The 56,902-nt window shown below is 50.8% G+C and carries 56 protein-coding genes, 2 tRNA genes, 2 rRNA genes and 1 pseudogene (1 of these 61 cut by a window edge); 30 read left to right on the forward strand and 31 right to left on the reverse strand.

The genetic code is table 11. The annotated features are described in order from the left end of the window. From EHW56_RS05620 to EHW56_RS05635, 4 genes are all read left to right on the forward strand, one after another. Nucleotides 1–214, forward strand: a 23S ribosomal RNA gene (locus tag EHW56_RS05620); the annotation flags it as partial. Nucleotides 215–329: 115 nt separating this feature from the next. After that, nucleotides 330–445: ribosomal RNA gene (rrf, locus tag EHW56_RS05625) — 5S ribosomal RNA — on the forward strand. 59 nt (nt 446–504) lie between these two features. Then, a tRNA-Asp gene (locus EHW56_RS05630) sits at nt 505–581 on the forward strand. Between the two features lie 8 nt (nt 582–589). Beyond that, nucleotides 590–666, forward strand: a tRNA-Trp gene (locus EHW56_RS05635). A gap of 200 nt (nt 667–866) precedes the next feature. On the opposite strand, the gene EHW56_RS05640 is transcribed toward EHW56_RS05635, so the two are convergent. Then, entirely contained in the window at nt 867–1,265 is a 399-nt protein-coding gene (locus EHW56_RS05640) for a gamma-glutamylcyclotransferase family protein (protein WP_077668144.1), read from the reverse strand. A 183-nt stretch (nt 1,266–1,448) separates the two neighbouring features. Here EHW56_RS05640 and EHW56_RS05645 point away from each other — a divergent pair, with 183 nt between their 5' ends. Then, nucleotides 1,449–2,291 (forward strand): endonuclease/exonuclease/phosphatase family protein, encoded by an 843-nt coding sequence (locus tag EHW56_RS05645; RefSeq protein WP_172969995.1) that lies wholly within the window; start codon nt 1,449–1,451, stop codon nt 2,289–2,291. A gap of 33 nt (nt 2,292–2,324) precedes the next feature. On the opposite strand, the gene EHW56_RS05650 is transcribed toward EHW56_RS05645, so the two are convergent. The 3 genes from EHW56_RS05650 to gloB all read right to left on the reverse strand — a co-directional run bounded on the left by EHW56_RS05650 (nt 2,325) and on the right by gloB (nt 5,417). Further along, on the reverse strand, nt 2,325–3,014 hold the full coding sequence (locus EHW56_RS05650; protein WP_370517136.1) for a YIP1 family protein: 690 nt from the start codon (nt 3,012–3,014) through the stop codon (nt 2,325–2,327). Then, nucleotides 3,011–4,588 carry a LysM peptidoglycan-binding domain-containing protein gene (locus EHW56_RS05655; RefSeq protein WP_152796800.1) on the reverse strand — a complete coding sequence of 526 codons (1,578 nt, stop codon included), beginning with the start codon at nt 4,586–4,588 and terminating at the stop codon, nt 3,011–3,013. The genes EHW56_RS05650 and EHW56_RS05655 overlap by 4 nt, the downstream gene beginning before the upstream one ends. A 70-nt stretch (nt 4,589–4,658) precedes the next feature. Next, nucleotides 4,659–5,417: a hydroxyacylglutathione hydrolase gene (gene gloB, locus EHW56_RS05660; RefSeq protein ID WP_046073779.1), complete on the reverse strand. Its 759-nt coding sequence runs from the start codon at nt 5,415–5,417 to the stop codon at nt 4,659–4,661. 33 nt (nt 5,418–5,450) lie between these two features. Between gloB and EHW56_RS05665 the strand changes: the two genes are divergently transcribed. Continuing rightward, entirely contained in the window at nt 5,451–6,176 is a 726-nt protein-coding gene (locus EHW56_RS05665; protein WP_046073778.1) for a methyltransferase domain-containing protein, read from the forward strand. Nucleotides 6,177–6,184: 8 nt separating this feature from the next. Here EHW56_RS05665 and rnhA read toward each other — a convergent pair whose 3' ends face one another. After that, complete coding sequence (rnhA, locus tag EHW56_RS05670; RefSeq protein ID WP_077578630.1) at nt 6,185–6,652, reverse strand: ribonuclease HI; 468 nt, start codon at nt 6,650–6,652, stop codon at nt 6,185–6,187. 51 nt (nt 6,653–6,703) lie between these two features. On the opposite strand from rnhA, the gene dnaQ reads away from it, so the two are divergent. Together dnaQ and EHW56_RS05680 are read left to right on the forward strand one after the other, a co-directional pair. Next, complete coding sequence (gene dnaQ / locus EHW56_RS05675; RefSeq protein WP_046073776.1) at nt 6,704–7,426, forward strand: DNA polymerase III subunit epsilon; 723 nt, start codon at nt 6,704–6,706, stop codon at nt 7,424–7,426. Between the two features lie 8 nt (nt 7,427–7,434). Further along, nucleotides 7,435–8,739: a TIGR03503 family protein gene (locus tag EHW56_RS05680; protein ID WP_152796802.1), complete on the forward strand. Its 1,305-nt coding sequence runs from the start codon at nt 7,435–7,437 to the stop codon at nt 8,737–8,739. Between the two features lie 94 nt (nt 8,740–8,833). Here EHW56_RS05680 and fadE read toward each other — a convergent pair whose 3' ends face one another. Continuing rightward, complete coding sequence (fadE, locus tag EHW56_RS05685; RefSeq protein WP_152796803.1) at nt 8,834–11,278, reverse strand: acyl-CoA dehydrogenase FadE; 2,445 nt, start codon at nt 11,276–11,278, stop codon at nt 8,834–8,836. Nucleotides 11,279–11,588: 310 nt separating this feature from the next. Here fadE and lpcA point away from each other — a divergent pair, with 310 nt between their 5' ends. After that, nucleotides 11,589–12,167 carry a D-sedoheptulose 7-phosphate isomerase gene (gene lpcA / locus EHW56_RS05690; RefSeq protein ID WP_046073773.1) on the forward strand — a complete coding sequence of 193 codons (579 nt, stop codon included), beginning with the start codon at nt 11,589–11,591 and terminating at the stop codon, nt 12,165–12,167. Between the two features lie 22 nt (nt 12,168–12,189). After that, entirely contained in the window at nt 12,190–12,978 is a 789-nt protein-coding gene (locus EHW56_RS05695) for a class II glutamine amidotransferase (protein WP_046073772.1), read from the forward strand. A gap of 54 nt (nt 12,979–13,032) precedes the next feature. On the opposite strand, the gene purN is transcribed toward EHW56_RS05695, so the two are convergent. Together purN and purM are read right to left on the reverse strand one after the other, a co-directional pair. Beyond that, nucleotides 13,033–13,668, reverse strand: coding sequence for a phosphoribosylglycinamide formyltransferase (gene purN / locus EHW56_RS05700; protein WP_152796805.1), 636 nt, complete (start codon nt 13,666–13,668; stop codon nt 13,033–13,035). Continuing rightward, nucleotides 13,665–14,708, reverse strand: coding sequence for a phosphoribosylformylglycinamidine cyclo-ligase (gene purM / locus EHW56_RS05705; RefSeq protein WP_172969994.1), 1,044 nt, complete (start codon nt 14,706–14,708; stop codon nt 13,665–13,667). Before purM ends, purN begins: the two co-directional genes overlap by 4 nt. 184 nt (nt 14,709–14,892) lie before the next feature. On the opposite strand from purM, the gene upp reads away from it, so the two are divergent. Then, nucleotides 14,893–15,519: a uracil phosphoribosyltransferase gene (gene upp / locus EHW56_RS05710; RefSeq protein ID WP_152796807.1), complete on the forward strand. Its 627-nt coding sequence runs from the start codon at nt 14,893–14,895 to the stop codon at nt 15,517–15,519. A 140-nt stretch (nt 15,520–15,659) separates the two neighbouring features. Here the strand turns inward: upp and dxs are convergent, their stop codons facing one another. Genes dxs through xseB form a run of 3 tightly spaced genes read right to left on the reverse strand, consistent with a single transcriptional unit; the run spans nt 15,660 to nt 18,699 of the window. After that, on the reverse strand, nt 15,660–17,534 hold the full coding sequence (dxs, locus tag EHW56_RS05715) for a 1-deoxy-D-xylulose-5-phosphate synthase (RefSeq protein ID WP_152796809.1): 1,875 nt from the start codon (nt 17,532–17,534) through the stop codon (nt 15,660–15,662). 27 nt (nt 17,535–17,561) lie between these two features. Beyond that, the gene (gene ispA, locus EHW56_RS05720) at nt 17,562–18,461 is read right to left on the reverse strand and encodes a (2E,6E)-farnesyl diphosphate synthase (RefSeq protein ID WP_152796811.1); all 900 of its coding nucleotides are present in this window, start codon (nt 18,459–18,461) and stop codon (nt 17,562–17,564) included. Next, nucleotides 18,454–18,699 (reverse strand): exodeoxyribonuclease VII small subunit, encoded by a 246-nt coding sequence (xseB, locus tag EHW56_RS05725; RefSeq protein WP_046073766.1) that lies wholly within the window; start codon nt 18,697–18,699, stop codon nt 18,454–18,456. Before xseB ends, ispA begins: the two co-directional genes overlap by 8 nt. A 222-nt stretch (nt 18,700–18,921) precedes the next feature. On the opposite strand from xseB, the gene pomA reads away from it, so the two are divergent. From pomA to thiI, 3 genes are all read left to right on the forward strand, one after another. Further along, nucleotides 18,922–19,683 (forward strand): flagellar motor protein PomA, encoded by a 762-nt coding sequence (gene pomA, locus EHW56_RS05730; protein ID WP_172969993.1) that lies wholly within the window; start codon nt 18,922–18,924, stop codon nt 19,681–19,683. 46 nt (nt 19,684–19,729) lie between these two features. Then, a complete protein-coding gene (locus tag EHW56_RS05735; RefSeq protein ID WP_046073764.1) occupies nt 19,730–20,668 on the forward strand; it encodes a flagellar motor protein MotB in 939 nt (312 codons plus the stop codon). Nucleotides 20,669–20,816: 148 nt separating this feature from the next. After that, nucleotides 20,817–22,265, forward strand: a complete 1,449-nt coding sequence (gene thiI, locus EHW56_RS05740) for a tRNA uracil 4-sulfurtransferase ThiI (RefSeq protein WP_152796813.1) — start codon at nt 20,817–20,819, stop codon at nt 22,263–22,265. Nucleotides 22,266–22,334: 69 nt separating this feature from the next. On the opposite strand, the gene EHW56_RS05745 is transcribed toward thiI, so the two are convergent. From EHW56_RS05745 to EHW56_RS05775, 7 genes are all read right to left on the reverse strand, one after another. Beyond that, nucleotides 22,335–22,940, reverse strand: coding sequence for a DJ-1 family glyoxalase III (locus EHW56_RS05745; RefSeq protein ID WP_152796815.1), 606 nt, complete (start codon nt 22,938–22,940; stop codon nt 22,335–22,337). Then, nucleotides 22,937–23,827: a 2-dehydropantoate 2-reductase gene (locus EHW56_RS05750; protein WP_152796817.1), complete on the reverse strand. Its 891-nt coding sequence runs from the start codon at nt 23,825–23,827 to the stop codon at nt 22,937–22,939. The genes EHW56_RS05745 and EHW56_RS05750 overlap by 4 nt, the downstream gene beginning before the upstream one ends. A gap of 88 nt (nt 23,828–23,915) precedes the next feature. Beyond that, nucleotides 23,916–24,749 (reverse strand): outer membrane protein OmpK, encoded by an 834-nt coding sequence (locus EHW56_RS05755; protein WP_152796819.1) that lies wholly within the window; start codon nt 24,747–24,749, stop codon nt 23,916–23,918. Between the two features lie 221 nt (nt 24,750–24,970). Beyond that, nucleotides 24,971–26,365 (reverse strand): MFS transporter, encoded by a 1,395-nt coding sequence (locus EHW56_RS05760; protein WP_152796821.1) that lies wholly within the window; start codon nt 26,363–26,365, stop codon nt 24,971–24,973. A gap of 21 nt (nt 26,366–26,386) precedes the next feature. Continuing rightward, on the reverse strand, nt 26,387–26,947 hold the full coding sequence (locus tag EHW56_RS05765; RefSeq protein ID WP_152796822.1) for a peptidylprolyl isomerase: 561 nt from the start codon (nt 26,945–26,947) through the stop codon (nt 26,387–26,389). A gap of 2 nt (nt 26,948–26,949) precedes the next feature. Then, nucleotides 26,950–27,519, reverse strand: coding sequence for a YajG family lipoprotein (locus EHW56_RS05770; RefSeq protein WP_046073758.1), 570 nt, complete (start codon nt 27,517–27,519; stop codon nt 26,950–26,952). Nucleotides 27,520–27,538: 19 nt separating this feature from the next. Beyond that, nucleotides 27,539–28,681, reverse strand: a complete 1,143-nt coding sequence (locus tag EHW56_RS05775) for a methyltransferase (RefSeq protein ID WP_152796823.1) — start codon at nt 28,679–28,681, stop codon at nt 27,539–27,541. Nucleotides 28,682–28,856: 175 nt separating this feature from the next. On the opposite strand from EHW56_RS05775, the gene bolA reads away from it, so the two are divergent. The 10 genes from bolA to dinB all read left to right on the forward strand — a co-directional run bounded on the left by bolA (nt 28,857) and on the right by dinB (nt 38,001). Then, nucleotides 28,857–29,168, forward strand: coding sequence for a transcriptional regulator BolA (gene bolA / locus EHW56_RS05780; protein ID WP_152796824.1), 312 nt, complete (start codon nt 28,857–28,859; stop codon nt 29,166–29,168). 419 nt (nt 29,169–29,587) lie between these two features. Beyond that, complete coding sequence (locus EHW56_RS05785) at nt 29,588–30,928, forward strand: Na(+)-translocating NADH-quinone reductase subunit A (RefSeq protein ID WP_152796825.1); 1,341 nt, start codon at nt 29,588–29,590, stop codon at nt 30,926–30,928. A gap of 3 nt (nt 30,929–30,931) precedes the next feature. Continuing rightward, nucleotides 30,932–32,173, forward strand: a complete 1,242-nt coding sequence (locus EHW56_RS05790) for an NADH:ubiquinone reductase (Na(+)-transporting) subunit B (protein WP_152796826.1) — start codon at nt 30,932–30,934, stop codon at nt 32,171–32,173. Then, nucleotides 32,163–32,966 (forward strand): Na(+)-translocating NADH-quinone reductase subunit C, encoded by an 804-nt coding sequence (locus EHW56_RS05795; protein ID WP_152796827.1) that lies wholly within the window; start codon nt 32,163–32,165, stop codon nt 32,964–32,966. Before EHW56_RS05790 ends, EHW56_RS05795 begins: the two co-directional genes overlap by 11 nt. Then, nucleotides 32,959–33,591, forward strand: a complete 633-nt coding sequence (locus EHW56_RS05800) for an NADH:ubiquinone reductase (Na(+)-transporting) subunit D (RefSeq protein WP_046073753.1) — start codon at nt 32,959–32,961, stop codon at nt 33,589–33,591. The genes EHW56_RS05795 and EHW56_RS05800 overlap by 8 nt, the downstream gene beginning before the upstream one ends. 6 nt (nt 33,592–33,597) lie before the next feature. Further along, nucleotides 33,598–34,194: an NADH:ubiquinone reductase (Na(+)-transporting) subunit E gene (gene nqrE / locus EHW56_RS05805; protein ID WP_046073752.1), complete on the forward strand. Its 597-nt coding sequence runs from the start codon at nt 33,598–33,600 to the stop codon at nt 34,192–34,194. A 31-nt stretch (nt 34,195–34,225) separates the two neighbouring features. Next, nucleotides 34,226–35,449, forward strand: a complete 1,224-nt coding sequence (gene nqrF / locus EHW56_RS05810; protein ID WP_077668158.1) for an NADH:ubiquinone reductase (Na(+)-transporting) subunit F — start codon at nt 34,226–34,228, stop codon at nt 35,447–35,449. A gap of 84 nt (nt 35,450–35,533) precedes the next feature. After that, complete coding sequence (locus tag EHW56_RS05815; protein WP_152796828.1) at nt 35,534–36,550, forward strand: FAD:protein FMN transferase; 1,017 nt, start codon at nt 35,534–35,536, stop codon at nt 36,548–36,550. A gap of 98 nt (nt 36,551–36,648) precedes the next feature. Further along, nucleotides 36,649–36,870, forward strand: a complete 222-nt coding sequence (gene nqrM / locus EHW56_RS05820) for a (Na+)-NQR maturation NqrM (protein ID WP_046073749.1) — start codon at nt 36,649–36,651, stop codon at nt 36,868–36,870. A 54-nt stretch (nt 36,871–36,924) separates the two neighbouring features. Further along, nucleotides 36,925–38,001, forward strand: a complete 1,077-nt coding sequence (dinB, locus tag EHW56_RS05825; RefSeq protein WP_077578616.1) for a DNA polymerase IV — start codon at nt 36,925–36,927, stop codon at nt 37,999–38,001. On the opposite strand, the gene EHW56_RS05830 is transcribed toward dinB, so the two are convergent. Continuing rightward, complete coding sequence (locus EHW56_RS05830; RefSeq protein ID WP_152796829.1) at nt 37,998–39,473, reverse strand: aminoacyl-histidine dipeptidase; 1,476 nt, start codon at nt 39,471–39,473, stop codon at nt 37,998–38,000. The two genes, dinB and EHW56_RS05830, sit on opposite strands and share 4 nt — an antisense overlap. A 702-nt stretch (nt 39,474–40,175) precedes the next feature. Between EHW56_RS05830 and EHW56_RS05835 the strand changes: the two genes are divergently transcribed. From EHW56_RS05835 to EHW56_RS05860, 6 genes are all read left to right on the forward strand, one after another. Then, on the forward strand, nt 40,176–41,468 hold the full coding sequence (locus EHW56_RS05835) for an NCS2 family permease (protein WP_046073747.1): 1,293 nt from the start codon (nt 40,176–40,178) through the stop codon (nt 41,466–41,468). Between the two features lie 56 nt (nt 41,469–41,524). Then, nucleotides 41,525–41,980 (forward strand): xanthine phosphoribosyltransferase, encoded by a 456-nt coding sequence (gene gpt, locus EHW56_RS05840; protein ID WP_069361135.1) that lies wholly within the window; start codon nt 41,525–41,527, stop codon nt 41,978–41,980. 166 nt (nt 41,981–42,146) lie between these two features. Then, nucleotides 42,147–43,400: an esterase FrsA gene (frsA, locus tag EHW56_RS05845; RefSeq protein ID WP_172969992.1), complete on the forward strand. Its 1,254-nt coding sequence runs from the start codon at nt 42,147–42,149 to the stop codon at nt 43,398–43,400. 157 nt (nt 43,401–43,557) lie between these two features. Beyond that, complete coding sequence (crl, locus tag EHW56_RS05850) at nt 43,558–43,959, forward strand: sigma factor-binding protein Crl (RefSeq protein ID WP_046073744.1); 402 nt, start codon at nt 43,558–43,560, stop codon at nt 43,957–43,959. An 85-nt stretch (nt 43,960–44,044) separates the two neighbouring features. Next, complete coding sequence (gene proB / locus EHW56_RS05855) at nt 44,045–45,199, forward strand: glutamate 5-kinase (protein ID WP_077578638.1); 1,155 nt, start codon at nt 44,045–44,047, stop codon at nt 45,197–45,199. Nucleotides 45,200–45,220: 21 nt separating this feature from the next. Continuing rightward, on the forward strand, nt 45,221–46,474 hold the full coding sequence (locus tag EHW56_RS05860; protein ID WP_152799433.1) for a glutamate-5-semialdehyde dehydrogenase: 1,254 nt from the start codon (nt 45,221–45,223) through the stop codon (nt 46,472–46,474). A gap of 72 nt (nt 46,475–46,546) precedes the next feature. Here EHW56_RS05860 and lipA read toward each other — a convergent pair whose 3' ends face one another. The 12 genes and pseudogenes from lipA to leuS form a co-directional block, all read right to left on the reverse strand. Next, a complete protein-coding gene (lipA, locus tag EHW56_RS05865) occupies nt 46,547–47,512 on the reverse strand; it encodes a lipoyl synthase (protein ID WP_077605816.1) in 966 nt (321 codons plus the stop codon). Next, nucleotides 47,509–48,159, reverse strand: coding sequence for a lipoyl(octanoyl) transferase LipB (gene lipB, locus EHW56_RS05870; RefSeq protein WP_172969991.1), 651 nt, complete (start codon nt 48,157–48,159; stop codon nt 47,509–47,511). The genes lipA and lipB overlap by 4 nt, the downstream gene beginning before the upstream one ends. Before the next feature lie 84 nt (nt 48,160–48,243). Continuing rightward, on the reverse strand, nt 48,244–48,513 hold the full coding sequence (ybeD, locus tag EHW56_RS05875; protein ID WP_152796835.1) for a DUF493 family protein YbeD: 270 nt from the start codon (nt 48,511–48,513) through the stop codon (nt 48,244–48,246). Between the two features lie 129 nt (nt 48,514–48,642). Beyond that, the gene (locus EHW56_RS05880; protein ID WP_369795687.1) at nt 48,643–49,794 is read right to left on the reverse strand and encodes a serine hydrolase; all 1,152 of its coding nucleotides are present in this window, start codon (nt 49,792–49,794) and stop codon (nt 48,643–48,645) included. A 112-nt stretch (nt 49,795–49,906) separates the two neighbouring features. Then, nucleotides 49,907–50,728, reverse strand: a complete 822-nt coding sequence (locus tag EHW56_RS05885) for a septal ring lytic transglycosylase RlpA family protein (protein ID WP_152796837.1) — start codon at nt 50,726–50,728, stop codon at nt 49,907–49,909. Nucleotides 50,729–50,730: 2 nt separating this feature from the next. Next, on the reverse strand, nt 50,731–51,849 hold the full coding sequence (gene rodA / locus EHW56_RS05890) for a rod shape-determining protein RodA (protein WP_152799430.1): 1,119 nt from the start codon (nt 51,847–51,849) through the stop codon (nt 50,731–50,733). Beyond that, entirely contained in the window at nt 51,846–53,726 is a 1,881-nt protein-coding gene (mrdA, locus tag EHW56_RS05895; protein ID WP_046073736.1) for a penicillin-binding protein 2, read from the reverse strand. Before mrdA ends, rodA begins: the two co-directional genes overlap by 4 nt. Nucleotides 53,727–53,732: 6 nt before the next feature. Beyond that, nucleotides 53,733–54,203, reverse strand: a complete 471-nt coding sequence (rlmH, locus tag EHW56_RS05900) for a 23S rRNA (pseudouridine(1915)-N(3))-methyltransferase RlmH (RefSeq protein WP_077578611.1) — start codon at nt 54,201–54,203, stop codon at nt 53,733–53,735. Between the two features lie 3 nt (nt 54,204–54,206). Then, a complete protein-coding gene (rsfS, locus tag EHW56_RS05905; protein ID WP_046073734.1) occupies nt 54,207–54,524 on the reverse strand; it encodes a ribosome silencing factor in 318 nt (105 codons plus the stop codon). A 68-nt stretch (nt 54,525–54,592) separates the two neighbouring features. Next, on the reverse strand, nt 54,593–55,615 hold the full coding sequence (holA, locus tag EHW56_RS05910) for a DNA polymerase III subunit delta (protein WP_152799455.1): 1,023 nt from the start codon (nt 55,613–55,615) through the stop codon (nt 54,593–54,595). Continuing rightward, nucleotides 55,615–56,238 carry an LPS assembly lipoprotein LptE gene (lptE, locus tag EHW56_RS05915; protein WP_231637399.1) on the reverse strand — a complete coding sequence of 208 codons (624 nt, stop codon included), beginning with the start codon at nt 56,236–56,238 and terminating at the stop codon, nt 55,615–55,617. The genes holA and lptE overlap by 1 nt, the downstream gene beginning before the upstream one ends. A 32-nt stretch (nt 56,239–56,270) precedes the next feature. Beyond that, a pseudogene (gene leuS, locus EHW56_RS05920) lies at nt 56,271–56,902 on the reverse strand (leucine--tRNA ligase); its annotated part runs 1,927 nt beyond the window's last position; the annotation flags it as partial.

A 56,902-nucleotide genomic window follows, 5' to 3' on the forward strand; every position in this document is an offset into this window, starting at 1 on the left:
CGGGTTGTGTCGCCAGACGCATTGCCCGGTAGCTAAGTTCGGCACAGATAAGCGCTGAAAGCATCTAAGCGCGAAGCTGGCCCCGAGATGAGTCATCCCTAGAGCTTCGAGCTCTCTAAAGGGTTGTTCTAGACTAGAACGTTGATAGGCAGGGTGTGTAAGCGCTGTGAGGCGTTGAGCTAACCTGTACTAATTGCCCGTGAGGCTTAACCATACAACACCCAAGAGGTTTTGGGTTGGACTTGAAATAAGCCAGTTGATTGTGGCGAGAACGAACAGCTTTCTAGATTACGTGTTTTGACTGAAAAGTGAAGACACACCAAATTTTGCTTGGCGACCATAGCGCTTTGGACCCACCTGACTCCATGCCGAACTCAGTAGTGAAACGAAGCAGCGCCGATGGTAGTGTGGGGTCTCCCCATGTGAGAGTAGGACATCGCCAGGCTTTGAATACAGTTGATTAAAGCCAATAAATATAAGCCTTTAATCATACAGAATTGGTGCGGAGTGGTAGTTCAGTTGGTTAGAATACCGGCCTGTCACGCCGGGGGTCGCGGGTTCGAGTCCCGTCCACTCCGCCACTATTTATAGGGGTATAGCTCCAATTGGCAGAGCAGCGGATTCCAAATCCGCGTGTTGGGGGTTCGAATCCCTCTACCCCTGCCACTCGAAAAGCACTGACATCCGTCAGTGCTTTTTTTATTTCAATCTTACCGATAGACTAACTTATGGATGGTTTTTGGTGTGACATCGAAGTCCGCGTGTTGGGGGCTGGGGCGCCAGTCCGATCGAATCCCTCTACACCTGCCACTTGAAAAGCACTGACATCCGTCAGTGCTTTTTTTTGATCTATTCAAACAAGTCTTCTAATAGTTCTTGGCCACAAATTGGCTTGGGCCTGTTGCATCGGGCTGGTGACTAAAACAAAGCTCATAGGCAAATGCCGTGGTATGCATTGGCTCTGTTCGGCTCTCACTGTGATATTCGACTTCCACAATCACTCTCTGATACCCCGATCCCTCAAATGCATCAAGTTTAGGTAGAAAATGGGATAAGTCCTCTGCTTTTAAGAGCCAACCCTCAACGCGATCATTGACAGAGTCGCTGAGCTCAATGCCGGGATAACCTGAGGCCGATCCCCAACCACGGTCGGTGCGTATTGCTTGTATACTCGCAGGGAACCACTGACCATGGACGTCCGCGAGCACATGGTGATTTGTGCCTTCTGGACACAGGGTTCCGTATACGAAGAGGTTGTTAAGCATAGGCGTCGCTCCATGAATGCACTTTGTTATTATTTCTTTTCTATCCTATCTCTGAGTTGAAGCAAGCAGCAAGTAATAAGTCAGTGCACCACTTGTATTTCAGCCTTCATGATCGCAAAATCGGCGCCCATTCTAGTAACAACCTATACTCACACTGGCAAGCGTTATGGTGGTGATCAAGCAATGAAAAAACGTATTGGCAAGGTAGTGGCATGGGGCAGTGCTATTTTTGTCCCTGCTGCGGTGATTGGTGTCAATGGCTACTTCACCGTGCCTGACAGCACCCAGCTCCATACAGTGTCTGGTATACATCGCCAGTGCGTTGATTACACACATTCTTCACCGCTTGACGAACAAGGCCGTTTTTCTTTGTTGGTGTGGAATATCTATAAACAACAGCGCCCTCAGTGGGACACGGCGTTAAGCCAGTATCATCAACCTCACCGTTTGATGTTGTTGCAAGAGGCAAGCTTTGGTCCACAATTGGCGCGTTGGATCACGCAAGCATCATTGCACTATGACCAAGCTTATGCGTTTGCGATGCAAGATGCTGTTGCAGGGGTGATGAACCTTTCCAAAGTGAACCCTTGGCACAGTTGTGCGTATACTGCGGTCGAGCCTTACCTGCGCCTTCCTAAAAGTGCTCTGTATAGTGAGTACCAGCTCTCCAATGGACAGCGCCTTGCGGTGGTGAATATTCATAGCATTAACTTTACTTATGCAATGGCCGCTTATAAGAAACAGTTGGCTGCATTGGAGCAAGCTTTGGCGCGTGTCGAAGGGCCTATTATTTTAGCCGGTGATTTTAATACTTGGTCTCAACGGCGGTTAGACGCGGTGAGAGCGATGGTTAAGCGCTTATCATTACAAGAAATGGGTTATCACCCCGATGAGCGAATGACTAAATTTGGGTTGCCGTTGGATCATGTTTTCTACCGTGGGTTATCGGTAGAAAAGGCGAGTGCGATAGATAATGGTGCCTCCGATCACGCAGCGATAGAGGCACAACTGAAAGTGACAGGATAGAGGCAACGAGGGGAGCCCCCTCGCTGAACTTTCCTAACTTAGTGCTATGACGATGGCCCAACTGGCAAAAACGGCAACCCAAGGCAGGGTAGCGACGACAATCGCTTTGCCATGATTGAGTGGTGTCCAAGTGCCGATAACCGTAATGCTTAATACCCAGTACCACGGGAGCAGTAGTGGTAAGCTTGCTGCCCATGCACTCCATGAGGAGGCGAGCGGCAATTTTAGCAAGCCATTAAGACTATTTAAGTCCGCATGAGCCGGCAAAATAAAACCGGATGATAAAGTCATATTGGTATAGCTTGCTAAATCGCCTACGACGGCGGGCAAAAAGATAAAGCAAGAGGCCGCGAGCCAGTGACGATAGCCAAAGTTAGGGGCTTCTTGTTTGGTGGCTAACCGAAACCACAACGCCAAGGCAAAAATGACCGCCGCTCGGCCAAACCAATCTCCGAGCACTTCAGAGGCAAGAAGTGTTTCACGTTGTAACCACTTTTCAGCGTCTGCAGGTGGCATCGATAATTGTTGCGCGAGTGCTTGCTGAAGCGCGGCAAGGTTGGTGTGATCAAAATAAGCACTCCAAAATGCAATAGCGCTTAGGCTCATGAGCAAATAAGCCAACCAACCCCATACCGGGCGCTGGCTTAATGCAGCAAAGCACGCACTGGGACGAAGGACGATGTCTCTTAAGGCGAACAATGGATTGGCTGAAGCTTGCATCATGAGCCGCTACTCCGAGAAATGTCGATATGCAGTGTTAGCTTTTGACCTGGTTGGATATACGCGTTTTGGCGTAACTGGTTCCATTTAACCAGCTCGGCGACTGATACATTGTAGCGTTGTGCAATACTGCTCAACGAATCACCTTGTCGAATTCGGTAGGTAATCGTGCGGATGCGACGTGCATCCCCCTCTTTATCCCAAACGACCAACTTCTGGCCAATGCTGAGGGTGTCGCGAGGACTCATGCCGTTCCACTTAGCGAGCTGACGATAATCAACGCCATAACGACGGGCGATTGTCCAAAAGCTGTCGCCTTGGCGGACTGTGTGGGTGCGCTTGTGGCCGTCTCGCTCCGCCGCTTGCAATGCTGCGAGGCGCTGTGGTGCGCTTAGCGTATATTGTGATTCATCTTTCAGCGAAACAGGGATCATCAGGCGCTGACCCACGCGAATACGTGAGGAGTGGAGTTGGTTAGCACGTTTTAATACTTTGACGGTGGTGTTGTACTCAGCCGCGATTTCACTCAGGCTATCACCTGACTTCACCGCATAACGTTCCACACGAAGCCCTTGGTTGTCATTTTTAGCCAACTCAGTATTAAAGCGTTCCACATTTTCGTTGGGCAACAATAAGTGGGTGGGGCCTGATGGTGACGTTGCCCAATGGTTATACGCAGGGTTAAGGCTTTGTAGCTCAGAAACACTTAAACCGGCATAGTTAGCCGCGAGAGCGAGATCCATTTGCATCTTAGGATCGACCAAGGTCAGTGCTGGCTGGTTAGGGATCGCAGGGACCTCTAAGCCATATTGATCTTGATGGCGTAGTACATCGCCAAGTGCAATCAGCTTAGGCACATAACTGCTGGTTTCTTTGGGGAGATCCAAATGCCAAAAATCGGTGGGTTGGCCACGTTGCTTGTTGCGACGAATAGCACGAGCCACGCGTCCCTCGCCGGAGTTATATGCAGCGATAGCGTGTAACCAATTACCATCAAACATGCCATGCAAGTACTCGAGGTAATCGAGCGCTGCATCGGTTGATTGCACCACATCACGTCGGCCGTCGTACCACCAATTTTGTTCTAGGCCAAAACGTCGGCCGGTTGCTGGGACAAATTGCCAAAGGCCAGCAGCCCGGCCATGCGAGTAAGCAAATTGATCAAACGAGCTTTCTACGACTGGAAGCAATGCCAGCTCGAGTGGCATGTTGCGTGCTTCGACTTTCTCTACGATCAGGTGCAAAAATGGCGTGGCGCGCTCAGCGACCGTGGCAAGGTGATTAGGGTACTTTAAGTACCAATTACGATAACGGCGCACCGAGGCGTTATCAGGTACTGGAAGCGAAAGCTGCATACTGATGCGTTGCCACACATCATTCTGTTTTTGCGGGGAAAGTACCTTAGGCGTCGCGGGGGTGGCTTTCTTGGGCGTCTCTGCGGCTTTATCAGGCGAGCGCGTTGTTTCTTTTGCGACAACGGGCGGTGCCTCGGAGGCGATATCCGTATTTTGAGCGTCGCCGATAGATTGACAGCCGCTCAGCAACAGCGTGCTCAATATAATAAAACGGTACTTCATTGCATAAAACCTTCGTCCAAAATAGCCGATGATGATAGGGGCTGGCCTCATTGATGACAAGAGACTCAGCTCAAAATTCGTCCTTCCACTGACGCAGCGCACGGAAAACGGCAAGCTCGTCGTCGGCAGTGGTGCGACCTACGACCGCTTGAATGACCGTCGGCTCTTGAGTGCGCAAAAATGGATTAATGCGCTTTTCTCGCTCTATGGTACTGGGGAGCGTTTGCTTACCTTGGGCGCGTAAGCGGTTCACTTCTTCCCGGTATAGATGTAATGCATCGTTTTCAGGCTCCACAGTCAGCGCAAACGCGACATTGGCGGCGGTATACTCATGGGCACAATACACTTGGGTTTCGATGGGGAGCGATGCCAGTTTTTTCAATGAGTTGAGTGATTGTTCAGCGGTGCCACCGAGTAAACGGCCACAACCGGCTGAAAACAATGCATCGCCACAGAACAGCTTACCATCGCCGACAAATGCAATGTGATCGTCGGTGTGGCCTTCGACACCGACGACCAAAAAACGATGGTCAAAGACATCAATTTGGTCACCGTCACCAACCGCCATTGAACGTTGAGGTATCGGGTGAACATCTGGGCCGATCACTTTGGCGCTTGGCGCATAGCGTACAAGATCGTCAATGCCATTGGTGTGATCCCAATGGTGGTGTGTGATAAGAATGCACGATAAAGTCAATGAATTCGCTTTGAGGTAGTCAATAACCTGACTTGCCTCACCCGGATCGACCACGGCGCAGCGATTATCTTCACTAATAATGAGCCATATGTAATTATCGTTAAATGCAGGTATGCTTTTTACATGAAGCATTGGGTTCTCCAGCGATAGAATGAGCCTTAATCAATGAAACCAGCGCGCATAGAACATCAGTTTGACTATCCCTATACGTGGGACCAAGTTGCTTACGGTGATTGGGCGCGCACCCAATTGCAAACTCGGCTGGATGAATGGTTGCCGACCTTATTTGGCTACCATTTGCTGAAATTGGGCGGCTTAAGCTGCGAGCTAGTCAGTGAACAGTGTAACATTCAACACCAAGTCTGTGTCGACCAACATAACCCAATGCGCAATGTGACCGCGACACATTATGCCTTGCCATTTATCGAGAAATCTTTTGATGCGTGTGTATTAGCGCACCAACTTGATTATAGCGATGATCCTCACCGTTTATTACGAGAGGTTGATCGTGTGATGATTGATGACGGTTGCTTGATCATATCGGGTGTTAACCCCGCAAGCTTTTTGGGCGTAAAAAAAGTGCTACGTGGCAGGCATCAACGGCTTCCGTGGGGGGGACGGATGTTTTCACCTCTTCGCGTTAAAGATTGGTTGAGTGTCATGAACTATGAGGTGGTTGAGGCGCACCAGATGGGACTGTGGCCGACTCATCGACCCAGTGCCCGCCATGCTTGGGTAGAGAGTAGCGCCAGTATGGTGACACCTGCGCTTGGGTCCATTTATTTGATCATTGCGCGTAAGCGTAGCTACCCACTAAAACCCATTAAGCCTCGTTGGAAACTCAAGCAAGCGGTCTCACCGCTGGGCGGCGTTGTTCCCAACGGCGGCTAGAAATAGGATTAGTCTGCAGGCTGATAGCCTTCATCGATCTCGGTAGGGTGGTTGGCAGCGTCGCGCGCGAGCTCGTCACAACGCTCATTTTCCGGGTGTCCAGCGTGGCCTTTCACCCAGTTCCAGGTGATTTGGTGCTTAGATGCCGCTTGATCAAGCTGTTGCCATAAATCGGCATTTTTCACCGGTTTCTTATCCGCCGTCTTCCATTGGCGTTTTTTCCAATTATGGATCCATTGGGTGATCCCTTGTCGAACGTACTGGCTGTCTGTAGTGAGAACCACGTTACAGCTTGTATTAAGCGCATTTAAGCCGACAATTGCCGCCATTAGTTCCATGCGATTGTTGGTGGTGAGGGTGAAACCGGCACTCAAGGTTTTTTCATGTTGTTTGTAGCGCATCACCACACCATACCCGCCCGGCCCCGGGTTGCCGAGACAAGAACCGTCTGTGAAAATTTCTACCTGCTTGGTCATCTTTGATACTATTGGCTATTCATCTGAGCCAAGTTTGACACAGTTATTGCCATGAAAGCGAATTACGATCGCCTCGTTGTGCTTGATACCGAAACCACCGGTATGAACCGCGAAGGGGGGCCACATTATCAAGGCCACAATATTATTGAAATCGGTGCGGTTGAGATTATCAACCGTAAGCTGACGGGGCGGCACTTTCATGCCTACATTCAGCCTACACGCGCGATCGATCCTGAGGCGATTTCGGTACACGGTATCACCGATGCCTTTTTGGCCGACAAGCCGCGATACGCGCAAATCCATCAAGCCTTTGTTGATTTTATTCAAGGGGCGGAGCTGATCGCCCATAACGCGCCCTTTGATGTGGGGTTTATGGATTATGAATTCAAAAACCTAGGTGTCTCGCTGCAAACCACTGAGCTTTGCACCATCACAGACACCTTAGCGATGGCGAAGAAAATCTTCCCTGGAAAGCGTAACAACCTTGATGTGTTGTGCGATCGCTACGGTATTGATAACTCTCGGCGAACGCTTCACGGCGCTTTGTTGGATGCGGAGATCCTTGCTGACGTATACCTATTAATGACCGGGGGACAAACTAACTTGTCATTTAATGCGGGTACTGAGACGGATAATGCAAGTCCAATGGCACCAAGAACCGTTAAGCGTCAGAAATCGCTAAAGGTTATTCCCGCATCGGCCGATGAAATGAGTGCGCACGAAGCGCGTTTAGACTTTATTGAGCAAAACGGTAGCTGTCTTTGGCGGCAGTAGGAGAAGGCATGAAGAAGCGATGGTGGGCGGTGTGTGTTTGTTTTCCCTTGTTGGCACACGCTAACGAGCAAGAAATTCGTCTGCTGGAAAATCGCTTCCGTGTTGATCCAACCATTGAACGTGCGGCCTTCGTGATTTATCGAGAAAAGCCAAGCATGCCAGTGGTGTTGGTACGCCCGGACGGCACCAAATATTATGCATGGCGCCACCCAGACAAAGTATCCTGGCATCAAGAATCAGACATGGACATCGTGTCGATTACCGACCCCATGCCAGGACCATGGCAAGCGATTGGCCGAGTGAGCCCTGACAACAAAGTCCGTGTTTTAAGTGACTTGCGTATGCAGGTTGAAGACTTACCCAGTCGTCTTTATCAAGGCGAGGCGGTGAAGTTTACCGCACAGCTCATGCTGGGCGATAAGCCCCTTAACTTGCGTGACTTCATTGAGCGTGTCGATTTGACCGTACACTTTACTGAGTTCATCGAAGATCCGGAGTCGCTTAATCCCGATCAGCGGCCACAGCCCAAAGCATTAGGGCAATTTAGTGACGACGGCTCGGGGCTTGATGAAGCACCCAATGACGGCGTTTTCACCGTGTCTTTGCCGATTAACGTCATGCCAGGAAAATACCGCGCACGCGTGACCTCGGGTAACGGTATTTTTTTCCGTACTTTAGAGCAACAAGTCTTAGTTTACCCGACACCGTTAATGGCCACGTTTAAACAAAGCCAAGGAGAGGGCGAACCGCATCAATTGGTTGTTGAGTCCGAGCAGGCCAGTATTGAGCCAGGTAGCGTGTCTGTTCACGCCAAATTCACCGATACCGAAGGAAAAACGACGGTCTACCAAACAACCGCTGAGGAAGAGCAGCAAACGATTACGCTCGATATTCCTTATGCCAGTACACCTGGACAATACAAATGGCGGACAACCTTGTATGCGACGGATCAGTTATCGGGACGACCCTTGGTTTTTCCTCTTCCAGAACAAACCTTTGCGGTCACCGATTACGCGGCGCTGGAAGAAGCCGAAGCAGAGCGTGAAGCGCGTGAACAAGCCATGATGGAAGCAGCGGAGGCGCGCCGCCAACAACGAGAGCGAGAAGAAGCACGAACCACTTCCCTGTTGATCATTGGATTAGGTAACTTATTGGTGATGCTGATAGGTGCCGCCACTTGGTTTGTCTTGCGAAAACGCAAAGCACGCAAATTGGCTGAAGCGGCGCAAGAGCTGGAAGCCCCTCCACTGGACAGCGACGGCGACGACCAAGCCAGTGAGCTTGACATGGATAGGCCGGATAAAAACGACTAGCACTGTGGTGCGAGTAAGCCCATCTATACGGGCAATAAAAAAGAGAGGGAAGCCCTCTCTTTTTTCGTTACGCCATTGATGCAAGAAAATACGGTTAAGCCGCGTTATGCATCTTGCTCTCCTTGACCGACGCGGCGGGCAGCTCTGACGGGTCAAAGTCATCCACATTGATCGTTTCAAGGCGGCCTTGCTCGGCTTCTCGCAATAGTGCAGCTTCTTGCTCGGTAATCACGCCGGCGCTCAAGCCTTTATCCGCGACTTGGTCGAGGAACATAAACGGCAGCTTCTCACCGATGCCATCACACACTTTTTTATGAATAGGCTCGGCATTCAAAATGTCATGCAGTGCCTTTTCAATATTACCAATCGCATTACCTGGCTCGAAGTACTGACCTCGGCCGAGGCGATCACGCGTTGCACTGGGTGATTGTAAAATGACAGCCAGTTTGCCATCGAGGCGATCGCCAGGCTGACGGCGTCCTTTACCCAGCGGTAATACCAGTACGCGCACTAAGCCAGCAACTACTCGATTCGGGAAGTTAGCGATAAAGCCATCCAGTGCTTGTTCAGCTTGGTACATGGCGTCTTGCATGCCCCAATGCACCAGAGGGAGATCCTCTTTCTGATAGCCTTCATCGGCATAGCGTTTCATGGTGGCTGACGCAAGATAAAGCTGGCTCAGCACATCGCCAAGGCGCGCTGACAAGCGCTCTTTACGCTTGAGGTTGCCGCCTAATACTGCCATAGAGACATCGGCGAGTAGCGCGAGCGCGGCACTGTAGCGATTCATCTGCTGGTAATAACGACGTGTCGCGTCTTTGCGGGGAGCTTTAGACAAACGACCATCGGTAAGACCAAGCCAGAAAGCACGTGCAACATTGCTAAACACAAAGCCAACATGACCAAATAAGGCCTTATCAAACGCTGCGAGGGCGGCTTGCTGATCGCTATTTTCGCTGGCACGAATCTCATCCAACACGAATGGATGGCAACGAATCGCACCTTGACCGAAGATGATCATTGAACGCGTCAGGATGTTAGCGCCTTCCACCGTGATGGCGATCGGCGAACCTTGATAGTTGCGTCCCAGGAAGTTTTTTGGTCCCAGGCAGATGCCTTTACCGCCTGCCACATCCATCGCATCAATCACACCTTGTTGACTGCGGTGGGTACAGTGATATTTAACGATGGCAGAAATGACCGAGGGCTTCTCGCCGATATCGATACCCGTCACCGTCAGCGCGCTGGCGGCATCCATCACGTAGGCGTTGCCAGCAATACGCGCGAGAGGCTCTTCAATCCCTTCCATTTTACCAATGGGGAGTTTGAACTGACGGCGAATGCGTGCGTAAGCCCCTGTTGCTAGGGCGGCTGACTTTAGTCCTCCCGTGGTATTGGAGGGTAGGGTAATGCCGCGACCAATTGACAGGCATTCCATCAGCATACGCCAGCCTTGGCCTGCCATTTTCTGGCCACCAATAATAAAGTCCATCGGTACGAAGACGTCGTTGCCTTGAGTTGGACCGTTTTGGAAAGGCACGTTAAGCGGGAAATGGCGACGGCCAATCTCAACCCCTTCGAGGTCCGTTGGGATCAGCGCACAGGTAATGCCAAGTTCATCCTGATCGCCTAACAGGTGTTCAGGATCGCGTAGCTTAAACGCCAGCCCCAACACAGTGGCAACCGGGGCGAGGGTAATATAACGTTTGTTCCAGGTGATTTTCATCCCCAGCACTTCTTCACCTTGCCACATACCTTTGGTGACCACACCATAATCAGGAATCGAGCCTGCATCAGAGCCCGCCTCTGGGCTGGTCAACGCAAAACAAGGGATTTCTTTACCTTGGGCCAAACGAGGGAGGTAATGGTCTTTTTGCTCTGTGGTGCCGTAATGCTGGAGCAATTCACCTGGGCCTAGTGAGTTAGGGACCCCCACGGTGGATGACAGCACACCAGAGACGCCTGACAGTTTTTGCAGCACCAAGGATTGCGCGTAGGCAGAAAATTCCAAGCCACCATATTGCTTTTTGATGATCATGGCGAAGAATTTGTTGTCTTTCAAATATTGCCAAACATCCTCGGGCAGGTCAGCGAGTTCATGCGTGACTTGGTAGTCATCGACCATGCGGCAGACTTCGTTGACCGGTCCATCTAAAAATGCTTGCTCTTCCGCACTCAGCGTCGGGGCGGGAATGTCATGCAGTTTGTTCCAATCCGGCGCGCCGCGGAATAGGTCGGCTTCCCACCAGACTGTTCCCGCATCAATCGCTTCTTTTTCCGTCGCTGACATTTCTGGCATCACGGATTTAAATGCTTTGAAAGCGGGCTTGCTGAGCCAGTTGCGACGAAACGTCACGATATTGAGGGGCAACGCGATCACGGCAAAGATCAACCAAGTGATCTCCCCGACGCTGCCCATGATTGTCCCTACAACTAGTCCGGCTGCGAGCACGGCAGTCGATACCAGCAGCTTGGCACGATGGTATGCGAGTACACCGGCCAGTATTAGCATGGCGGCGATATATAACCCTGTTGCCATCACGTCATCTCCTTAGGTTTTGGTTTGCCCTTACTGTCGTGGTAAGAGGTCGTACCACTCAATGTAAGCAAATAATTAACGAATTGTAAAATGATACGGTGTGACCTAGCTTGCAAGGTGAGAAAATCACCACTTGAGGATGAGGACAACTGGCAAGATAGGTTGCCATTCAAGCAAACGTGACCTAGCTCGCTTGTCGGAAGGGCTCGGCAGTCGACAGCCGTAAAACGATGCGGGTACACTGGCAGTCATGTGACGTTATGCCTGTCAGGCGAGAACGTCAGATATTTGTTAACAGTGGGAAAGTGCCATGTACCAAGATATTATTCGCGGTGAGCTGACAGAAGCTGCCGATGTGTTAACAGCGTTTTTAAGTGATGACAATAACATTCAGCAAATCGAGAAAGCCGCGAAACTGTTGGCCGATAGTTTTAAGGCCAGTGGCAAGGTGCTCTCTTGTGGTAATGGCGGCTCGCATTGTGATGCCATGCATTTTGCTGAAGAATTGACCGGGCGCTACCGAGAAAACCGTCCTGGTTATCCCGCGATTGCCATTTCAGATCCAAGCCATATTTCGTGCGTGTCGAATGACTTTGGCTACGAGTATGTTTTCTCGCGTTATCTTGAGGCGGTGGGCATGAAAGGCGACGTGTTGTTTGGGCTATCTACATCGGGCAATTCGGGGAATATCCTCAATGCCATTGATGTCGCCAAACAAAAAGGCATGAAGACCATTATGCTTACGGGAAAAGACGGCGGCAAAATGGCAGGTCTCGCTGATATTGAAATCCGTGTGCCTCACTTTGGTTATGCGGATCGTATTCAGGAAGTCCATATCAAAATTATCCATATTCTTATCCAGCTAGTGGAAAAGGAAATGGCAGCGTAACCCCGCGGAGGTAGATGAAAGAATGTGCGAGCTGCTTGGCATGAGTGCCAACGTCCCAACCGATATTTGTTTTAGCTTTACTGGCTTGATTCAGCGCGGCGGTAAAACGGGCCCGCATCGCGATGGCTGGGGGATCACCTTTTATGAAGGCAAAGGGTTTCGCACCTTTAAAGATCCAGCACCCAGTAGCCAGTCCAAGGTCGCAGAGCTGGTCACCAGTTATCCGATAAAAAGCTGTGCGGTGGTTAGCCATATTCGCCAAGCAAATCGAGGTGGGATCAGCTTAGAAAACACACATCCTTTCACTCGTGAGATCTGGGGGCGTTATTGGACGTTTGCTCACAATGGGCAGTTATCTGGGTTTGAGAGCCTGGATACTGGCCACTTTAAGCCTGTCGGGGAAACAGATAGTGAGAAAGCGTTTTGTTGGTTATTGAATGAGTTGTTTAAGCACTATCCGCAACAGCCAGACAATATGTGTGAGGTGTTTGACTTTATCGCTTCACGCTGTGATCGCCTGCGCGCGTTGGGTGTCTACAACATGCTGTTTAGCGATGGCGACTATGTCATGGCTTATTGTACCAATAACCTCCATTGGATCACGCGTCGCGCTCCGTTTGGAAAAGCTAGCCTGATCGACCAAGAGATGACGGTCGATTTTCATGAGCAAACCACGCCTAACGATGTGGTGACCGTGATTGCCACGCAACCCCTTACCAACAACGAGCGCTGGCATAAAATGGCTGAAGGGGAATATTGTGTGTTTCACTTTGGCGAGGTGTATTGCGCCAATCACACATCGGTATCTTAGCGAATAAAAAAGGCGCGAATGCGCCTTATTTTATGTTGTCAGTGTCTATACGAGCTACGCGTCTGCGGCATAGCCGGCGTGGCCGAGTGCCTGACCATCAAGCCAAGCGTGATCTTCCATCATCTTCAGGCGGCCATCGACAAACCACTTGACCACCAGTGGGTAGATCCTGTGCTCTTGTTGTTGGACGCGCGCGGCGACAGACTCTGCGTCGTCGTCCTCAAAAATAGGCACGCGAGCTTGGAGTATCACGGGGCCACCGTCGAGCTCTTCAGTGACAAAATGCACCGATGTACCATGCTCGGTATCGCCAGCATTAATCGCACGCTGGTGGGTATGCAGTCCTGTGTACTTGGGGAGCAGGGAGGGGTGAATGTTGAGCATTCGCCCCGCATAGTGGGCAACGAAACCTGGGGTTAAAATACGCATAAAACCCGCCAGTAGGACGAGGTCGGGCTGATAGGCATCTAGCGCTCGAATAAGCGCCGCATCATACTCTTCTCGGCTAGCATAATCGGTGTTGGCAACCACTTGAGCCGGTATCCCGGCGTGCTCGGCACGCGTGAGCCCATAGGCGTCAGCTTTATTGGCAATCACGGCGACAATGTTCGCGCGCTGCGCGTGAATGTTATCAATCAATGCTTGCAAATTGGAACCGCTGCCGGAAATCAAGACGACAATGCGCTTCATGCTTTCAGCTCCACCTGTGCGTCTTCGCCCGTCGCGTGAGCAATATGGCCCAGTTGCCAGGCGGTTTCGCCCGCTTGATTTAACAGGGTAATCGCTTTGTCAGCTTCAGCCTGAGGGAGTGCAATCACAAGTCCCACACCACAGTTAAAGGTGCGTAGCATTTCATAGTCACTGACGTTGCCTTTTTCTTGCAACCAGTTAAATACAGGCGGCCATTGCCAACTGGTGTTGTCGATCACCGCCTTGGTTCCAGCGGGCAATACGCGGGGGATGTTCTCCCAAAAGCCGCCACCTGTGATATGAGAAATCGCGTGAACGGGGATTTGCTCAAGCAGGGCTAATACCGATTTGACGTAAATGCGGGTCGGGGCTAGCAAGTGATCGATGAGTGGTTGGCCTTCTAGGTCGTCACTCAGGTTTGCTTGACTGACTTCGAGGATCTTTCGGATCAGCGAGTAGCCGTTTGAATGCGGGCCACTAGACGCAAGGCCAATCAAGGCGTCGCCATCGCTGACTTGGCTCCCATCAATGATGGCAGACTTCTCGGCAACACCGACACAAAAACCAGCCACATCGTAATCATCGCCGCTGTACATGCCAGGCATTTCCGCGGTCTCGCCGCCGATAAGGGCGCAACCTGCTTGCTGACAGCCTTGGGCGATACCCGTCACAACGTCCGCCGCGACGTCAACATCCAACTTGCCTGTTGCATAGTAGTCGAGGAAAAAGAGAGGCTCAGCACCTTGCACGATCAGATCGTTAACGCACATTGCAACCAGATCGATGCCGATAGTATCGTGTTTATTCGCATCCAGCGCTAAGCGCAGCTTGGTACCCACGCCGTCTGTACCAGAGACCAATACCGGTTCTTTGTATTTGGTTGGCAATGAACAAAGCGCGCCAAAGCCTCCTAGGCCTCCCATGACTTCGGGCCGGTGCGTTTGTTTTACTACCCCTTTAATGCGGTCGACTAGTGCGTTACCAGCGTCAATATCGACACCAGCGTCCTTATAGCTAAGAGATGATTGTTTACCGCTCACTGCAATTCCTCGCCGGAGTTGGAAGTCAAAAGTCGGCGCTATTCTATCAGTGCATTCAGAGAAAGGAAAACGTTTGCGTAGGCTGTTTGGCGAGAATCTGGGCGATATGTCAAGCCCTAAGCCTACGCTAGCAAAAACCTTTCATGTATACTACCGAGAATTTGTTTTTTGTAAGGAGTCTAAGATGAAGGTCGTGGAAGTAAGGCACCCGTTAGTCAAACATAAAATCGGCTTGATGCGCGAGCGAGATATTAGCACCAAACGGTTTCGCGAGCTTGCGACCGAAGTGGGCAGTCTGCTGACTTATGAAGCGACGTCTGACTTCGATACAGAAAAAGTAACGATTGATGGCTGGGATGGCCCAGTTAATGTCGATCAAATCAAAGGCAAAAAAGTCACCGTGGTGCCTATTTTGCGTGCAGGCTTGGGCATGATGGATGGGGTGCTTGAGCATGTCCCAGGTGCGCGCATCAGTGTCGTCGGTGTGTATCGCGATGAAGAAACCCTAGAGCCTGTCCCTTACTTTCATAAACTAGCCAGTAATATCGACGAGCGCATGGCCTTGGTTGTGGATCCGATGTTGGCCACGGGGGGGTCGATGATTGCGACTATCGATTTGCTCAAAGAGCAGGGCTGTCAGCAGATCAAGGTCTTGGTATTGGTCTCTGCCCCAGAAGGGATTGAGGCATTGAAAAAAGCGCATCCTGATATTGAGCTTTATACGGCGGCTATCGATGAAAAGCTGGATGACAAAGGGTACATTGTACCTGGGCTTGGTGATGCCGGTGATAAGATTTTTGGTACCAAGTAAGCGTGCGTGAGCGGGCTAAGCCACTGCGTCAATGTCCGCTGAAGCATAAAAAACCCGCTCATTGGTAGCGGGTTTTTTCATACCAGGAGATAGCGCCTGACTCGTGGTGCAAAAACGACGCCTCTACGCAGTCAACGCCCCTATTCAGCCAACGTGGCCAAGTAACGCTGAATTTGAGCCTTAATGCCGGGACCATCGAGCTCAAGCTCGGCATGCACTTCTTGCTGGGTGCCTTGAGAGATAAAGCGATCGGGTAAACCGATTTGCCGTACAGGCTTGATAACTCCATGGCGCATCATCGCTTCAATCACCCCGGAGCCTGCACCACCTGCGACCGCATTTTCTTCCACGGTGACCAGGCAGTCATGCTTCTTGGCCATGTCGAGTAGCAGCGCTTCATCTAAAGGTTTGGCAAAGCGCATATCAACCAAGGTGGCATCCAGCTCGTCTGCTGCTTCCTGAGCATGCGGCAATAAGGTACCAAAGTTGAGGATGGCTAACCGTGTTCCCCGACGTTTGATCACGCCTTTGCCAATCGGCATCGCTTGCATCTTCTGTTCAATCTCTGCACCGATACCACTGCCGCGAGGATAGCGCACCGCCGCTGGCCCATTATGAATATGGCCGGTATACAGCATTTGGCGACACTCGTTTTCATCACTTGGCGTCATCACCACCAAGTTGGGGACACAGCGTAAATAGCTTAAATCAAAAGCGCCTTGGTGGGTTTGGCCATCTGCGCCAACAATCCCGCCACGGTCAATGGCAAACAGCACGGGTAAATTCATGATCGCGACATCGTGAATGACTTGATCATAGGCGCGCTGTAGGAAGGTCGAATAAATGGCCACCACAGGGTGGTAGGTACCGATTGCCATGCCTGCAGCCAGCGTCACTGAGTGCTGCTCAGCAATGGCGACATCAAAATATTTGTCTGGGTGCGTTTTAGAAAAGCGCACCATGCCGGAGCCTTCGCGCATGGCTGGCGTAATCGCGAGTAACTTGTCATCTTGTTCCGCCATATCACATAGCCAGTCGCCGAACACATTAGAAAACGTTGGGCTCGCTGGCTTGGATTTAGGCAGCGTGTGTACACTGGGGTCAAACTTAGGCACGGCATGGTACCCAATCGGATCTTTTTCCGCCGGCTCGTACCCTTTGCCTTTTTTGGTCATGACGTGCAAAAACTGCGGCCCTTTTAAATGGCGCATATTTTTGAGGGTTTTGACTAACTCTTCGACATCGTGGCCATCAATTGGGCCAATGTAGTTAAAGCCCAGCTCTTCAAACATGGTGCCTGGGACAACCATGCCTTTAAGGTGCTCTTCCGCGCGGCGCACTAACTCTTTAATTGGTGGCGCGCCCGACAATACTTTCTTACCGCCTTCACGAATACTGGTGTAGACATTGCCAGAGAGGAGTTGGGCAAAGTGATTATTCAGCGCGCCGACGTTTTCAGAAATGGACATCTCGTTGTCGTTGAGTACCACGAGCATATCGGGTTTGATATCGCCGGCATGATTCATGGCTTCAAATGCCATCCCAGCGGTGATTGCGCCATCGCCTATCACACTGACTACACGTCGATTCTGCCCCTCTTTTTGCGCACTAATGGCCATACCGAGCGCGGCGCTGATGGACGTTGAGGAATGACCAACCGACAGCACATCGTAGGGGCTTTCTCCGCGCCACGGAAAGGGGTGCAAACCGTCTTTTTTCCGGATAGTTTGCATGCGCTCACGTCGTCCAGTCAGGATCTTGTGCGGATAGGCTTGGTGCCCTACGTCCCAAACGAGGTGATCGAAGGGCGTGTTATACACATAGTGCAGCGCTACAGTCAGCTCCACGGTACCCAGCCCAGAGGCAAAGTGGCCACTTGAGTGACTGACCGTGTTGAGTAAATAGGTACGTAACTCTTCACAAAGCTGCGGCAGATGATCGCGTGGTAAGGTACGCAACTCTTCCGGCGTATCAGCAAGAGCGAGAGTGGGGTATTTTGATATATCCAGTGTCATAATGGTTCGGCGCTTTTATTAATCATGCTAGTTGTTGCGCTCGATGATATATCGGGCAAAAACTTCCAATTGTTCGGTATTGTAGGGGATTGCCTCCAAGGCGTGTAGTGCCTCTCGGTAAAGTTGTTCGGCTTTTTCTTGTGCACCGGCCAGCCCCAGCAATGCCGGGTAGGTACTTTTCTCTGCGTTTACGTCTGACCCTTGTGGCTTACCCAGTGTCTGGGTATCGCTGGTAATGTCCAAAATGTCGTCTTGAACTTGAAATGCGAGACCGATGGCGTCAGCAAAGCGATCAAGCGCACTTAAATGGCGCACGCCGGACTCGCCAGCGGCATAAGCGCCGAGCCTCACCGCCCCTTTGATCAATGCACCGGTTTTATTGTGGTGAATGCGTTTGAGTGCTTCAAGATCAACAGCACGTCCCTCCGCGGCTAAATCCAATGATTGTCCTAGGCACATACCCGCCGCACCGCTGGCCGTAGCCAAGGTTTTCACCATATGTATACGGTAAGGTTCGGCCGCTGGATTGAGTTCGCCTTCAGCCAGCACGGTAAAGGCCAGTGTTTGTAACGCGTCACCGGCCAAAATCGCGCTCGCTTCATCAAAGGCGACATGACAGGTTGGCTGCCCGCGTCGCAAGCTGTCGTTATCCATGGCAGGCAAATCATCATGAATCAACGAGTAGGCGTGAATACACTCCACGGCGACAGCCGGTGTATCAATTTGCGCAAGTGGCACACCAAACAACTGCCCTGTGGCATAGGTTAGAAAGGGGCGAATGCGTTTACCACCCAAGAGCAAACCATGGCGCATTGCCTGGATAAGCGGTTGATCTTGAGAGGATAAGGTATCAAGCCACGCTTCGAGTTGTTGATTACTTCGGGTTTGCGTTTCGCGCAGCGCATCGTGTACAACAGTGTTAATCATCGTCTTGAGGAGAAAACTCAGTCAGTGGCCCATCATCTTCTTGCGAAAGCAAGATCTCGACGCGTTGCTCGGCGTCTGCAAGGGTTTTTTGTCCTTGACGCGTGAGTGCAATGCCGCGTTCAAAACGTTTCATCGCGGTATCGAGAGGGAGTTCGCCGGACTCTAGCGCACCGACAATGCTATCTAACTCTTTGAGCGTGTCCTCAAAGGTCATATTTTCTGGTTTCTTCACAGCCATGATGCCATAAAATTAGAAAAGAGAGGCTAGACGGTAACTCAGTGGTTAAGGGCGGTCAAACCACTCGGCGTGTTTTTGTGTGCTTGGCGCCACCGTGGTAAAAGGCATGTTATCCTTGTTGGTATCAGCGGATTTACGCTAAACCTATAGGGTTGGTTGCCGATATAACCAATACCCTAAAAATGAAAAACAATGACTTGACGTAATTTAAGGGAGACTGACGTGGATATAGCGACGCTCATCGGCATTCTCGGCTCGTTTGCATTCGTAATAATGGCGATGCTGTTGGGCGGCACCATGAACATGTACTTTGACGTGCCATCGGTGCTGATCGTCATCGGGGGGAGCTTATTTGTGGTTCTCACCAAGTACACTATGGGGCAGTTCTTTGGCAGTTTTAAAATTGCAGGCAAGGCGTTCATGTTCAAATCTGATGACCCAGAGGACTTGATTGCCAAGATTATTGAGATGGCTGATGCGGCGCGTAAAGGTGGCTTCCTTGCCTTGGAAGAGATGGAAGTGAGTAACTCGTTTATGCAAAAAGGCGTGGACTTGCTCGTCGATGGTCATGATGCCGATGTGGTTCGTGCCACGTTGCACAAAGACATTAACCTTACCGAGGAGCGCCACGATCATGGCATCGGTTTTTACAGTGCCTTGGCTGATGTAGCGCCAGCGATGGGGATGATAGGGACCTTGATAGGGCTGGTGGCCATGCTATCGAACATGGATGATCCGAAGGCGATTGGCCCTGCAATGGCGGTTGCTTTGTTGACCACCATGTACGGTGCGATGTTGGCCAACATGGTGGCGACCCCCATCGCCAATAAACTTGCCTTGCGCAAGGAGCAAGAGAAACTGAATCGACGCTTGATTATGGACGGCTTACTTGCGATTCAAGATGGACAAAACCCGCGTGTCATTGATGGCTTTTTGAAAAACTATCTCAATGAGGGTAAGCGTGAGGTTGATGTCGATAATTAATCGGACTGAGGTTTTGGCTTCAGCGAGCGCCAATTAAGGAGTCTTCATGGCACAACAACAAGAAGAAGAGGAATGCAAATGTCCGCCTCCCGGCTTACCGCCGTGGATGGGGACGTTTGCGGACTTGATGTCGCTTCTTATGTGCTTTTTCGTCCTTCTGTTGTCATTTTCAGAGATGGATGTGCTTAAGTTTAAGCAAATTGCCGGTTCGATGAAGTTCGCTTTCGGGGTACAAAATGTCCTTGAGGTGAAAGACATTCCCAAAGGGACCAGTGTGATTGCCCAGGAGTTCCGTCCGGGACGCCCAGAGCCGACACCGATTGAAGTCATCATGCAGCAAACCATTGATATGACGCAGCGCACCTTGGACTTTCAAGAGGGCGAAGATGATCGGTCGGGCGGCTCCCAACGCAATACATCAGATAAGGAAGGCGGCACCAGCGCCCAAGTGGCGTCACAATTGGAGCAGCAGCGAATGCAGCAGCAACTTGAGCAGCTGCAAAAGGCGTTGATGCAGGCGTTGCAACGCGAAATCGATGAAGGCGCGGTTGAAGTAGAGAATTTAGGGCAACAGTTGGTGATAAGGATCCGCGAAAAAGGGGCGTTTCCACAAAACTCGGCGTTTCTGCAGCCTAAGTTCCGCCCAATGGTGCGTCAAATCGCGCAACTGGTAAAAGACGTGCCGGGGGAAATAAAAGTCTCAGGACATACCGACAGCACACCTTTGGAGTCAGAGCTGTACCGATCCAATTGGGATCTCTCCGCACAGCGTGCGGTGTCAGTGGCACAAGAGATGGAGAAAGTGCCTGGTTTTAACCATTTAAGGATGAAAGTGGAAGGCCTGGCGGATACCAAGCCGCGTGCCCCGAACAACTCACCGGAAAACCGTGCATCTAACCGACGCGTGGAAATTGCTGTGATCCAAGGAAAACCCACCTATTCGGATGAAATCTCTACCGAGAACGCGGCTCCCAATGCCCCCTAGCGGCCTATCCCGGTGATAACTGACTGTCTGATAGGGCAAGTTGTCACCGGTCACTCCCACTTTTTAGCGACGCAAAAATACCCGGTTTCAGCAGCAGCCTGGTTATTGTATAATCCGCGGCCTTGTTTCCAGCTGTATCGAACCGGTTATGAAGTTTATCGTTAAAATTCACCCTGAGGTGATCGTCAAAAGTGAGTCAGTCAGAAAGCGTTTTACAAAAATCCTCGAGTGCAATATTCGTAATATTTTAAAGCGTCGGACTGATAATACGGCGGTATATAACCGTCGGGATCACATTGAGGTGACGTTAAAACAACCTAACGAGCGCCAATTGGTTTTGGATGTGCTGAGCAACACACCAGGCGTGCAAACCGTGCTTGAGGTTGAGCAAACCCTGTTTAACGATTTACATCATATCTATGAGCTCACTTTGGCGGGCGTACGTCATCAAATCGAAGGCAAAACCTTTTGTGTGCGCGCTAAGCGTCGTGGGCAGCATGACTTTACCTCTATCGATCTTGAGCGCTATGTCGGTGGCGGATTAAACCAAGCCGTCCCGTCGGCCAGCGTGCAACTGAAAAAACCGGATATCACCGTGATGATGGAAGTGGACCACGACAAGCTCAACGTGGTGAAACATCGTCACGCAGGCTTGGGGGGCTTTCCGCTCGGTACACAAGAAGATGTATTGAGCTTGATCTCTGGCGGGTTCGATTCAGGCGTTTCCAGTTATTTACACATTAAACGCGGCAGTAAAGTGCACTACTGTTTCTTTAATCTAGGCGGAAAATCGCATGAAACGGGTGTGCAGCAGGTGTCTCATTACCTATGGAATAAATTTGGCTCGTCGGCCAAAGTGAAGTTTATTTCGATTGATTTTGAGCCAGTTGTTAACAACATCCTGGAAAATATCGATAACGCGCAAATGGGCGTGGTGCTTAAGCGTATGTTTATGCGTGCGGCGGCCATGGTGGCCAAACGGTTTGGTATTCAGGCACTGGTGACCGGTGAGGCGTTAGGACAGGTGTCGAGCCAAACACTGACCAACCTTCGCATGATTGATAATGTCACCGATAGCTTGATTTTGCGTCCACTGATTAATTGGGACAAAGAAGACATTATTCAAACGGCGCGTAAAATTGGTACGGAAGATTTCGCCAAGACCATGCCTGAGTATTGTGGCGTGATTTCCAAAAAGCCAACGGTGAAAGCCGAAAAAGCTAAGCTGGAACACGAAGAAACCAAATTTGATTTTAGCTTGCTAGAACAAGTGGTTGATAACGCCACTGTGATGGATATCCGTGATATCGAAGCATTGAGCCAAGAAAAAGCGCCGGAAGCGGAGCTGGTTAATGAGGTAGAGAACGGCGCGGTCGTGCTTGATATTCGCAGCCGTGAAGAGCAAGAAGATAAGCCTCTTGAGATTGAAGGCGTCGATGTCGTGCATATTCCCTTCTTTAAACTGGCGACCCAGTTTGGCGACCTTGACCAAACGAAAACCTATTTGCTCTATTGCGAGCGAGGCGTGATGAGTCGCTTGCAGGCGCTGTATCTTAAAGATATGGGCTTTGAGAATGTCAAAGTGTATCGGGTGTAACGCAGGTTTTGCCGCAATAAAAACAGGCAGCCATTTGGCTGCCTGTTTACGTTTGAGCCTTGCATGAGCCTAGCCTTCTGTAAACTTTTTCTCATAATGCAGTTGAGGCAGAGGTATCATCGGCTCCGCGACTTGCCATGCCAAGGCTTTGCCGCCCAGCACGTAAACGATTTCAATCGCGAACTCCATTGCCGAGCCTGGCCCCTGACTGGTAATTAAACGGTGGTCATAATCGGTCATCACGCGGCGGCGGCTTAGCCATTGCTCTGGGATCTGATCGCTAACGCTCGGGTGACAACTCATGTGTGACTGTGGGAATAGCTGGTGGCGTTGTAGCACCAAAGCTGGTGCGGCACAAATGGCTGCCACCCACGCATTGTCGCTCTGTTGTTGTTTAACCATTTCAGTCACAAGGTTGCTATCCCCCAAACACTGCGCGCCTTCAACCCCTCCGGGTAAGATCACACAGTCAAATGGTTGATCGGCCACCATCGCCAGCGCCGCGTCGCAAACTAGCTTCACACCACGCGAGCAGGTTAGCGTCAGCGCGCCATCCGGATCAGCACTGGCCACAGTGACGTTAAAGCTGGCGCGCTTCATGACATCAATGGCGGTCACGGCTTCCATTTCTTCAGTGCCGTTAGCAATACAAATCAGGATGCGTTTGTCACTCATGATGATTCCTTATTCCTTTGTGCTTGTTGCATGGCTTGATAAAGCTGCTGGTGGTGTGGGGTTGAGATCTGGTGTGCCTGTGCCCGTTGTAACACATAGCCTGTAATGTATTCCAGCTCTGTGGAGCGCTGATAAAACACATCCCGATTCATTGAAGAGTAGTTGTCTGCGGTTGCCTTGGCGACTGTTTCCACACGTTGACGTACTTCGGTGGCAGAGGCAAGGATCCGCTCTGCTCGCATTACAGTGGCCAACTCTTGGCACAGCGCATCAATGATTGGCTCATAATCAAGCTTGAGCAGCTCACCGTTTTTGATCCCGTGTAAGGCGGTGAGCGGATTGATGACGCTATTGACTGCCAGTTTATACCATAGCGATTCAATGATATTGGTCTGCCAAGTTGCTGTCGGCAAGGTATGATCCAACACATCGGCGAGAAACTGGCAGGCTTCACCGGCTTTGTTACCTGCTCCGAGCGCCGTGGGGCCATTGCCCGTGTGTTGATACTCGCCTGTTTCAGCACGAAATACACCTTGTGAGGTGGTTGCAAGTAGCAGCGGTTGGCTGGCTGGTAGAGAATCAATGAGCCATTGATGCGGTCCCATGCCGTTATGCATCAACATCACCATGGTCTCCGGCTCAAGATGAGTAAAGCACGGGGTTAAGGCTGCTTGCACGTCATAGGCTTTGGTGCATACCAGCCAAAGATCACTGTATCGAAGTAAGCCTGGTTGATTGGCGGGCAAGGTAAGGGAGGCGCCGTCCAGGTTGAGCTCTCGCTGATGAGCGCTATCGCGGGTGATAAGATGAACGTGATGACCCGCTTGGCTTAATTTTACCGCCCATAAGGTGCCGATCGCACCAGCGCCTATCAAGGTGATCCGCATGACACTTGCCTATCGATGAAAAGGCCAGTGTATCACAGACAATATAGAGCAGGGAGCAAAGCGCCGGCAGGGACCGGCGCTGGATAGATTAGAACTTGTAGGTCGCGCTAAGGTAGTGAGAAATACCCGAGCTTTCAGTTGTACCGGCATCTTCAATTAAGTAGACGTCATTGTACGCTTTTAGGCCGTAACCAAGGGCGTAGTTGTCTGAGTGCCAGTACAGGCCGTTAAACATCGCACCGCCATGGGTCGCCTGACTGCTGCCTTTAAAGGTATCGTCAGCACCGAATTGGTAATCGATATAACCTTGGTACGACAGGAAGCTGCCATTGTCGAAAAAGTGGAAAGGTTTAAACCAGTTAGTCGAGAACTGATAGCCATTCCAATCTTTTTTATTGATGTCATACAAGCCATAAAGGTTCATGCCCACTTTGCCAAACCAAGGTAGCTCAACATCGGCACCGATACCCCAGAACGAGTTATTAGTGCTAGGAGCCTCGTTTTCACCGCTATTTCCGCCCCCCCAGTTAAACAGAGTCGAGAAGTAGACTTCTTGTACCGGGCCAAATGACAAATCTTGCCCGGTGATGCCATCAATTGAGAAGCGCGGTGCCAACTTCATAAAGGTTTTATCTGCACCTTTTTTGTTGTTGTTGTCGCTGTCGCTCTCTGCCAAGTCAAAAATATCCACATAACCATAGAGCTCGACCACCCCCTTTCGGCCGCCAAACTCCATCTCGAGATAGTTATGGTCTTTATCGGTGTCATCACCAAATTGCGGCTTTTCGTTAATGGCATACATGGCATTAAACTGAAGCCATTTATGATCATTTTTGTAAATGTCATCCGAGTAATCGGCGGCGTTGGCAACGGATACACCGCTGGCGGCGATAACGGCGAGTGCGAGTAGGGATTTTTTCATAGTGACTGCCTCTGCTGGGTCTTGTTGTTGCGCAGTGCGCATTGGACAGAGGCAGTATATTGATTAAGTTCACTATAAAGAATGTAATAAACATAGACACAAAAATAGGCTGTGATCCGCGGCAAGTTGTAAAGCGTTGCATGACAGTTTTATGTGATCTTTGTTACTAAAACACTCACAGCGTCGTACAAAATTTTGCACTCCACTGTGATATGTCGGGGTTAGTCGCGACGGGAATCTAGGCAATGTCCAGCACGCTTATCATTTTGTGACGGAGGTTGGCGAAAGTGCCTGCCAATATAGATCAGCATGACCAGTCCCGGGATCACCATTAACGCAGTTATTACGAAAAATGTTGACCAGCTATCGAGCCAGTCGACCATCATGCCACTGAATGACGCGACTGTGGTGCGACCTAAGTTCCCCAAGGACGCGAGCAGCGCATATTGGGTAGCTGAGAACGCGCGACCGGTTAAGAAGGTTAAAAAGGAGACAAACGCAATGGTGGCAAACGCGGAGGTAAAGTTGTCTACCAAGATGGCACCCAGTAGCAGATGCTCGTTGGGGCCGACCATCGCAATCCACGCGAACATTAAGTTGCTGGATGCCATGGCGACACCGCCAATAAATAGGCCTTTAATCACGCCAAAGCGCAGATTAATGTAGCTGCCAATCAGGGTGTAGATCACAGTGAGTCCCCAGCCGACCAGCTTGGAGTAATAGCCAATTTGCTCATTAGTAAAGCCGACATCTTTGTAAAACACAATCGACATACGGCCGAGAAAGGCTTCGCCCAATTTGAACAAAAACACAAACAACAACAGCGTGAGTGCCACATTGATACCGTTGCGACGAAAGAATTCGGCAAAAGGTTCCACGACGGTAACGGCAAACCAAGCTTGGAAGCCACTATAGCCTTGATTGAGGTAATGTTTGGTGGCCTTGTCTTGGCGCTGTTCGCGATCACTGACAGGCTCTTTGACATACAGGGTAGCCAAGATCATTAAGCCGACAAAGCCGGCCATAATCACATAAACTTGGTTCCACCCCATGGCATCGGCATTAATAAAACCGATATAGCCAGGCACGGAATAACCTGTCCACCAACCAATGACCGACATGGCCGAGGCGAGCGGAAACTTCTCGGTTTCGTGCTCGGCGAAGTTATCGATACGGAAGGCATCAATGGCGATATCTTGCGTGGCTGATGCGAGGGCGATAGAAAAAATCAGCGACGAAAGTACAAGGGTGGTGACCCATGGGTCGATCGCTTGCAGGCCTTGCATGTTAACGCGAGACAAGGCCAAGGTGGCTAAAAGCATCAATGATTGTGTCACCACAATCCAGCTGCGGCGATGGCCGAGCTTCTCATTCAATACTGGGATCTTAAGCCTATCAAGCAGGGGGGCCCACAAAAAGTTAACGGCGTAAAGGACAAACACAGAGCCAAAAAGGCCAATAGCCGTGCGCGATAACCCCTCATCGGCCAGCCAACCATTTAAGTTGGAGCCAATTAATACCCAAGGGAAACCACTACAGCACCCCATTAAAAAAACAAAGAGCAGGCGACGGTCGGCGTAGGCCGCCAAGGTCGTTTTTAGCTTGGATGACTGCATAGCAAAGGGCCTACATGAATACTAGGGTGACGACACACTGTCGATAGCGGTAATAATAATCGGTTGCTGCGGCACATCTTGCATCCGTTTGCTGGGGATAGTAACGGTTGGCTGCTCGGTCATGGTCAAGATAGTGTTAAATCCTTCCACCACGCGGCCAAACACGGTATACCCCAGCTTATTGGGGGTTGCATCTAAAAAGCCATTATCACTGACATTGATGTAAAACTGGCGGGTGGCAGAGTCCGGATCTTGGGTTCTGGCCATCGCGATAGTCGCGCGACGGTTACGCAGGCCATTACGCGACTCATTATCGACTGGCTCATAGGATGGACGGCGATTGAGGTCTTTATCAAATCCGCCTCCTTGTACGACAAAACGTGGGATCACCCGATGAAATTGGGTGCCGATGTAACTGCCATCCTCGACATAGCGTAAAAAGTTGCTGACCGTCTCGGGGGCTTTGTCCTCATTAAGTTGCAAGACAAAGTCTCCTTGGGTTGTTTCAACGGCTACCATCACATTGGCCTGCACTGGCGCAACCGCCAGTGCAAGTACCCATAAAAGTGTACGTACTTTCATGATTAAAAGTGCGCTTTCATGTGATCAAGTAGCTGCTCATCATTGGCAATGTCCTGCAAGACAGCTTCCAGCAGGTTGTTTAATGCCATTTCGATGTCATCGGGCGAAGCGCTGCTGACGCCACTTTGGGTTGATTTGCCGGTATAACGTTTTACAAAGCGGCCATCGGGCGATTCAGCGACCAGCTGCAGCTGTACGGACGCTTCCATATCGTGTTTAAACACCGTGTGTTTTACACGAACTAACGCGTCGAGAATATCTAAACGTAACATGCCAGGGCCGTTTGCCACGACGCGGAACCCTTGTGCAGAAAGCTGGCGTGAAAGTGTGTCTTCAAGAACCACGCGCAAGTTTTGGCTGGCGTGCAAAGGTTTGACATTGGAGCGACCGCTATCAATCACCGCGACGAATTGAGCCGTCCGTAAGTCCTTACTCTTTACCACCACAGGAAGATTGTTGACCTGTTGCTGATTGGATGACGCTGGAGACGGTGCAATCGTTAGTTGTGGCTCGCGAGGTGTTGAGCAGCCCGCTAGGACTAGCACAGCGGCGGCAATAATCAGTTTCTTCATGGGGTTCAGCATCCTTTTGTTAAAATTGGGCGTTGACTGCCTTGAGAATAACGAATTTTTTATTTGACGCAACGACAGTCACGTTACCAAAAAGACGTTTTAGCTTAGTATGATAGCCAAGATGACGATTGCCAATGACTAAAAGCGCACCATTCGTGGTCAGAACACGTTTTGCGTCACAAAACATTTGCCAAGCAATGTGATCAGTGATGGTTTGTTGCTGGTGAAAGGGTGGATTACATAACACTAGGTCAATATCTGTGGGTTCAAAACCGGTAAGGCAATCTCGCGCTTCACATTGGAAACGGCGCGCGTCAATACCATGGCTTTCAAGGTTGTGTTTTGCGCTGGCGACGGCCATATGGCTTTCATCGACCGCATAAATGTATGCCTGTGGGTTGGTACGTGCCGCCTGCAGGGCAAGCACACCATTACCACAGCCTAAATCCACTATTTTTCTTTCGTCGCGCGAACTTGGGATTTGCGGAAGCATTAAGTAAGCCGCGATATCCAGCTTTTTGGCGGAAAAAACATTGGGCCAATTAGCCAAGCGCATCGAAAACTCAGGCACATCGACATAGCTAAGTGGCTCGGTTGGCTTTTGAGTCTGGGCGTTAGCGGTAACAAAAATCAAGCGCGCTTTTTTCTTTGCCAACGAGGTGGTGGTTGCCCCAAGCCAGTGCTCAAACTGATTCAGCGTAGAGGTATGGATCTCTTTTGCCTTGGCACCGGCGAGGATGCGTGTGGCCGGTGTCGTCACAGAAGCCAGTTGCTGAAGTTGCCATGCCAACATTTTACTGCTTTTAGGCACCCGCATGAGCACCGCATCAAACCGTTTAGGCAGTGGTTCCGTACTCTTTACCAGCTCAATGTGTGGAAGCTGGTTTTGGCGGAGATTTTCGAGGGTTGCTTTTTGTGACACCACGGAGTCGCTGACGGAGACCACGTCACAACCCAGCGCGCTTGCCCAACAACTCAACGCGCCAAATTGATCATTGAGAATTAAAACTCGATCGCCGGCCTCAAGTTGCCAGGTGCTAGCGTGCTCAATGATATATTCATCTGCCGCATCAAAGGCCTGGAGCGTTTCATTTTTTCGGCGCGGGTAGCGGTGTAGTGTCAGGGGAGATTCGCCGCTTGGGGTTGCAAGTTCTGTTTTCATGGGAGCGTTTGCGTCGGAGGTCACAGACTGCGTATATTGTCGCACTCACACCACAACTGCAATTCAAACTCGGTGCGTATGCCATTAATGATGGCGTGATCAGGCTATTGAATTCGCAATTTTATCGATAACGACTAAGATCTGGGCAACTTGCCCTTAATCGGTTGGGGAAGCCATGAAAACTCAAACGCAAATTACAGAGAAACTGACCCAGGCTTTTGCGCCTGTTCATCTTGATGTCCGCAATGAAAGCTACATGCATAACGTACCTGAAGGGGCAGAGAGCCACTTTAAGGTTGTCGTGGTATCAGATGAGTTTGAAGGTAAGCGTTTAATACAGCGTCATCGTGCTATCAATACCACTTTGGCGGACGAGCTTGCTGATGATATTCATGCATTGGCCATTCACACTTACACCCCAGAAGAGTGGCAAGAGCAAGCACATGCACCAGACTCACCCGCATGTCGCGGTGGTGGTTTGAAATAAGAGTTAGCCAATGTGCTTAGGCGTGTTGATTCTTCACGTTATGGCAACAAATTCTTACATAAAGTCGTCGTTGGCGTGCCTATCAATGCGTCGCTTGGCACACAACGCCAACGGCTTGAGGTTGGGTACCCTAACCTTAAAGCGAGCAAAATAACAACAGTAAAACTGTGAGCTTACAACGAGCATTGTTTGTACAGGTATGCATAATTGCCACGCCCTGGTGACAATACCCATAGAATCAATACTGGGGTTAGTGATAGAATGCCGTGCTTAAAGACTAACCTAGGCTACCTTTGTGTAACGTCATGGTTAGCAGGATGTTGCGACGGTGCGCCCTCAGGCCACCATACAGTCGAAAGTCGTGTCTTTAACTGCGCAATAACAGAATTCTTTTTCCCGTTAATGTAGTGCAAGTGCGTATGATTACAATAAAAAAGGGTTTGGATATCCCCATTGCTGGGACTCCTGCTCAGGTGATAAATGATGGCCCAGCCGTCAAGAAAGTCGCCTTGCTTGGCGAAGAGTACGTTGGAATGCGCCCCACTATGCATGTGCGAGTGGGTGATGTGGTGAAAAAAGGCCAGGGCCTTTTCGAAGATAAGAAAAACCCTGGTGTGATATTTACTGCTCCCGCAGCCGGTAAAGTGGTTGAAGTCAACCGCGGTGCCAAACGTGTTCTTCAGTCTGTCGTCATTGAAGTCGATGGCAACGAGCAAGTGACATTCAACAAGTACGAAGCCTCGCAATTGGCCTCCATTGAGCGTCAAGCGGTGGTTGATCAATTGGTTGAGTCGGGTATGTGGACCGCGCTCCGTACACGTCCGTTCAGCCGTTCACCCGCTATTGATGCGGTGCCGGAAGCCATTTTTGTTAATGCGATGGACACTAATCCGCTCGCCGCGGATCCGAAAGTGATCATTGATGAGCAAAAAGAGGCCTTCATCGCAGGTCTTGATGTACTCTCCCGTTTAACTGACAAAAAAGTGTTTGTCTGTAAGGCGGATGTTGAGTTACCTACCAGTCAGCAACCTAACGTTGAACAACATGTCTTCGCTGGTCCTCACCCAGCAGGCTTAGTGGGCACCCATATCCACCACTTGCGCTCAGCAAGCATGGAGAAAAAGGTGTGGCATCTTAATTTCCAAGATGTGATAGCGTTCGGCCACTTGTTCCTTACCGGTGAAATCAACACTGATCGTGTGGTGTCATTGGCCGGTCCGATGGTTAACAAGCCACGCTTGGTGCGCACGCAGTTAGGCGCGAACCTTGATGAGCTGACTGAAGGCGAGCTAATGGCGGGTGAAAGCCGTGTTATCTCTGGCTCTGTGCTGTCGGGGACAAAAGCGTCTGGCCCACATGCTTATTTGGGTCGCTTCCACTTGCAAGTCTCTGTATTGCGCGAAGGCAATGAGAAAGAGCTGTTTGGTTGGTTGTCGCCAGGTAAAAACCGTTTCTCAGTGACGCGTGCTTACCTTGGTCACCTATTCAAAGGCCAACTTTTCAATTTGACCACCTCGACCAATGGCAGTGATCGTTCCATGGTACCAATCGGTAATTATGAGCGAGTAATGCCACTAGATATCGAGCCAACAATGCTGCTGCGTGATATCTGTGCTGGCGATACAGATAGCATGCAACAGCTGGGCGCGCTGGAGTTAGATCCTGAGGATTTGGCCCTTTGTACCTTTGTCTGTCCAGGCAAGTACGAATACGGACCAATGCTCCGCGAAAGCCTAGAAAAGATTGAGAAGGAAGGGTAACTGATGAGCCTTAAAAATTTTCTAGAGCAAATCGAGCCACACTTTGAGCCAGGTGGCAAACATGAAAAATGGTTTGCCCTGTACGAAGCGGTTGCCACCATTTTGTACACCCCGGGTATGGTGACCAAAGCCGGCGCTCACGTGCGTGACAGCATCGATTTGAAACGCATCATGATCATGGTGTGGTTTGCTGTGTTCCCCGCGATGTTCTGGGGCATGTATAACACAGGTAACCAAGCCATCATGGGATTGATGGACTTGTATTCTGGTGACCAACTGGCACAGGTGATCAGTGGTAACTGGCATTATTGGCTCACCGAGTCGATTGCGGGGCCGCTAGCCGCCGCGGGATGGGGAACCAAAACCATTCTAGGGGCCACCTACTTCCTGCCTATTTATGCCACCGTATTTATTGTGGGTGGTTTCTGGGAAGTCCTGTTCTGCATCGTGCGTAAGCATGAAGTCAACGAAGGCTTCTTCGTTACCTCGATTCTCTTTGCGTTGATCGTGCCGCCAACTCTTCCATTATGGCAGGCTGCACTGGGTATCACCTTTGGTGTGGTAGTTGCAAAAGAGATTTTCGGGGGAACCGGACGTAACTTCTTGAATCCTGCCCTTGCGGGACGCGCGTTCTTGTTCTTTGCTTATCCCGCGCAGATCTCTGGCGATTTGGTGTGGACTGCTGCAGACGGTTACTCAGGCGCAACGGCACTGAGCCAATGGTATGCCGGCGGCGAGGGCGCATTGCAACATAATGTCTCCGGGCAAGCGATGTCATGGATGGACGCCTTTATCGGTAATATCCCTGGCTCTATCGGTGAAGTGTCAACCTTGGCTATCTTGATTGGTGGTGCGGCCTTGGTATATATGCGCATTGCCTCATGGCGCATCATCTTAGGTACCTTCTTGGGTATGGCCGTTGCGGCAACCCTGTTTAACCTGATTGGTTCCGACACTAACCCAATGTTTAGCATGCCTTTTTACTGGCACTTGGTACTAGGTGGCTTTGCATTCGGCATGATGTTTATGGCAACGGATCCCGTTTCAGCCGCGTTTACTAACAAAGCGAAGTGGTGGTACGGCGCATTGATCGGTGCCATGGCTGTGATCATTCGCGTGGTCAACCCAGCATACCCTGAAGGCATGATGCTGGCGATCCTGTTCGCTAACCTGTTTGCACCCTTGTTCGATAACTTGGTGATTCAGGGCAACATCAAACGGAGACTGGCTCGTAATGGCAAGTAGTAACGATAGTATTAAGAAAACGCTGATCGTTGTTATCGCGTTGAGCTTGGTGTGCTCAATCGTGGTGTCCGGTGCAGCGGTAGCGCTACGTCCTTTGCAGCAGATGAACGCAAAGCTAGACGTACAAAAGAACATTCTTTCAGTCGCCGGCATTGATGTGTCGGGCGGTAAGAGTGCGATAAACGATGCGTACAACAAGTACATTGAGCCGCGCCTAGTTAGCCTAGAAAAAGGCGACTTTGTTAGCGCTGATGCGGTGAATGTTGAGGAAGTCGCTGACTATGATCAGCGTGAAGCCGCCAAAGACCCTGAATTGTCAAGAAAACTGAGTGGTAAGGAAAACATTGCGGGTTTTGGCCGTCGTGCTGATATCGCGAAGATCTACTTAGTGAAAAACGACGCAGGTGATTTGCAACGTCTCATCTTGCCAGTTAAAGGCTCAGGTCTTTGGAGCATGATGTATGCGTTTGTTGCGGTCGAGCCCGATGGCAATACGGTGGCAGACATCGTCTATTACGAGCAAGGTGAAACGCCGGGCTTGGGTGGCGAAGTTGAAAACCCGAAATGGCGCGCGAAGTGGGATGGCAAAAAGCTGTTTAACGACCAAGGCGAGCCTGCTATCAAGGTGGTTAAAGGCGGTGCACCGAGTGATAGTGAACACGGTATTGATGCGCTATCGGGTGCAACCCTGACCAGTAACGGTGTGGAGAAACAATTTGATTTCTGGCTAGGTGATTTGGGCTTTGGTCCATTCCTAGCAAAAGTTCGTGAGGGAGGCCTGACCAATGGCTGAAGCGAAAGAACTGAAGAAAAATCTGCTATCGCCGGTGTTAGACAATAACCCGATTGCCCTTCAGGTTCTCGGTGTATGTTCGGCACTGGCGGTGACCACGCAGATGCAAACGGCCTTTGTTATGACCTTGGCGGTGATGTTCGTGACCGCTATGTCTAACTTGTTCGTATCGCTGATCCGCAACCACATTCCTAACAGTGTACGTATCATCGTGCAAATGGCGATCATCGCGTCATTGGTTATCGTGGTTGACCAGACACTCAAAGCCTTTGTCTACGATATTTCCAAGCAGCTATCGGTATTTGTTGGCCTTATCATTACCAACTGTATCGTGATGGGCCGCGCGGAAGCGTATGCGATGAAATCGTCGCCGCTGCCGTCATTTATCGATGGTTTGGGTAACGCACTAGGTTATGGTTTCGTTCTGATGACGGTTGCCTTCTTCCGCGAGCTTCTGGGCTCAGGCTCTGTCTTTGGCGTGTCTATTCTGCCTGTAGTCAGTGAAGGGGGTTGGTATCAGCCAAACGGCATGATGCTATTGGCCCCATCTGCATTCTTCCTAATCGGCTTTTTGATTTGGATTGTGCGTACCTTCAAACCAGAACAAGTTGAAGCGAAGGAGTAACAGCACATGGAACATTATTTGAGCCTGCTGGTGCGCTCAATCTTTATTGAGAACATGGCGCTGGCATTCTTCCTCGGCATGTGTACGTTCTTGGCGGTGTCCAAGAAGGTAAAAACAGCGTTCGGCCTCGGTGTCGCCGTGGTGGTGGTATTGACTATCGCAGTACCGGTTAACAATTTAGTCTATAACCTGATCCTACGTGAAGATGCACTGGTGAAAGGGATCGATCTTAGCTTCCTCAACTTTGTGACCTTTATCGGTGTTATCGCCGCATTGGTTCAGATTTTGGAAATGGTATTAGATCGCTTCTTCCCGCCACTTTATAACGCGTTAGGTATCTTCCTGCCGTTGATTACGGTGAACTGTGCCATCTTTGGTGGCGTATCATTTATGGTACAGCGTGATTACAACTTCGCAGAGTCAGTCGTATACGGCTTTGGCTCTGGGGTAGGCTGGATGTTAGCCATCGTCGCCCTTGCGGGTATCCGTGAGAAAATGAAGTATTCAGACGTGCCGCCAGCACTGCGGGGATTGGGGATCACCTTTATCTCTGTTGGCCTGATGGCATTGGGCTTTATGTCTTTCTCTGGTGTGCAACTGTAAGCCGGGTAAACTGCGAGAAAAGGAATAGTCAATGGACATTATTCTTGGTGTAGTGATGTTTACTCTGATTGTGCTGGCATTGGTATTGGTGATCTTGTTCGCCAAATCCAAGCTGGTACCAACCGGAGACGTCACAATTGATATCAATGACGATCCTGAAAAAGCGATCGTTACTCAGCCAGGCGGTAAACTGCTTGGCGCACTGGCCGGTGCTGGTGTGTTTGTATCGTCTGCCTGTGGTGGCGGTGGTTCATGTGGTCAGTGCCGCGTGAAGATCAAAGAAGGTGGTGGTGATATTCTGCCGACCGAGCTTGACCACATCACCAAAGGTGAAGCACGTGAAGGTGAGCGTCTTTCATGTCAGGTTGCAGTCAAGCAAGACATGAAAATTGAGCTTCCCGAAGAAATCTTTGGGGTGAAGAAGTGGGAATGTGAAGTTATCTCCAACGATAACAAAGCCACCTTCATCAAAGAGCTTAAACTGCGTATCCCTGATGGCGAGTCGGTTCCCTTCCGAGCTGGCGGTTATATTCAGATTGAAGCGCCACCGCATCACATCAAATACTCAGACTTTGATATTCCTGAAGAATATCGTGAAGACTGGGAGAAGTTTAATCTTTTCCGCTATGAGTCGAAGGTGGATGAAGAGATTATCCGTGCATACTCGATGGCAAACTACCCAGAAGAGGAAGGCATTATCATGCTGAACGTGCGTGTGGCAACGCCACCACCACGTAATCCTGATGTGCCACCAGGTCAGATGTCGTCCTATATTTGGTCACTCAAGCCAGGTGACAAGTGTACAATCTCTGGGCCATTCGGTGAGTTCTTTGCTAAAGACACCGATGCGGAGATGGTATTTGTGGGTGGTGGTGCCGGTATGGCGCCAATGCGATCACACATCTTTGACCAGCTTAAGCGTCTGAACACCGATCGCAAGATCACCTTCTGGTATGGTGCGCGCTCTAAGCGAGAAATGTTCTATGTCGAAGACTTCGATATGCTCCAAGAGCAAAACGATAACTTCGAGTGGTATTGTGCGCTATCGGATCCGCTTCCAGAGGATAACTGGGAAGGGGACACGGGCTTTATTCACAATGTCCTTTATGAAAACTACTTGAAAGATCATGAAGCGCCAGAAGATTGTGAATATTACATGTGTGGGCCGCCGATGATGAACGCCGCCGTGATTGGTTTGCTTAAAGACCTGGGTGTCGAAGACGAAAACATTCTTCTGGATGATTTCGGCGGGTAAACACCGACAGTCTGTCTTACCTCTTAATGGCTGGCCTATGGGTCAGCCATTTTACGTATGAAACTGATGTCGAAGGACACCACTATGAAGACGTTATGGTTACGCTGTGCATGGGTATTTGCGCTAGCTGTCGGATTGCTCGGTTGCGACCGTGCTCCTGAGCTGGTGCATCTGACCGGTGAGACCATGGGAACATACTACTCGGTGAAATATATCGCCACCGACAACGCGCCATCACAGGATGTGATTCAAGCTGAAATTGATAAGCGCTTGGAACGAGTCAACGATCAGATGTCGACGTATCGTACCGATTCTGAACTCAGCCAGTTCAATCAGCGGAAAGCAGATACACCAATGGACGTATCGCCAGCAACCGCGACCGTGGTGAAAGAAGCGATTCGGCTGAATGAGTTCACTCAAGGGGCGCTCGATGTCACTGTAGGCCCGTTGGTGAACTTATGGAGCTTTGGCCCCGAGAAACGCCCAGAGAATATTCCGAGCGACAAAGACATCGCCTCACGCATGGAAAGGATTGGGTTGGAGCATTTACAGGTTGAAGGCAACACCCTCACCAAAACCCATCCTGACTTGTATGTCGATTTGTCGACGATTGCCAAAGGGTATGGGGTAGATATGGTCGCCAATTATCTCGCCACGCTTGGTCTCGATAATTATTTGGTTGAGATTGGCGGTGAGTTACAATTAAAGGGTGTCAACCAAGATCAAAACCCGTGGCGGATTGCCATCGAAAAACCCAGTACTGGCGCGCAATCTGTGCAAGAGATCATTCAGCCCGGTGATATGGCCGTCGCTACGTCTGGCGATTACCGTAACTATTTTGAGCAAGATGGTGTACGTTATTCGCACATTATCGACCCCAAAACAGGACGACCCATTAATCATCACCTCGTGTCCGTCACTGTGCTTGATCCGTCTTGCATGACCGCCGATGGTTTAGCGACGGGCTTTATGGTGTTGGGGCCGGAAAAGGCCATGGCGCTGGCCAACCAAGCGGATATTCCCGCGTTTATGGTGGTCAAAACCGATGACGGGTTTACAGAAATGGCGTCAGAGGCCTTTAAACCATACCTAAACCGTTAGTGCGTCACGCGCACTGGCGGCTATTACACGCATTAGGCGTGGAACTAGCGTTCAGCGTTATGTTGCTGAGCGTGACGACTAAAAGTAGGTGAGCAATTATGTCAGTTTTTCTTATCACCTTTGCTGTCTTTGTACTCGTCATTGCCGGCATGGCAATTGGTTACATCGTGCAGCAGAAAACGATCAGTGGTAGCTGTGGTGGCTTAGGGGCCGTCGGTATCGAGAAAGAGTGCGACTGCCCAGAGCCATGTGATGCGCGGAAAAAGCGAGAAGATCGCGCGGAAAAAACGCGTGAATGGAAGAAAAACCAAATCATCTAAAGAGAATGCCCACCGTGGTGACCGCCACGGTTGGGCTGTTAGCGACGCAGCATAATGACGAGCTCAAAAACCCGCCGAGCGAGCAAGAAAATTATCCATATCGACATGGACTGTTTTTATGCGGCCGTTGAAATGCGGGATAATCCTGCGTTACAAACCATTCCCTTAGCAATTGGTGGATCTGCAGATGGGCGAGGTGTGATAGCGACCTGTAATTATCCGGCGCGCCGATTTGGGATCCGCTCGGCAATGGCGACCGCCCAAGCTCTTAAACTGTGCCCTGGGTTAACCGTGATGCGCGGCGATATGGGCAAATACCGCCGAGTGTCTCAGCAGCTTCATGCTATCTTTCATCGCTACACCGATCTCATCGAGCCGTTATCTTTGGATGAAGCTTACCTCGATGTCACCGACACTGTTTGTCTACAAAACTCTGCGACGCGGATAGCTCAAGCGATTCGGCGCGATATTTATCAAGAGCTTGGTCTCACCGCATCAGCCGGTGTAGCACCGGTGAAGTTTGTCGCTAAAGTCGCCTCAGACAAAAACAAACCGGATGGCATTTGTGTGGTGGGGCCTGAGCAGGTGGATGACTTTGTCCGTGACCTCCCTTTGCAGTCAATTCCTGGTGTGGGTCGAGTCACATTGACGAAACTACATGAATGGAACCTTTTTACCTGCGCAGATATCCAGGCCTGCGATCAAACCGATTTGATACAGCGGATGGGGAAATTTGGTGCCGTGCTATGGCAGCGGGCGCACGGTATTGACCCACGAGAGGTTGAAGTTGAGCGAGTTCGCAAATCCGTGGGCGTAGAGCGGACCCTCTCGGAGGATATTGACCAGCTCGAGGCCTGTCTACCCTGGATAGATCACCTCTATCAAGCGTTATTGGTTCGCTTAGAAAAAGCCGATGCTAGTGGCCGAATTTGTCGGCAGGGGATAAAAATCAAGTTCAATGATTTTCAAACCACCACGGTGGCGCATCGATGCGAGTCACTTGACCGCGCGTTGTTTGATACCTTGCTGCATGAGGCGTTTTATCGTGGAGAGGGACGACACATACGACTGATTGGACTATCGGTGGGATTGGGGGACGATAATGCCCCCCAACTTAGCTTACTGGGTTAGGCTGATTTAGTGGGGATCGCCTTTAAAATCGCCTGCATTTGCTGCCAGTAATGGCCCACACTATCGATATGCACTTTTTCATCGGGTGAATGTGGGAACTTGATGGTCGGGCCGAAGGAGATCATATCCATCGTTGGATACGGCTTCTTAAACAAGCCACATTCAAGGCCAGCATGAATCACCATAATGTCAGGCTTACGCTGATAAATACCTTCATAGGTGTCACGGAAAATATGCATGATTTGTGAGTCAGGATCGGGCTTCCAGCCTGGATATGCGCCTGAAAACTCGACCGTGACATTGGCGAGGCTTGCCAAAGATTGCAGCATCCCCTGCATCATTTCTCTGCCCGAATCGATTAACGAGCGGATCAGAAATAGCACAGTAATGCGATCCTCTTCGGTGTTGATAACCCCTAAATTCAGTGACGTTTCGACCACACCCGGAACATCATCACTCATTCTGACAACGCCGTTTGGTGCGGCATTCAAGGCCGCCAATAAACGGGATTGCACGGCGCGTGTCAGCGGTGCAATGGGGTTATCACACGGCTCTAGAATGACAGTGACTTGCTGTTCAAGCTGGCCAAGTTCGTCTTTCATCAGCATGGCAAAATCATCGACAGCCGCCGCCAGCGCTTGCTGCTGGCCTTTAGGGATGGCGATATCGGCAAACGCCTCTCGCGGGATGGCATTACGCAAGGTGCCGCCCCGCAATGCGAGTAGGCGTGTATCCGTTTCTCCAAGATGATGACTGAGCAAACGGGCCAGTAATTTATTGGCATTGGCGCGTCCGGTGTGGATGTCGACTCCTGAGTGACCACCTTTTAGCCCTTTGATCCCCACGGTAAAGCGCGCAAGCTCCTCGTCGTTGATTTGTCGCTCAATCGGAAAATGCATGCTGGCATCGACGCCACCGGCACACCCCATATAGACTTCGCCTTCTTGCTCCGAATCCGTGTTGAGCAAAACGTCGCCTTCTAGCCATCCTGCTTCCAAGCCAAATGCGCCATCCATTCCGGCTTCTTCATTGGTGGTAAGTAGCACCTCTAGCGGGCCATGCTCAATGTCATCAGCGTCTAGTACCGCAAGGCATGAAGCCATGCCAATGCCATTGTCCGCGCCTAATGTCGTGCCATCAGCGGTCACCCAGTCACCATCGACATAAGGACGAATAGGATCGCGAGTGAAATCGTGATCGGTATGCTCGTTTTTCTGCGGCACCATATCCAAGTGGGCTTGGAGTACGACCCCTTTACGGTTTTCCATTCCGGGCGTTGCCGGTTTACGAATAAATACGTTCCCCGTTTGATCCTGACGGACGTCTAGGCCGCGCCCTTTAGCCCAGTCGATAATAAATTGAGCAAGTTGCGACTCATGATAAGAGGGATGAGGAATAGCACAGATCTGGTCGAAGAATGCCCAAACGGGGCGGGGTGATAATTGGCTGATTTCAGACACGGTAGACTCCATTTTATTTTATCTATGGCCTTTTTCGTAGCAGGCCTCTCTGGAATGGAAAAACAAACCCAAGGATATCACTGTCTCTATGTCGACAACAGTCACGGAGAGAAACCACTTATGCCAGCATTACTAGGCGTTTTTACTGTAATTAAATTACACATATGAACTTTTTGTGACTATGGTCACCATTATGCTTGTAAATAAATTACCATTGGGGTATTATCTAGACATTGGCAACCAAGCTTGCCAGTTGTTCATGGAGTGAACCCGAGTATTCGCCTCCAAGGAACCGAGATAAATGTGAACAACATTGGTTTAAACTTGAGAGAGGTTAAAAATGGAAGGCATGGTATCAAGCTACTACTGGAACCAGCAGTCAGTCTATACACAAGGTTTTACGTATCCGGCACCGTTCGGGTATAGCAAGTAAGTTTTACGATTCCCCCGCTCTTACAGAGACATTTCTGATCCAGAAGCAAACGCTTTAATTCTGGCGCCGCACAATGTGTGGCGTTTTTTTTGCCTGTTTGCTACCGAATAATGACGATTTTGACAGTTATCTGTTCGAGTCGGCGATATTTACCCTTGTTCCGGTCTTTTTACGCTGGAAATTTCCGCCATCGATCGGTAAGATTTGCGCCAAATTTTACCACGCAAACGTTTTCCTTTTGGTATCTAGCGATACACCACTTTTAGTTTGGGACATAACCGATGTTAGAGCGTTTATTTAAACTCAAGGCCCATGGCACAGATCTTCGCACGGAAGTGATTGCTGGGTTTACCACTTTCTTAACCATGGCGTACATCATATTCGTCAACCCATCGATTTTAGCCGAAACGGGCATGGACAAAGGCGCTGTCTTTGTCGCCACCTGTCTCGCTGCCGCAATTGGTTGTTTGGTGATGGGGATTGTTGCCAACTATCCGGTGGCGCAGGCGCCGGGGATGGGCTTGAATGCTTTCTTCACCTACACGGTGGTTTTGCAAATGGGACACTCGTGGCAAGTTGCGCTAGCGGCGGTCTTTATCTCGGGCCTATGTTTTATCTTGCTGAGTGTATTGCGCGTGCGAGAGTGGATTATTAACTCCATTCCTATGTCATTGAGGACGGGGATCTCCGCTGGTATTGGTCTTTTCTTGGCACTGATTGCCTTACAAAATGCGGGGATTGTGGTTGATCATCCAGCCACCATGGTGGCACTGGGCGATGTGACCGCGTTCGCCCCCGCGATGGCGGCACTCGGATTCTTCCTAACCATTGGCCTTGTACATCGTGGTTTGAAAGGGGCGGTCATGATTGCGATTTTAGCGGTCACCGTGATTGGTGTGATTGCCGGAGATGTGGCTTATGGGGGCGTGATGTCAGCACCACCGAGCTTAGCACCGACGTTTATGCAGCTAGATTTTTCTGGCGCATTGGAAGTGGGGTTGGTGTCGATTGTGTTCGCATTTTTGTTTGTTGACCTTTTTGATACCGCAGGAACCTTAGTGGGTGTGGCACAGCGCGCGGAACTTCTCGACAAAGATGGTAAACTACCGCGTTTAAATCGTGCTTTACTGGCAGACAGTACCGCGACCTCCGTCGGGGCGCTTTTAGGCACGTCAAACACGACTTCTTACATTGAGAGTGTCTCCGGGGTCGCCGCGGGCGGGCGCACAGGCCTAACGGCGGTCGTTGTCGGCATCTTGTTTTTGCTCGCGCTCTTTTTTGCGCCGCTCGCAGGGATGGTGCCAGCTTATGCGACCGCCGGCGCATTGTTTTATGTGGCGATCTTGATGATGTCTGGCTTAGTCGGTATCAATTGGCGAGATCTCACAGAAGCGGCCCCTGTGGTGGTTGTCTGTTTGCTGATGCCGCTGACGTATTCGATTGCAAGCGGTATCGGGCTTGGCTTTATTGCGTTTTGTGCCGTAAAAACCTTTGCGGGCAAAGGGCGAGAAGTCCCTGTCAGTATTTGGATTTTGGCGGGGTTGTTCTTACTCAAGTTCGTTTTCTTGGTGTAAAACAGCTGCCCACATTGATGTTATAACAAGGCGAGAGTCGCCACGAGGTTTTCACCATGAGCAATAAGTTTATTATCACTTGGGACAATATGCAGATGTACACCCGTCAGTTGGCGGAGAAATTGCTGCCCGCAGAACAATGGAAGGGGATTATTGCCGTGAGCCGCGGAGGCCTCGTGCCCGCTGCCATACTGGCTCGTGAATTGGGTATTCGTCATGTCGATACTGTGTGTATTTCAAGCTATGACCATGACCATCAACGCGATATGCGAGTGGTGAAGCAAGCCCCAGGTGATGGTGAAGGCTTTATCGTGGTGGATGATCTGGTCGATACCGGAGGTACCGCAGAAATGGTCCGCCAGCTATACCCGAAAGCGCGCTTCGTCACTGTCAGTGCTAAGCCTGCAGGGAAACCTTTGGTAGATGACTATGTGGTCGATATTGCCCAAGACACCTGGATTGAACAGCCTTGGGATATGGCGGTCAGTTATATTGATCCCATCGCCAAGTAAGTCATTCATACTCCCACCCCAAAAAAACGTCGCGTTGTTACGCGGCGTTTTTGGTTTCTGGGGTGACGCTTTTGGCTGGTATGGCTGATTAGTGCGGAAAATCATGGCCTTGATATGTGTATGGTTTAAACTAACAGCACGTTACATAAAAAGCCTAGGAGCGGGTGTGTCGGACAACGAATCACAAAACCTATCGGTCAAACTGTTTGCTAAACACAAGCATGCCACCGAGACATCGACCCTGTTCGGTGCCGTTCAGCAAACCCAACAGTCAGATTACTCGGCATTTGATGGTGACAGCGAGTCGAGTTGGTATCGAATGCGCCGTCGTGGTCAGTGGACGTGGCAAGGGGTTGAGCCATTGGAAATGGAGGCCATCTTTGCCCGTATCGCTCACTCAGACAACTCGCGCTCGGTAGAAACATTGCTCGATACCGTTGAAGGCTACCGCTCGGGAAACTGGAATTATGAATGGACAGCGGTTGGCATGCAGCATCAAAAAGCCGCCCAAGCCTTGATGGATGAGGGAAAAGCCAAACAAGCAGGGGAGCAATGGCTACAAGCTTGCACATATTTTGGTATTGCCGCTTACCCACACTTGAAAGGGGACAGCTTGGCGCTACAGTCGGAAACCTTGGCATTTAAGGCGTTCGAGAGTGCGATTGCACAACTGCCGTTCACAGTGAAAACGGTGGAGACGCGGCTAGATGGGAAATCACTGAAAGGGTATCTCTATTTACCCCGCACCGACGCTACGCTACCGGTGGTTATCTTAAGCGGCAGCTTAGATAGCTTACAAACTGACTTGTGGCGCTTGTTTGTTGACTATTTTGCCCCCGCCGACATTGCGGTGTTGACCCTAGATATGCCTTCCGTGGGGCATAGCTGCCATTGGCACCTCAATGAAGATACCAGCCGTTTGCACACCGCGATGTTGGATAAGTTGGTCGATGTCCCTTGGGTGGATCATCATCGTGTGGGCACCATGGGCATTCGCTTTGGTGCCAATCCGGCAGTGAGAATGGCGTTTCTCGAGCCGCATCGTGTGAAAGCCAGTGCGTCACTCGGTGGCATTGTTCATGCGTTACTGACAGACGCCTCTTTAATGAAAAAAATGCCGCCTATGTACTTGGATACCCTCGGATCACGCTTGGGGCGTCGTATTCCTATCGACACATTAAAAACGCGCTTACAGGCTTGGTCGCTAAAAAATCAAGGGTTGCTTACTGGCCGACGCACAGAGGTGCCGATCTTAGCGCTTAGCCTAAAAGATGATCCCGTTTGTCCGGAGTCAGACAATCAAATGATCGCCAGGTACAGTCGCGGTGGCAAAGCCATGACGTTACCCAATACCCCACTGCACGATGGTTATCACCGTGCCTTGACCGAAACCGTTAAGTGGTTCGAGGGTGTGCTTTAATCGGGATACCGCGGCACGGATAGCATAGGCGCTATCCGTGAGAGGGGTAAAAATGAAGATGTGATCCACCGCTGAAAGCGGGATATTGTCGTTCACCTGATGGCTAAGCCCATGATATACCATGAACAAGGACGTCACAGTGCCATTGGAGGACACGATGAGCGATAAATTACCGCTTTCACATGGACGATTAAAAACACGCTTTACTGCATTGGGCCCGTACTTTCGAGAAGGAAAGTCAGACACCGAGCGCTACTTTTTCGATAGCCTTTCTGTCTGTGTGGATGCTAAAAAAGATCCTGACGCACGTGAGTTCTGGGGCTGGTGGTTTGAAATGACCCCGGAGGGGGAAGGGTTTACCTATCGTTATGGGTTTGGTTTATATGATAAAAAAGGGGATTGGGTCGCCAAGTCGATTCCGCGTGAAGCGCAAGCGGCCGTGGATAAAACCTTGACTAACTTTTATGCCAAATTGAGTGCGTTGCTGGACGATGAGCTAGGCCTGTCTCTTTCACCAAGCCAAGCACTGACTGAGCCGGAACTGGCCTGCTCTGAATAACCCGCCATTTGCCTGATCCCACCCCTTGTTAAATAGGTGAGGGATTGATAAAAGAGAGACATACGCTTTTGTGGATCAGGCAACCATGACAATTCAAGATGTATTTCAAGACGGTGACCTCGCGGCCAGCGTCTCTCCCCAAACGCTTGTGGTAAAACTCGGCACCAGTGTGTTGACGGGCGGTTCTGCGCGCTTAGATCAGGCACACATGGTTGAGCTGGTGCGTCAATGTGCCCGTTTACGGCAGCAAGGTCATCAGGTGATCATCGTATCATCAGCCGCGATTGCCGCGGGCAGAGAGCACCTCGGCTATCCAGTACTCGCTGACACGGTTGCCAACAAGCAAATGCTGGCTGCGGTGGGTCAGTGCCGTTTAATACAAACCTGGGAGCATTTATTTGGTTTGTACGGCTTTCAAGTCGGACAGATGCTGCTTACCCGGGCCGATCTAGAGCACCGTGAACGCTTTCTCAACGCGCGTGATATGCTTCAGGCCTTACTGGATAATGGCATTGTGCCGATTGTGAATGAGAACGATGCGGTTGCAACGTCCGAAATCAAGGTGGGCGATAATGATAACTTATCTGCCTTAGTGGCCATCCTCGCCGATGCAGACAAACTCCTCCTTTTAACTGACCAACCCGGCTTGTTCACGGCCGATCCGCGTTCAAACCCGGATGCCGAGCTGATTCGTGAAGTCCATACCATTGATGAAACCTTACGCAAATTAGCAGGTGGTAGCGTAGGGGGCCTGGGCACAGGTGGTATGGCGACCAAGCTTCAAGCGGCTGATATTGGCCGTCGAGCGGGGGTAGAGGTGACCATCGCCGCGGGGAGTAAGCCTGAAGTGATTCAAAAAGTCACCGCTGGGGATAACGCAGGCACGCGCTTTTTGCCCTTAGAAAGCCCCTTAGAAAGCCGTAAACGCTGGATCCTTGCCGGACCGCCACCCGCGGGGGATATTGTCGTCGATGCGGGCGCCATTACCGCCGTGACGCAAAAAGGTAGCAGCCTGTTAAGTAAGGGGATTGTTGCGGTGAAAGGGGCGTTTGCGCGTGGTGAAGTGGTGCGTATTCTCTCGGTTGAAGGAAAATGCGTCGCGCGCGGTATTTGTCGCTATACCGCCAGTGATTTGCGCCGTATCGCTGGCGCTCATAGCCAGCAAATCGCAGATATTCTTGGTTATGAATACGGTCCTGTCGCGATGCACCGTGATGACCTAGTCGTAGTAGACAATTAAAAGAGCAAAGACGGGGACATAATGAGTTTACAAAACATGGGCAAAGCAGCCAAAGACGCTGCGCACCAACTGGCCGTCACATCGACGAGCAACAAGAACCGAGCACTCGCCATTATTGCTGACGAGCTGGATGCACAGCAAAGTGCAATATTAGCCGCCAACCAAAGCGATCTCGCCGCCGCTCGTGAGGCAGACATGGATCCTGCGATGTTGGACCGTTTAACCCTGACCCCAGACCGTTTAACCAATATGGCGAGCGATGTGAGGCAAGTGATTGCGCTGGCCGATCCCGTGGGCCAGATGCTTGATCATAAGCTGCTTGAAAACGGCATGTCATTATCAAAGCGCCGTGAACCGCTAGGAGTGATTGGGGTCATTTATGAGGCGCGCCCGAATGTCACCATTGATATCGCGGCATTGTGCTTAAAAACGGGCAATGCAGCGATTCTGCGGGGAGGGAAAGAAACCTTCGCGACTAACCAGGTACTAGTGAGAGTGATACAAACTGGGTTAGAGAAAGCGGGATTGCCGCATGCCTCGGTGCAATATATTGAAAAACCTGATCGTGCGCTGGTCTCTGAGTTACTGACTCTTGATGATTATGTCGACATGATCATTCCACGCGGTGGTGCCGGACTGCACAAAATGTGCAAACAAAACAGTACCATCCCTGTGATTATCGGGGGGTTTGGCATTAGCCACTTGTATGTCGATCACAGTGCCGATCTTGATAGAGCACCCGATGTGATCCTCAATGCCAAGACAGACCGCCCATCCGCCTGCAACGCGCTAGACACCTTGCTGGTTCACAAAGACGTGGCAGCACAATTATTCGCTCGCTTGCTGACGGCGTTTAATCAGCATGGGCTGCACATTGTCGCCGGATCAAGTGCGCTACCGTATCTGGATGGCGTGGCGAAACTGCGTGAGGCGCAATCAGGAGACTTTGATACGGAATGGCTCGGGCCAACCCTTGGAGTGGTGGTGGTTGATAGTGTGGATGAGGCACTCGTGCATATGCGTGCGCACAATGCCAGCCATTCCGATGCCATTTTGACCAACGACTTGCAGGCGGCAGAAACCTTTATTAATGGTGCCGGCTCGGCGGCAGTGTACGTCAACGCCTCAACGCGCTTCACCGATGGTGCGCAGTTTGGGCTTGGGGCAGAAGTGGCGGTTTCGACGCAAAAGCTGCATGCACGTGGCCCGATGGGGCTTGAGGAGCTGACTACCTATAAATGGGTGGGGCGTGCGGACTATTTATCACGTCACTGAGTACCCAAGGTAACCGATAATAAAAAACCGCTAGTCTGGCTAGCGGTTTTTTTATCTCGACAGATTGGGCGTTTATTTAATTTCCACGCCTTTTGCCTGTAGATCGGCATGGTAGGAAGAGCGAACAAACGGGCCGCATGCTGCATGAGTAAAGCCTAAACCGAGAGCAATGTCTTTCAGCTCGTCAAACTCTTCAGGCGGGACGTAACGCTCTACTGGCAAGTGGTGTCGGCTTGGTGCCAAGTACTGGCCAAGCGTGAGCATGGTGACGCCGTGAGCACGCAAGTCCTTGAGAACCTCGATGATCTCTTCTTTGGTTTCACCCAAGCCCATCATCAAGCCCGATTTGGTCGGCACCTCTGGATGCATCTCTTTGAACTTTTTCAGCAGATCCAACGACCATTGATAGTTGGCACCAGGACGCGCTTTGCGGTACAAGCGTGGCGCTGTTTCTAAATTATGGTTGAAAACATCGGGTGGGTTGTTTTGCAGGATATCGAGTGCGCGATCCATACGGCCACGGAAGTCAGGAACCAGTGTTTCAATTTGGATCTCTGGATTGAGCGCGCGGATTTCTCGGGTACAGTCAACAAAGTGTTGGGCGCCCCCGTCACGTAAATCATCACGGTCAACCGAGGTAATGACCACATAGCGCAGTTTCATGTCTTTGATGGTTTGCGCCAGATGCTTTGGCTCTTCGCTATCAGGGGCGACGGGGCGACCGTGGGCAACATCACAGAAAGGGCAACGGCGGGTACAAATCGCCCCGAGAATCATAAAGGTTGCCGTGCCGTGACTAAAGCACTCCGCCAAGTTAGGACACGATGCCTCTTCACACACGGAGTGAAGATTGTTTTTACGCATCGCGTCTTTAATTTCTTTAATACGCGCAGTCTCAGCTGGGAGTTTGATCTTCATCCAATCAGGCTTGCGCAGCACTTCTTTTTGCTCGGTCGGCATATTTTTGACCGGGATAAGCGCCATTTTGTCGGCGTCGCGGTACTTAACACCGCGTTCCATCTGAATCGGTTTGCTCATAAATCGCTGCTTTCCGTTGTAAACTCAACCTCAGAGTACGTCAGCTGTTGAGTTAAAGTGTCTACCAGCACAGGTTGAACGTCCTCGAGCGTGACTTTGCCAACCTGATCGCTCAGTTGCGTCATGGCCATACCAGCGTAACCACATGGGTTAATACGCTGAAACGGTGATAAGTCCATATTGATGTTGAGTGCCAGTCCATGGAATGAGCACCCGCGACGGATACGGAGCCCAAGAGAACATATTTTTGCGTCGTTAACGTAAACACCGGGCGCATCTGGGCGGGCGTAAGCGTCAACGTGGAAGTGTGCTAGTGTGTTCACCACAAGATCTTCAATATGGCTCACGAGCGCTCGCACACCGACTTTTTTACGTTTGAGGTTAATCAGGAAATAGGCGACGAGTTGCCCTGGCCCATGATACGTCACCTGTCCGCCGCGATCTGATTGTACGACAGGGATGTCGCCTGGGACCAACACATGTTCCGTTTTTCCCGCTTGTCCTTGGGTAAAAACCGGATCATGCTCAACCAGCCAAACTTCATCACGCGTATTGTCGTCACGCCGATCGGTGAAGTGGCGCATCTGTTCCCAGACGCGGAGATACGGTTGACGGCCAAGGTGCCTTACAACGAGTTGGTGCTGCAAACCCATTTCCCATGTTGTTGTCAGTGGCGATATTATAGAGGCTGGCAGCGCGATTTAAAGCCGCCAGTCGTGTGGGTATTCGAATTAGAGCACCATGCGGACGATGTCAATTTCACCCAGCTCTTTATAGAGGACTTCCACTTGCTCAATGGAGGTCGCCTTAATGGTGATCGACACCGAGTGATAGGTACCCTTGGCACTGGGCTTGACGGCTGGGCTATAGTCGCCTGGCGCGTGGCGTTGGATCACGGTCAATACATGATCGGGTAGCTCAGGTTTTGCCTGGCCCACCACCTTGTAGGTGAATTGGCAAGGAAACTCCAATAGATCTTTTAATTTCGGTTGCTCTTGCATGTTAACTCCCAACTGCAGGCTGATAGAGGCACGCGTTTGTGCGATTGATCACGATTAACGCGAAATACTAATCTGCCAAGCGCGAGAAAACAAGCCGCCCACCAAGTTGGTGGGCGGCACAGAGAGGGATTAACCGACGAGGTTTTTAAACATCATCACGATGTAATCTATTAAGCGACTAAAAAGCCCGCCCTTTTCAACATCGTTTAGGGCGACAAGCGGGTATTCCGCCACATCTTCATCATCCACTTGATAGAAGAGTTTACCGACGACATCACCTTTACTGATCGGGGCTTCCAATGTGTTGTCGAGGACAAAACTGGCTTTCAGATCTTGCGCCTTGCCACGGGGAAGCGTGACAAAGGTATCTTCAGTGACGCCGAGCGCGACTTCGTCTGTATCACCCATCCAGACCTTCTCAGTCACAAAGGTTTCGTTGGCTTTATGGGGGGCCACGGTCTCGAAGAAGCGGAAACCATAGTTGAGGAGTTTTTTGCTCTCTGCTTTGCGGGCGTTGGCGCTCTTGGTGCCCATCACCACCGAGATAAGACGCATGTCGCCTTCAGTGGCTGAGGTGACCAAGTTGTAGCCTGCACCGTCGGTGTGGCCAGTTTTGATACCGTCAACGTTCAAGCTTTTATCCCATAGCAAGCCGTTGCGGTTGTATTGCGTGATACCGTTGTAAGTGAAGGCTTTTTCTTTATAAATACGATATTCCGCAGGCACATCGCGAATCAGGGCTTGGCCGAGCAGCGCCATATCGTACGGTGTGGTGTAAAGATCTTTGGAGTCCAAACCGTGAACATTAGAAAAATGGGAACTGTCCATACCTAGGGTTTCGCCCCAGCGGTTCATCAAGTCGACAAAGGCGTCTTCTGACCCCGCAACATGTTCAGCCATCGCTACACAGGCGTCGTTGCCTGACTGGATGATAATGCCACGATTGAGGTCGGCCGCTTTCACCGTGGTACCCACTTCGATGAACATCTTCGAAGAGCCGGGAAAGTTTTTGGCCCACGCATTCTCACTAATGACGACGTCATCATCCATTGAGATATTGCCACGCTCAACTTCCTGACCAATTACGTAACTGGTCATCATTTTCGTCAAACTGGCAGGATTAAGGCGTTGATAGGCGTTGTTTTCAGCCAGTACCTCGCCAGAATGATAATCCATCAATACGTAGCCTTTGGCGGCAATTTGCGGCGCATCAGGGACAACAGCAGGTGCGGCTTGAGCGGTAGCAGAGGCGAATAAGGCTGCAGAAAGCAGTGTACGCATGCGGAAAACGGTTTTATTCATCATTGTTAGTACTTATGTCGGTTATCGATGTCGATACTGTGCCCTCACTATACCAAATTGCGGATAGAGGGACAGGCTCGATTTCTTTAACTTATTGATTGCTTGTTTTAGCACTTGTGACAGATGTGTCGCCATTAACAAGTGCTTCGGTGACGATAAATGCCCCCGGCAACTGATGCTGCTTTGCCGTGCGCATCGCTTGTTGCGCTTGGTCTCGATCATAAAAAGGACCAAAGCGAACACGATACACGGTATCACGGCGGGCGATATGTGTAGGTAGACCATGGGTCTTCGCCAATTGTTCCGCTTTTTGATTGGCTTTTAGGCCATCAGAGAGGGCAGCCAATTGCACATAATAGGCATGATGGCGAGCGGAATGCCACTCGTCATCCGCTGGTTTACTCGGTGAGAGTAGACGCAGTGACACGGGGGCTGTCCCCGTCTTTAATACATCCAGCTTCTTGGCCGCGGCATAACTCAGGTCTATCAAGCGCTTATTGTGAAAGGGCCCGCGGTCATTGACGCGCACAATGGCCTTTTTACCATTATTTTGGTTGGTGACTTCCACGTAACTGGGCAGGGGAAGGGTTTTGTGCGCGGCTGACATGGAGTACATATCATACACCTCGCCATTGGAGGTACGATGGCCATGAAACTTCTCCCCATACCAGGAGGCAATGCCCGCCTCTTGGTAGCCTTTTGGATCGCGTAAGATTTGGTAGCGCTGACCATTTAACGTGTAATCTTTGTTACCCGCGAGGCTGTAAGGCTCATACCTGGGTTGGGCGTTTTCTGCGTGAATAACTTGTGGCACCGTCTCGGGTGCTTTATCACTTTGCATGTCGTAGCGACCTTGCTGGCTGCTGCATGCACTTAATAAGACGATAGCGCTAGAAACGATAATAGCTCGCATGTTTATGCCCTGGATAACATTTTACGATGAGTGTGGATAGACATCAGAATGCCAAAACCGGCCATCAGTGTGACCATTGAGGTGCCGCCATAGCTGATAAGTGGTAAGGGTACCCCAACCACAGGAAGAATGCCGCTGACCATGCCAATATTGACAAAAACATAAACAAAAAAGCTTAACACGATACTGCCAGCCATCATTCGGCCAAATGCCGTTTGGGCGCGGCTGGCGAGCATTAGCCCTCGGCCGATCAAAAAGAGGTACAGGGCTAACAAGACACAGACACCGATCAACCCCCATTCTTCAGCGATAACGGCGAAAATAAAGTCTGTGTGTCGCTCAGGGAGAAACTCCAATTGAGACTGTGTCCCTTGTAGCCAGCCTTTGCCGCTTAAGCCACCAGAGCCAATGGCAATTTTAGATTGAATGATGTGATAGCCTGCGCCCAAGGGATCGGACTCTGGGTTAAACAGGGTCAGCACGCGGGTACGCTGGTAATCATGCATTAGGAAAAACCAGAGTACAGGGACAAAACTGGCCAGCGCAATCACCGCTGCTGTGATAATTTTCCAGCTTATTCCGGCCAAAAACAGCACGAACACCCCAGAGGCGGCAATCAGTATTGAGGTACCCAAATCTGGCTGCTTAGCAATCATAATGGTGGGCACAAACAATAACACTAGGGCGATGAGCAAGTGAGTAAATTTGGGGGGGAGCGGATCTTTGCCAATAAAGCGGGCAAGCATGAGCGGTACCGCAAGTTTAATGATCTCTGAGGGTTGGAAGGTGACCACTCCGAGATCAAGCCAGCGCTGCGCGCCCTTTGCGGTTTCGCCAACCAATAGAACCGCCGCCAGTAACACCACCCCCACGGCATACAAATAGGGCGCCCAAAACTCATAGTGGCGCGGCGGCACTTGGGCGAGGGCAAACATGACCGCAAGTGCCAATAGCATGCGGATCGCCTGGCGCTCCATCATCGCCATGCTTTGGCCACTGGCGCTATACATCACCACTAGGCCGAAGCCCATCAGTAACAAAATGCCCACGAGCATGGGTAAGTCGAGATGCAAGCGATCGAACAAAGAGCGTTTCGCGCTAACTTGGGCTAGTGAACTCATTGTTTGGCCTCTTTGGTCTCTTTGTCTTCTAACAAGATATGGTCGAAGATGCGGCGGGCAATGGGGCCCCCGTTGCTCGAGCCACCCCCTGCGTTTTCCAGTACCATAGAGACAGCGACTTCCGGGTTTTCAAAGGGGGCAAAGCCGATGAAAAGTGCGTGGTCTCGCAGGTGTTCAGCAATTTCGTCTGCGTTATATTCTTCATCTTCACCCAGCCCGAAAACCTGTGCGGTGCCTGACTTACCGCCCGATAAATACTCCGCCGAGCGGAATGAACGACGCGCGGTCCCTTTGCGACCGTGGTTAACCAGTTGCATACCTTTGAGGCCGACATCCCAATACTTATCGTCGACCCCTTTAATCGGTGGAAACGGCTCGGCGTCGGGTTTGTGGGTGCCGTGTTCATCACGTGTTTTGTTTAACAGTTTTGGGGCTTTGACTTCGCCACGGTTGAGCAGCACGGTCAAGGCTTTGACGATTTGCATCGGGGTGGCAGTCCAATAACCTTGCCCAATTCCGACGGGAATTGTGTCACCTTTATACCAGGGTTGACGGTAGCGACTCATTTTCCATTCACGGTTAGGCATATTAGCGCTGCTTTCTTCTTGAATGTCGATGCCTGTGTATTGGCCAAAGCCAAATTTTTCCATCCACATAGAGAGTTTATCGATCCCCATGTCATAAGCGATTTGATAGAAGAAGGTATCGACTGACTCCTCGATCGACTGCACGATATTTACCCGTCCGTGCCCCCAAGGGAGCCAGTCACGGAAAGGGCGCGTATCCGAGTTAGGGATCCGCCAATAACCAGGGTCGTTACGCGTGGTCTTGGTGGTGATAACGCCTTCTTCTAGCGCGGCGACAGCAATGAAAGGCTTCACTGTGGAAGCTGGCGGGTAAATGCCTAGGGTGGCGCGATTCACCAAGGGACGATCTTTATCATTGAGCAACTGCCGATATTGGGTACCGGAAATACCATGTACAAATAAGTTAGGATCGTAGCTGGGCGTTGACACCATCGCCAGGACGCCCGAGGTGTCAGGGTCGACCACCACCACCGCGCCTCGTCGGTCACCGAGGATGCCGCGCACGTAAAGTTGCAGGTCAATGTCGAGATTAAGAATCAGATCCTTACCCGGTTGCGGCGGCACATATTTAAGCGTACGTATTACACGGCCACGGCTGTTCACCTCAACTTCTTGGTAGCCCGCTTTACCATGCAGTGTTGATTCGTAGTATTTCTCTATCCCCAGCTTGCCAATATCACGGGTTGCTTTGTAGTTATTGAGCACCCCTTTTTGCCTGAGTTTGGCAATATCGCGATCATTGATTTTGGCGACATACCCGAGCACATGGGTCAGTGCATCGCCGTAAGGGTAATGGCGCTTTAAGTAGGCTTTGATTTCCACCCCAGAAAACTGATGCTGGTGCGCGGAAAAAATCGCGACTTCTTTATCGGTGAGCTGTGTTTTCAATGCCACGGCATTAAAACGTCGCGAGCGGCGACGCTCTTTTTGAAAGCGCGTAATGTCTTTGTCGGTCAATGAGAGTAAGTCTTTTAGCTGGGCGAGGGTTGCCGGCATATCATCGACTTGCTCAGGCGTCACTTCTAAGTGATAAACGGGGCGGTTTTCCGCCAGCAATTTCCCATTGCGGTCATAAATGAGGCCACGGTTAGGCGCCACCGGGACGACTTTAATGCGGTTATCGTTCGAGCGGGTTTGGTAGTCTTGGTGTTCGGTCACCTGAATATGATAAAGGTTGGTTAGCAGCACCCCAACCAACGCCATGATACCGACAAAGCAGACGATAGCGCGTCGCACAAACAAGGCCGCCTCGGCGCTGTGGTCTCGGATTTCAACTCGTTGGCGCTTCATCTTTGCTTATTCTCGATGATACGGGTGATTGGTGGTCAAGCTCCACGCTCGATATAGGCTCTCGGCCATAATGACGCGTACCAGCGGATGGGGGAGGGTCAGTGGCGATAGCGACCAGCTTTGCTCCGCGGCCGCTTTACACTGTGGTGCTAGCCCCTCTGGCCCACCGATCAAAATGGCGACATCGCGGCCATCAAGTTTCCACTTTTCCAACTGGTTAGCCAATTGCGGTGTGTCCCAAGGCTTGCCGGGAATATCGAGTGTCACAATGCGGCTACCACGGTTGACGGCCGCCAACATCGCTTCCCCTTCTTTTTGCAAGATACGGGTGATATCGGCATTTTTGCCCCGCTTGCCAGCAGGTACCTCTACCAGCTCGAGTGGCATGTCTTTTGGAAAGCGGCGTTGATATTCTTCAAAGCCTTGCTCCACCCATTTGGGCATTTTATTACCCACCGCAATCAATTGGATTTTCATGGTTTAGTTCCAGAGTTTTTCCAATTGGTAGAGTTGGCGTTGCTCCTCTTGCATGACATGCACCATAACGTCACCTAAATCGACCACAACCCATTCGCTGTCATCTTGTCCTTCCGTGCCGAGAGAGTCGATATCGACCGCTTGGGCCTGTTCACACACATGCTCGGCAATGGAGGCAACATGACGGCGAGAGTTGCCGGTGCACAGCACTAAAAAGTCGGTAATGCATGATTTGTCGCGTACATCCAGAGTCACAATATCGCTGGCTTTTAACTCATCGACCTTATCGGTCACAAACTGTTTTAACTCGTTAGCTTGCAAAGAAAACCTCTATGTGTTGCTGATGGTCTTATTAGGCCAGTATACCATTTGCTAACCCGTTGGACACGCTAGGGCGTGAGTGGTTCGGGCGCTTGGCACATGAGTGCACAAAAATAATGCAGATCTGGCCAAGGGTCGCTACCAAAGTCCGTTTTTAGCCTGATCTCTAACTGTGCTAAGCGGCGTAGCAGTGCGGTTAATCGGGCTTTGTTGAGCCGATTGAGAGCGGCGGTGAGCATGGGACGACGTGTTTGCCATACACGAAGTTGGTCAAAGATGGCATTCAGCGGCCTGCCTTTTTGCCCCTGCTCGTGAATGGTATACAACTGTTTGAGCTCCTTTTGGATCAGTCGTAAAAGGAGAGTGGGCTCTTCACCTTCAGCATGCAGTTGCTCAAGTATCCGTTGCGCGCGTTGTGCCTTTCCTGCTAGCAGCGCATCGGTGAGCTGAAAGGGTGTAAAGTGATGGTGGCGTGACAGGGCACTCTCTATGCGTGGCAGGGTTAAGGCGCCATCCGGATAGAGCAGTTGTAGAATGTGCAGGCTTTGTACCAATGCCAATAGGTTTCCTTCATGCCATTGTGCTAACAACTGTAGCGCTTGTTGGTCTGGCTTTAGCCCTAACTGGCGACACCGTTGCTCAATAAAACGCGGGAGTTGACGGGCATCCGGGGTATTGCACACCACGTATAAGCCGTGTTGGGCGAGCGCTGAAAACCATTTAGCGCTTTCTTGCTTCTTGTTGAGTCTTTCCCCTTGCACCAATAGGAGGATATCAGGATGCAGATAAGCGGCCAGCTCGGTAAGCTGCTTGGCTTGCGTGCTGGTGAGGCCATTATCAGGGCAGGAAAGTTCAATAATTTGCCGAGAAGCAAACAAGCTAAGCGCTTGACAGCAGTCGATAACCTCTTGCCAATCTAGTTGCCCATCGATGACAAATTTATGATGCTCTTCAAAACCTTGGGTGCGTGCCGCGCTTGTAATGGCGTCACGCGCTTCGAGTTTGAGTAATGGGTCGGAGCCAAAGACCAAGTAAGTTTGGCGCAGCGGTTGATTGAGCTGCTGCGCCAATTGGTCGGGATAGGTTCTCATCATTGCGCGGTATTCGTCTCGGTTTGTCGCGTTTCGATGATCACGTTGGGCTCTGTTGGCGTTTCACCTTGCTCGAGCTTCTCCATTGCCGCTTGTTCGGCCTGTTGGCGTTCAAACTCGGCGATATCGCCTTTTAATTGGGAAAGTTGACGCATAATTTGCCGAGTGGCTTCTGTACGCATCTCAGCGACTAACTTATCTTCTTCCACCGATTTTGCCAGCGCTGTCAGCGGGTTATCTAGGAAATTACGGCTTAAGGTGGTGTTGTAGGTATAACTGCCTTTATCAGGCACGGTGACGCGATAGCGCGCGACATAGCGAAACTCTTTCTCCGCCACGCGGCTGTTTTGATAAAGCGATAACGTCTGTTCGCTATTGCTTTCACCGAGCAAGTGGATATTGGCCACGTCCTTGGAAGGGGAGACAAGATCGACCTTGTGTTGACGCAAGGCATTTCGCATTTGCCGGGTGAGCTCACCATAAGGGTCAAAGCTCGTTAACGACACCTTATCAACCTCATCGGGCAGGTTGTAGCTGCCACGCAAGGCAAACCCGCAAGACGCGATGGTCAAACAGACCATCGCGACAAGCAGGGAGCGAAGCATTGTCTTAAACAGATTCACTCCATCGCTCCTTGTTAGTTGGCAACAATGTTAACCAGCTTGCCAGGTACATAAATCACCTTGCGCACGGTTTTGCCTTCGGTAAATTTCACCACGTTTTCATCTGCCATCGCTTGGGCTTCCACTGCGTCTTTCTCCGCATCCGCGGCGACGGTGATCTTGGCGCGTAGCTTACCGTTGACTTGGACGATAATCAGCTTTTCGTCCTCAACCATGGCTTCTTTATCTGCCTCTGGCCACGCTGCGTCATCAATGTGGCTCTCACCCAATGCATTCCATAGGCTAAAGCAGATATGTGGGGTAATGGGGTAAAGCATTAGCACCACCGCTTTGAGGGCTTCGTCGAGCACCGCGCGGTCTTGTTCGCTTTGTTGTGGGGCTTTCACCAATCGGTTCATTAGCTCCATAATCGCCGCGATGGCGGTGTTAAAGGTTTGACGGCGCCCCATGTCATCACTGACTTTCGCAATGGCTTTGTGCACCTCGCGGCGCAGCGCTTTTTGCTCATTGGTGAGCGCGCTAGCATCCAGTGCCACGACAGGTCCTTGTTGGCTGTGCTCGTAAACCAGTTTCCAGACGCGACGCAAGAAGCGGTGTGATCCTTCAACCCCTGATTCTTGCCACTCCAGCGTCATATCCGCAGGCGCGGCGAACATCATGAACA

Origin of the sequence: Salinivibrio sp. VGrn1, from assembly GCF_009377995.1 — a bacterium.
Classification (GTDB): domain Bacteria; phylum Pseudomonadota; class Gammaproteobacteria; order Enterobacterales; family Vibrionaceae; genus Salinivibrio; species Salinivibrio siamensis.

Excerpts from the sequence above, each read along its gene's own strand:
- EHW56_RS05640 (WP_077668144.1), bottom strand. The coding sequence starts at position 1,265 with ATGCTTAACAACCTCTTCGTATACGGAACCCTGTGTCCAGAAGGCACA.
- EHW56_RS05645 (WP_172969995.1), top strand. The coding sequence starts at position 1,449 with ATGAAAAAACGTATTGGCAAGGTAGTGGCATGGGGCAGTGCTATTTTT.
- EHW56_RS05650 (WP_370517136.1), bottom strand. The coding sequence starts at position 3,014 with ATGATGCAAGCTTCAGCCAATCCATTGTTCGCCTTAAGAGACATCGTC.
- EHW56_RS05655 (WP_152796800.1), bottom strand. The coding sequence starts at position 4,588 with ATGAAGTACCGTTTTATTATATTGAGCACGCTGTTGCTGAGCGGCTGT.
- gloB (WP_046073779.1), bottom strand. The coding sequence starts at position 5,417 with ATGCTTCATGTAAAAAGCATACCTGCATTTAACGATAATTACATATGG.
- EHW56_RS05665 (WP_046073778.1), top strand. The coding sequence starts at position 5,451 with ATGAAACCAGCGCGCATAGAACATCAGTTTGACTATCCCTATACGTGG.
- rnhA (WP_077578630.1), bottom strand. The coding sequence starts at position 6,652 with ATGACCAAGCAGGTAGAAATTTTCACAGACGGTTCTTGTCTCGGCAAC.
- dnaQ (WP_046073776.1), top strand. The coding sequence starts at position 6,704 with ATGAAAGCGAATTACGATCGCCTCGTTGTGCTTGATACCGAAACCACC.
- EHW56_RS05680 (WP_152796802.1), top strand. The coding sequence starts at position 7,435 with ATGAAGAAGCGATGGTGGGCGGTGTGTGTTTGTTTTCCCTTGTTGGCA.
- fadE (WP_152796803.1), bottom strand. The coding sequence starts at position 11,278 with ATGGCAACAGGGTTATATATCGCCGCCATGCTAATACTGGCCGGTGTA.
- lpcA (WP_046073773.1), top strand. The coding sequence starts at position 11,589 with ATGTACCAAGATATTATTCGCGGTGAGCTGACAGAAGCTGCCGATGTG.
- EHW56_RS05695 (WP_046073772.1), top strand. The coding sequence starts at position 12,190 with ATGTGCGAGCTGCTTGGCATGAGTGCCAACGTCCCAACCGATATTTGT.
- purN (WP_152796805.1), bottom strand. The coding sequence starts at position 13,668 with ATGAAGCGCATTGTCGTCTTGATTTCCGGCAGCGGTTCCAATTTGCAA.
- upp (WP_152796807.1), top strand. The coding sequence starts at position 14,893 with ATGAAGGTCGTGGAAGTAAGGCACCCGTTAGTCAAACATAAAATCGGC.
- dxs (WP_152796809.1), bottom strand. The coding sequence starts at position 17,534 with ATGACACTGGATATATCAAAATACCCCACTCTCGCTCTTGCTGATACG.
- ispA (WP_152796811.1), bottom strand. The coding sequence starts at position 18,461 with ATGATTAACACTGTTGTACACGATGCGCTGCGCGAAACGCAAACCCGA.
- xseB (WP_046073766.1), bottom strand. The coding sequence starts at position 18,699 with ATGGCTGTGAAGAAACCAGAAAATATGACCTTTGAGGACACGCTCAAA.
- EHW56_RS05735 (WP_046073764.1), top strand. The coding sequence starts at position 19,730 with ATGGCACAACAACAAGAAGAAGAGGAATGCAAATGTCCGCCTCCCGGC.
- thiI (WP_152796813.1), top strand. The coding sequence starts at position 20,817 with ATGAAGTTTATCGTTAAAATTCACCCTGAGGTGATCGTCAAAAGTGAG.
- EHW56_RS05745 (WP_152796815.1), bottom strand. The coding sequence starts at position 22,940 with ATGAGTGACAAACGCATCCTGATTTGTATTGCTAACGGCACTGAAGAA.
- EHW56_RS05750 (WP_152796817.1), bottom strand. The coding sequence starts at position 23,827 with ATGCGGATCACCTTGATAGGCGCTGGTGCGATCGGCACCTTATGGGCG.
- EHW56_RS05755 (WP_152796819.1), bottom strand. The coding sequence starts at position 24,749 with ATGAAAAAATCCCTACTCGCACTCGCCGTTATCGCCGCCAGCGGTGTA.
- EHW56_RS05760 (WP_152796821.1), bottom strand. The coding sequence starts at position 26,365 with ATGCAGTCATCCAAGCTAAAAACGACCTTGGCGGCCTACGCCGACCGT.
- EHW56_RS05765 (WP_152796822.1), bottom strand. The coding sequence starts at position 26,947 with ATGAAAGTACGTACACTTTTATGGGTACTTGCACTGGCGGTTGCGCCA.
- EHW56_RS05770 (WP_046073758.1), bottom strand. The coding sequence starts at position 27,519 with ATGAAGAAACTGATTATTGCCGCCGCTGTGCTAGTCCTAGCGGGCTGC.
- EHW56_RS05775 (WP_152796823.1), bottom strand. The coding sequence starts at position 28,681 with ATGAAAACAGAACTTGCAACCCCAAGCGGCGAATCTCCCCTGACACTA.
- bolA (WP_152796824.1), top strand. The coding sequence starts at position 28,857 with ATGAAAACTCAAACGCAAATTACAGAGAAACTGACCCAGGCTTTTGCG.
- EHW56_RS05785 (WP_152796825.1), top strand. The coding sequence starts at position 29,588 with ATGATTACAATAAAAAAGGGTTTGGATATCCCCATTGCTGGGACTCCT.
- EHW56_RS05790 (WP_152796826.1), top strand. The coding sequence starts at position 30,932 with ATGAGCCTTAAAAATTTTCTAGAGCAAATCGAGCCACACTTTGAGCCA.
- EHW56_RS05795 (WP_152796827.1), top strand. The coding sequence starts at position 32,163 with ATGGCAAGTAGTAACGATAGTATTAAGAAAACGCTGATCGTTGTTATC.
- EHW56_RS05800 (WP_046073753.1), top strand. The coding sequence starts at position 32,959 with ATGGCTGAAGCGAAAGAACTGAAGAAAAATCTGCTATCGCCGGTGTTA.
- nqrE (WP_046073752.1), top strand. The coding sequence starts at position 33,598 with ATGGAACATTATTTGAGCCTGCTGGTGCGCTCAATCTTTATTGAGAAC.
- nqrF (WP_077668158.1), top strand. The coding sequence starts at position 34,226 with ATGGACATTATTCTTGGTGTAGTGATGTTTACTCTGATTGTGCTGGCA.
- EHW56_RS05815 (WP_152796828.1), top strand. The coding sequence starts at position 35,534 with ATGAAGACGTTATGGTTACGCTGTGCATGGGTATTTGCGCTAGCTGTC.
- nqrM (WP_046073749.1), top strand. The coding sequence starts at position 36,649 with ATGTCAGTTTTTCTTATCACCTTTGCTGTCTTTGTACTCGTCATTGCC.
- dinB (WP_077578616.1), top strand. The coding sequence starts at position 36,925 with ATGACGAGCTCAAAAACCCGCCGAGCGAGCAAGAAAATTATCCATATC.
- EHW56_RS05830 (WP_152796829.1), bottom strand. The coding sequence starts at position 39,473 with ATGGAGTCTACCGTGTCTGAAATCAGCCAATTATCACCCCGCCCCGTT.
- EHW56_RS05835 (WP_046073747.1), top strand. The coding sequence starts at position 40,176 with ATGTTAGAGCGTTTATTTAAACTCAAGGCCCATGGCACAGATCTTCGC.
- gpt (WP_069361135.1), top strand. The coding sequence starts at position 41,525 with ATGAGCAATAAGTTTATTATCACTTGGGACAATATGCAGATGTACACC.
- crl (WP_046073744.1), top strand. The coding sequence starts at position 43,558 with ATGAGCGATAAATTACCGCTTTCACATGGACGATTAAAAACACGCTTT.
- proB (WP_077578638.1), top strand. The coding sequence starts at position 44,045 with ATGACAATTCAAGATGTATTTCAAGACGGTGACCTCGCGGCCAGCGTC.
- EHW56_RS05860 (WP_152799433.1), top strand. The coding sequence starts at position 45,221 with ATGAGTTTACAAAACATGGGCAAAGCAGCCAAAGACGCTGCGCACCAA.
- lipA (WP_077605816.1), bottom strand. The coding sequence starts at position 47,512 with ATGAGCAAACCGATTCAGATGGAACGCGGTGTTAAGTACCGCGACGCC.
- ybeD (WP_152796835.1), bottom strand. The coding sequence starts at position 48,513 with ATGCAAGAGCAACCGAAATTAAAAGATCTATTGGAGTTTCCTTGCCAA.
- EHW56_RS05880 (WP_369795687.1), bottom strand. The coding sequence starts at position 49,794 with ATGCGTACACTGCTTTCTGCAGCCTTATTCGCCTCTGCTACCGCTCAA.
- EHW56_RS05885 (WP_152796837.1), bottom strand. The coding sequence starts at position 50,728 with ATGCGAGCTATTATCGTTTCTAGCGCTATCGTCTTATTAAGTGCATGC.
- rodA (WP_152799430.1), bottom strand. The coding sequence starts at position 51,849 with ATGAGTTCACTAGCCCAAGTTAGCGCGAAACGCTCTTTGTTCGATCGC.
- mrdA (WP_046073736.1), bottom strand. The coding sequence starts at position 53,726 with ATGAAGCGCCAACGAGTTGAAATCCGAGACCACAGCGCCGAGGCGGCC.
- rlmH (WP_077578611.1), bottom strand. The coding sequence starts at position 54,203 with ATGAAAATCCAATTGATTGCGGTGGGTAATAAAATGCCCAAATGGGTG.
- holA (WP_152799455.1), bottom strand. The coding sequence starts at position 55,615 with ATGAGAACCTATCCCGACCAATTGGCGCAGCAGCTCAATCAACCGCTG.